48 protein-coding genes, 1 other RNA gene and 3 pseudogenes are annotated in these 55,162 nt (G+C 60.1%); 25 read left to right on the top strand and 27 right to left on the bottom strand.

The annotated features are described in order from the left end of the window. From A5782_RS26525 to A5782_RS16245, 9 genes are all read left to right on the top strand, one after another. The coding region (locus A5782_RS26525; protein WP_197694252.1) for a hypothetical protein at nt 1-233 on the top strand (233 nt) is incomplete at its 5' end. Beyond that, nucleotides 233-922 carry a cell division ATP-binding protein FtsE gene (gene ftsE / locus A5782_RS16280; RefSeq protein ID WP_067102217.1) on the top strand — a complete coding sequence of 230 codons (690 nt, stop codon included), beginning with the start codon at nt 233-235 and terminating at the stop codon, nt 920-922. The genes A5782_RS26525 and ftsE, both read left to right, overlap by 1 nt. Beyond that, entirely contained in the window at nt 923-1,816 is an 894-nt protein-coding gene (ftsX, locus tag A5782_RS16275; RefSeq protein ID WP_067102168.1) for a permease-like cell division protein FtsX, read from the top strand. It abuts the gene before it with no gap. 2 nt (nt 1,817-1,818) lie between these two features. Further along, nucleotides 1,819-2,328: an SsrA-binding protein SmpB gene (gene smpB / locus A5782_RS16270; protein WP_067102165.1), complete on the top strand. Its 510-nt coding sequence runs from the start codon at nt 1,819-1,821 to the stop codon at nt 2,326-2,328. After that, nucleotides 2,325-3,167, top strand: a complete 843-nt coding sequence (locus A5782_RS16265; RefSeq protein ID WP_156623987.1) for an EamA family transporter — start codon at nt 2,325-2,327, stop codon at nt 3,165-3,167. Before smpB ends, A5782_RS16265 begins: the two co-directional genes overlap by 4 nt. Before the next feature lie 56 nt (nt 3,168-3,223). Continuing rightward, nucleotides 3,224-4,069 (top strand): maleylpyruvate isomerase family mycothiol-dependent enzyme, encoded by an 846-nt coding sequence (locus A5782_RS16260; RefSeq protein WP_067102158.1) that lies wholly within the window; start codon nt 3,224-3,226, stop codon nt 4,067-4,069. An 87-nt stretch (nt 4,070-4,156) separates the two neighbouring features. Then, nucleotides 4,157-4,524: a transfer-messenger RNA gene (ssrA, locus tag A5782_RS16255) on the top strand. Between the two features lie 382 nt (nt 4,525-4,906). Then, on the top strand, nt 4,907-5,236 hold the full coding sequence (locus A5782_RS16250; RefSeq protein WP_067102154.1) for a hypothetical protein: 330 nt from the start codon (nt 4,907-4,909) through the stop codon (nt 5,234-5,236). A gap of 223 nt (nt 5,237-5,459) precedes the next feature. Then, nucleotides 5,460-6,095: a TetR/AcrR family transcriptional regulator gene (locus A5782_RS16245; protein ID WP_067102151.1), complete on the top strand. Its 636-nt coding sequence runs from the start codon at nt 5,460-5,462 to the stop codon at nt 6,093-6,095. Between the two features lie 48 nt (nt 6,096-6,143). Here the strand turns inward: A5782_RS16245 and A5782_RS16240 are convergent, their stop codons facing one another. The 4 genes and pseudogenes from A5782_RS16240 to A5782_RS16230 form a co-directional block, all read right to left on the bottom strand. Then, nucleotides 6,144-6,704, bottom strand: a complete 561-nt coding sequence (locus A5782_RS16240) for an ERG2 family protein (RefSeq protein ID WP_067102148.1) — start codon at nt 6,702-6,704, stop codon at nt 6,144-6,146. Nucleotides 6,705-6,886: 182 nt separating this feature from the next. Further along, complete coding sequence (gene murQ, locus A5782_RS27315; RefSeq protein WP_369815640.1) at nt 6,887-7,798, bottom strand: N-acetylmuramic acid 6-phosphate etherase; 912 nt, start codon at nt 7,796-7,798, stop codon at nt 6,887-6,889. Nucleotides 7,799-7,885: 87 nt separating this feature from the next. Beyond that, nucleotides 7,886-8,617, bottom strand: a pseudogene (locus tag A5782_RS27310) (BadF/BadG/BcrA/BcrD ATPase family protein); the annotation flags it as partial. Nucleotides 8,618-8,628: 11 nt separating this feature from the next. Beyond that, nucleotides 8,629-8,997 carry a VOC family protein gene (locus A5782_RS16230; protein WP_067102144.1) on the bottom strand — a complete coding sequence of 123 codons (369 nt, stop codon included), beginning with the start codon at nt 8,995-8,997 and terminating at the stop codon, nt 8,629-8,631. Nucleotides 8,998-9,384: 387 nt separating this feature from the next. Here A5782_RS16230 and A5782_RS26885 point away from each other — a divergent pair, with 387 nt between their 5' ends. Both A5782_RS26885 and A5782_RS16220 read left to right on the top strand, forming a co-directional pair. Next, on the top strand, nt 9,385-9,888 hold the full coding sequence (locus A5782_RS26885; RefSeq protein ID WP_231986703.1) for an N-acetylmuramoyl-L-alanine amidase: 504 nt from the start codon (nt 9,385-9,387) through the stop codon (nt 9,886-9,888). A gap of 253 nt (nt 9,889-10,141) precedes the next feature. Further along, entirely contained in the window at nt 10,142-10,873 is a 732-nt protein-coding gene (locus A5782_RS16220; protein ID WP_067102139.1) for a class I SAM-dependent methyltransferase, read from the top strand. Nucleotides 10,874-10,880: 7 nt separating this feature from the next. Here A5782_RS16220 and A5782_RS16215 read toward each other — a convergent pair whose 3' ends face one another. The 5 genes from A5782_RS16215 to A5782_RS16200 all read right to left on the bottom strand — a co-directional run bounded on the left by A5782_RS16215 (nt 10,881) and on the right by A5782_RS16200 (nt 14,825). Beyond that, entirely contained in the window at nt 10,881-12,050 is a 1,170-nt protein-coding gene (locus tag A5782_RS16215) for a glycosyltransferase (RefSeq protein ID WP_067102136.1), read from the bottom strand. After that, the gene (locus A5782_RS16210) at nt 12,047-13,018 is read right to left on the bottom strand and encodes a UDP-glucuronic acid decarboxylase family protein (protein WP_067102133.1); all 972 of its coding nucleotides are present in this window, start codon (nt 13,016-13,018) and stop codon (nt 12,047-12,049) included. Before A5782_RS16210 ends, A5782_RS16215 begins: the two co-directional genes overlap by 4 nt. A 163-nt stretch (nt 13,019-13,181) precedes the next feature. Continuing rightward, nucleotides 13,182-13,619: a nitroreductase family deazaflavin-dependent oxidoreductase gene (locus A5782_RS16205; protein ID WP_067102129.1), complete on the bottom strand. Its 438-nt coding sequence runs from the start codon at nt 13,617-13,619 to the stop codon at nt 13,182-13,184. Between the two features lie 90 nt (nt 13,620-13,709). Continuing rightward, nucleotides 13,710-13,868, bottom strand: coding sequence for a hypothetical protein (locus A5782_RS26510; RefSeq protein WP_197694251.1), 159 nt, complete (start codon nt 13,866-13,868; stop codon nt 13,710-13,712). Between the two features lie 33 nt (nt 13,869-13,901). Continuing rightward, nucleotides 13,902-14,825: a LysR family transcriptional regulator gene (locus A5782_RS16200; protein ID WP_067102125.1), complete on the bottom strand. Its 924-nt coding sequence runs from the start codon at nt 14,823-14,825 to the stop codon at nt 13,902-13,904. 101 nt (nt 14,826-14,926) lie between these two features. Here A5782_RS16200 and A5782_RS16195 point away from each other — a divergent pair. The 6 genes and pseudogenes from A5782_RS16195 to A5782_RS16175 all read left to right on the top strand — a co-directional run. Beyond that, a pseudogene (locus tag A5782_RS16195) lies at nt 14,927-15,595 on the top strand (aromatic ring-hydroxylating dioxygenase subunit alpha); the annotation flags it as partial. Between the two features lie 146 nt (nt 15,596-15,741). Next, a complete protein-coding gene (locus tag A5782_RS27305; protein WP_082942971.1) occupies nt 15,742-16,569 on the top strand; it encodes a TniQ family protein in 828 nt (275 codons plus the stop codon). After that, the gene (locus tag A5782_RS16190) at nt 16,485-17,858 is read left to right on the top strand and encodes an ATP-binding protein (RefSeq protein ID WP_067102203.1); all 1,374 of its coding nucleotides are present in this window, start codon (nt 16,485-16,487) and stop codon (nt 17,856-17,858) included. Before A5782_RS27305 ends, A5782_RS16190 begins: the two co-directional genes overlap by 85 nt. After that, entirely contained in the window at nt 17,859-18,455 is a 597-nt protein-coding gene (locus A5782_RS25620) for a hypothetical protein (RefSeq protein ID WP_082942970.1), read from the top strand. 135 nt (nt 18,456-18,590) lie between these two features. Next, the gene (locus A5782_RS16180; protein ID WP_082942969.1) at nt 18,591-19,178 is read left to right on the top strand and encodes a helix-turn-helix domain-containing protein; all 588 of its coding nucleotides are present in this window, start codon (nt 18,591-18,593) and stop codon (nt 19,176-19,178) included. Between the two features lie 833 nt (nt 19,179-20,011). Then, entirely contained in the window at nt 20,012-20,452 is a 441-nt protein-coding gene (locus A5782_RS16175; RefSeq protein WP_067102121.1) for an SRPBCC family protein, read from the top strand. 325 nt (nt 20,453-20,777) lie between these two features. Here A5782_RS16175 and A5782_RS26235 read toward each other — a convergent pair whose 3' ends face one another. Both A5782_RS26235 and A5782_RS16170 read right to left on the bottom strand, forming a co-directional pair. Continuing rightward, nucleotides 20,778-21,380 carry a GNAT family N-acetyltransferase gene (locus A5782_RS26235; protein ID WP_156623986.1) on the bottom strand — a complete coding sequence of 201 codons (603 nt, stop codon included), beginning with the start codon at nt 21,378-21,380 and terminating at the stop codon, nt 20,778-20,780. A gap of 1,831 nt (nt 21,381-23,211) precedes the next feature. Beyond that, the gene (locus A5782_RS16170) at nt 23,212-25,464 is read right to left on the bottom strand and encodes an MMPL family transporter (protein ID WP_082942968.1); all 2,253 of its coding nucleotides are present in this window, start codon (nt 25,462-25,464) and stop codon (nt 23,212-23,214) included. 1,136 nt (nt 25,465-26,600) lie between these two features. Here A5782_RS16170 and A5782_RS16165 point away from each other — a divergent pair. The 6 genes from A5782_RS16165 to A5782_RS16145 all read left to right on the top strand — a co-directional run bounded on the left by A5782_RS16165 (nt 26,601) and on the right by A5782_RS16145 (nt 32,060). Beyond that, entirely contained in the window at nt 26,601-26,930 is a 330-nt protein-coding gene (locus A5782_RS16165) for a hypothetical protein (RefSeq protein WP_156623985.1), read from the top strand. Further along, on the top strand, nt 26,930-27,490 hold the full coding sequence (locus tag A5782_RS26230; protein WP_156623984.1) for a hypothetical protein: 561 nt from the start codon (nt 26,930-26,932) through the stop codon (nt 27,488-27,490). Before A5782_RS16165 ends, A5782_RS26230 begins: the two co-directional genes overlap by 1 nt. Then, entirely contained in the window at nt 27,491-27,814 is a 324-nt protein-coding gene (locus tag A5782_RS16160) for a hypothetical protein (RefSeq protein ID WP_067102114.1), read from the top strand. A 167-nt stretch (nt 27,815-27,981) separates the two neighbouring features. Then, nucleotides 27,982-29,475, top strand: a complete 1,494-nt coding sequence (locus A5782_RS16155; RefSeq protein ID WP_067102110.1) for a pyridoxal-dependent decarboxylase — start codon at nt 27,982-27,984, stop codon at nt 29,473-29,475. A 324-nt stretch (nt 29,476-29,799) separates the two neighbouring features. Beyond that, complete coding sequence (locus A5782_RS16150; RefSeq protein WP_231986701.1) at nt 29,800-30,843, top strand: 3-oxoacyl-ACP synthase III family protein; 1,044 nt, start codon at nt 29,800-29,802, stop codon at nt 30,841-30,843. Nucleotides 30,844-31,223: 380 nt separating this feature from the next. Next, nucleotides 31,224-32,060: an SAM-dependent methyltransferase gene (locus A5782_RS16145; RefSeq protein ID WP_067102106.1), complete on the top strand. Its 837-nt coding sequence runs from the start codon at nt 31,224-31,226 to the stop codon at nt 32,058-32,060. 411 nt (nt 32,061-32,471) lie between these two features. Here A5782_RS16145 and A5782_RS16140 read toward each other — a convergent pair whose 3' ends face one another. From A5782_RS16140 to A5782_RS16105, 11 genes are all read right to left on the bottom strand, one after another. Beyond that, a complete protein-coding gene (locus A5782_RS16140; protein ID WP_197694250.1) occupies nt 32,472-33,191 on the bottom strand; it encodes a nitroreductase family protein in 720 nt (239 codons plus the stop codon). A 530-nt stretch (nt 33,192-33,721) separates the two neighbouring features. Continuing rightward, the gene (locus tag A5782_RS16135) at nt 33,722-34,444 is read right to left on the bottom strand and encodes a hemolysin III family protein (protein WP_156623989.1); all 723 of its coding nucleotides are present in this window, start codon (nt 34,442-34,444) and stop codon (nt 33,722-33,724) included. 254 nt (nt 34,445-34,698) lie between these two features. Beyond that, nucleotides 34,699-36,324: a fatty acyl-AMP ligase gene (locus A5782_RS16130; RefSeq protein ID WP_369815638.1), complete on the bottom strand. Its 1,626-nt coding sequence runs from the start codon at nt 36,322-36,324 to the stop codon at nt 34,699-34,701. A gap of 78 nt (nt 36,325-36,402) precedes the next feature. Continuing rightward, nucleotides 36,403-37,392, bottom strand: a complete 990-nt coding sequence (locus A5782_RS25615) for a DUF1702 family protein (protein ID WP_082942966.1) — start codon at nt 37,390-37,392, stop codon at nt 36,403-36,405. Nucleotides 37,393-37,778: 386 nt separating this feature from the next. After that, the gene (locus tag A5782_RS25610) at nt 37,779-38,231 is read right to left on the bottom strand and encodes a DUF3237 domain-containing protein (RefSeq protein WP_082942965.1); all 453 of its coding nucleotides are present in this window, start codon (nt 38,229-38,231) and stop codon (nt 37,779-37,781) included. Nucleotides 38,232-38,373: 142 nt separating this feature from the next. Further along, on the bottom strand, nt 38,374-38,853 hold the full coding sequence (locus A5782_RS16120) for an SCP2 sterol-binding domain-containing protein (RefSeq protein ID WP_197694249.1): 480 nt from the start codon (nt 38,851-38,853) through the stop codon (nt 38,374-38,376). After that, on the bottom strand, nt 38,846-40,573 hold the full coding sequence (locus A5782_RS16115; protein WP_082942963.1) for an FAD-dependent monooxygenase: 1,728 nt from the start codon (nt 40,571-40,573) through the stop codon (nt 38,846-38,848). The genes A5782_RS16120 and A5782_RS16115 overlap by 8 nt, the downstream gene beginning before the upstream one ends. Further along, nucleotides 40,549-41,559 (bottom strand): hypothetical protein, encoded by a 1,011-nt coding sequence (locus A5782_RS26225; protein ID WP_156623983.1) that lies wholly within the window; start codon nt 41,557-41,559, stop codon nt 40,549-40,551. The genes A5782_RS16115 and A5782_RS26225 overlap by 25 nt, the downstream gene beginning before the upstream one ends. Further along, nucleotides 41,552-42,646: a 3-oxoacyl-[acyl-carrier-protein] synthase III C-terminal domain-containing protein gene (locus A5782_RS16110; protein ID WP_231986700.1), complete on the bottom strand. Its 1,095-nt coding sequence runs from the start codon at nt 42,644-42,646 to the stop codon at nt 41,552-41,554. Before A5782_RS16110 ends, A5782_RS26225 begins: the two co-directional genes overlap by 8 nt. A gap of 62 nt (nt 42,647-42,708) precedes the next feature. Further along, a complete protein-coding gene (locus tag A5782_RS25605; RefSeq protein WP_156623982.1) occupies nt 42,709-43,005 on the bottom strand; it encodes an acyl carrier protein in 297 nt (98 codons plus the stop codon). 503 nt (nt 43,006-43,508) lie between these two features. After that, nucleotides 43,509-44,672 (bottom strand): acyl-CoA dehydrogenase family protein, encoded by a 1,164-nt coding sequence (locus A5782_RS16105; RefSeq protein WP_067102090.1) that lies wholly within the window; start codon nt 44,670-44,672, stop codon nt 43,509-43,511. A 307-nt stretch (nt 44,673-44,979) separates the two neighbouring features. Between A5782_RS16105 and A5782_RS16100 the strand changes: the two genes are divergently transcribed. Continuing rightward, on the top strand, nt 44,980-47,271 hold the full coding sequence (locus A5782_RS16100; protein ID WP_082942973.1) for an MMPL family transporter: 2,292 nt from the start codon (nt 44,980-44,982) through the stop codon (nt 47,269-47,271). A gap of 427 nt (nt 47,272-47,698) precedes the next feature. On the opposite strand, the pseudogene A5782_RS16095 reads toward A5782_RS16100, so the two are convergent. After that, a pseudogene (locus tag A5782_RS16095) lies at nt 47,699-48,364 on the bottom strand (TetR/AcrR family transcriptional regulator). A gap of 736 nt (nt 48,365-49,100) precedes the next feature. Here A5782_RS16095 and A5782_RS16090 point away from each other — a divergent pair. Then, complete coding sequence (locus A5782_RS16090; protein ID WP_067102171.1) at nt 49,101-50,405, top strand: cytochrome P450; 1,305 nt, start codon at nt 49,101-49,103, stop codon at nt 50,403-50,405. A gap of 253 nt (nt 50,406-50,658) precedes the next feature. Here A5782_RS16090 and A5782_RS16085 read toward each other — a convergent pair whose 3' ends face one another. From A5782_RS16085 to A5782_RS16070, 4 genes are all read right to left on the bottom strand, one after another. After that, nucleotides 50,659-52,317 (bottom strand): fatty acyl-AMP ligase, encoded by a 1,659-nt coding sequence (locus tag A5782_RS16085; RefSeq protein WP_067102087.1) that lies wholly within the window; start codon nt 52,315-52,317, stop codon nt 50,659-50,661. Between the two features lie 433 nt (nt 52,318-52,750). After that, entirely contained in the window at nt 52,751-53,587 is an 837-nt protein-coding gene (locus tag A5782_RS16080; protein WP_067102081.1) for an alpha/beta fold hydrolase, read from the bottom strand. Then, the gene (locus A5782_RS16075; protein ID WP_067102078.1) at nt 53,587-53,841 is read right to left on the bottom strand and encodes an acyl carrier protein; all 255 of its coding nucleotides are present in this window, start codon (nt 53,839-53,841) and stop codon (nt 53,587-53,589) included. Before A5782_RS16075 ends, A5782_RS16080 begins: the two co-directional genes overlap by 1 nt. 2 nt (nt 53,842-53,843) lie before the next feature. Then, complete coding sequence (locus tag A5782_RS16070) at nt 53,844-55,073, bottom strand: cytochrome P450 (RefSeq protein WP_197694248.1); 1,230 nt, start codon at nt 55,071-55,073, stop codon at nt 53,844-53,846. Between the last annotated feature and the right edge of the window lie 89 nt (nt 55,074-55,162).

The following is a 55,162-nucleotide window of genomic DNA, read 5'->3' as shown; positions in this document are numbered from 1 at the left end:
TATGCGATCGTCGGCAGCGTCAGATGTGTATAAGAGACAGCGACGACACCACCGTTCCAGCTGCCGCAGTTGCCGTGCATCCTGCCGGCGCCGTTCTGCCCGCCCAGCTCAAGCCCGGCCACGCCACCGCCGCAGCAACCGCAGCCGGGGCCCGGCCCGGTGCCGAGTTCGCCGCCACCGGCCAGTTGACTTCGCTTGCCAGCGAAATTCACCGCTACACTGGCGTGCCGTGATGATCACCCTGGACCATGTCAGCAAGAAGTACAAAGCGTCGGCCCGCCCAGCGCTGGAGGACGTCAACGTCAAGATCGACAAGGGTGAATTCGTCTTCCTGATCGGCCCGTCGGGCTCGGGCAAGTCGACGTTCATGCGGTTGCTGCTCGGCGCGGAGAACCCGACCACCGGCGACGTCCGGGTGTCGAAGTTCCACGTCAACAAGCTCCGCGGTCGTCACGTCCCGAAGCTGCGCCAGGTCATCGGCTGCGTTTTCCAGGACTTCCGCCTGTTGCAGCAAAAAACGGTCTACGAGAACGTCGCGTTCGCGCTGGAAGTGATCGGCAAACGAAGTGACGCGATCAACCGGGTGGTGCCCGACGTGCTGGAAACCGTCGGTCTATCCGGCAAAGCCAATCGGTTGCCCCACGAGTTGTCCGGTGGCGAGCAGCAGCGGGTGGCGATCGCCCGCGCGTTCGTCAACCGGCCGCTGGTCCTGCTGGCGGACGAGCCGACGGGCAACCTCGACCCAGATACCAGTAAGGACATCATGGATTTGTTGGAGCGGATCAACCGCACGGGGACGACGGTGCTGATGGCAACGCACGATCACCACATCGTCGACTCGATGCGCCAGCGCGTCGTCGAGTTGTCGCTGGGCAGGCTGGTTCGCGACGAGCAGCGCGGCATCTACGGGATGGACCGCTAAGTGCGCTTCGGTTTCCTACTCAACGAGGTCCTGACCGGGCTTCGCCGCAACGTCACCATGACGGCCGCGATGATCCTGACGACCGCAATCTCCATCGCTCTGTTCGGCGGCGGTCTGCTGGTGGTCCGGCTGGCCGACAACTCGCGCGAGATCTACCTCGACCGCGTCGAGACGCAGGTCTTTCTCACCGACGACATCTCGGCCAATGACACGACGTGTGCGTCCCCGCCGTGTAAGGGGTTGCGCGAGAAGATCGATGCACGACAAGACGTCAAATCGGTGCGCTTCGTCAACCGGCAGGATGCCTACAACGACGCCATCAAGAAGTTCCCGGAGTTCAAGGATGTGGCGGGTAAGGACTCGTTTCCCGCGTCGTTCATCGTCAAGTTGAACAATCCCGAACAGCACGCGGAGTTCGACGCCGCGATGCAGGGTCAGCCCGGGGTGCGCAGCATCCTCAACGAGAAGGACCTCATCGACCGGCTGTTCGCCGTGTTGGACGGCTTGCGCGATGCCGCGTTCGCCGTCGCGCTGGTGCAGGCGGTCGGGGCGATCCTGTTGATTGCCAACATGGTGCAGGTCGCGGCGTACACCCGGCGCACGGAGATCGGGATCATGCGGCTGGTGGGTGCCAGCCGGTGGTACACCCAGCTGCCCTTCCTGGTGGAAGCGATGCTGGCCGCGTCCATCGGTGTGGCCATCGCCGTCCTCGGACTCATGCTGGTTCGAGCGTTGTTCCTGGACAACGCGCTGAGCCAGTTCTACCAAGCTCATCTCATCGCGAAGGTCGACTATGCCGACATCCTCTACATCACGCCGTGGCTGTTCCTGCTCGGCGTGTCGATGGCGGCGGTGACGGGGTACGCGACCTTGCGCCTCTATATACGGCGGTAGCTGTGGCCAAGGATTCCGGCCGAGCCAAGGCGGCGGGCGGCAAAAGTGGCAGCAAACAAGTTATCGCCACCAATCGCAAAGCGCGGCACAACTATTCGATCATCGAGTTGTTCGAGGCCGGAGTGTCTTTGCAGGGCACCGAGGTCAAAAGCCTTCGCCTGGGCCAAGCATCGTTAGCCGATGCGTTCGCAACGATCGACGACGGCGAAGTTTGGTTGCGTAACTTGTACATTCCTGAGTATCAGCACGGTAGCTGGACCAATCATGCGCCGCGTCGCAACCGAAAGTTGTTGTTACATAGGCAACAAATTGACCGGCTGGTCGGCAAGATACGAGATGGTAACCTCGCCTTGATGCCGTTGTCTCTGTATTTCTCCGACGGCAAGGTCAAGGTCGAACTTGCCCTTGCGCGCGGTAAAAGGGCTTACGACAAGCGCCAGGACATGGCGCAGCGCGACGCACAGCGGGAAGTGGTCCGCGAAATGGGACGTCGAGCAAAGGGCATGACCTGATCGGGGCGGCCTACGCCCAGCTGTCTGCCGTTACGTACGGTGTCAGCGATTTCGTGGGCGGCGTCGCAGCGCGGCGAGTGGCCGCGCTGCGCGTGATGCTGGTCGCTTACCCGATCGAGACGGTGTTACTGGGCGTGATGGCCGTCTTCGTCGGTGGCCCCATTCATACCGGTGCCGTTCTGTGGGGTTGCCTGTACGGCATCGGCATGGCGTTCGGCATGTGGGCGTTCTTCGCGGCGCTTGGCTCCGGCCCGATTTCGGTCGTCTCACCATTGGCGGCCGTGCTCAACGCCGCGGTTCCCGTCGCGGTCGGTATGGCGTTGGGGGAGCGGCCGGGCCAAGCGGCCCTGGTGGGCGTCGTCCTGGCGCTGGCCGCCGTGATGCTCGTCAGCCGCGAGGCCCCCGTCGAGGGGACGCCGTATCGGTTCACTCCAAAAGTGGCCTGGCTCACAGTAGTTGCGGGCTCGGCGATGGGGCTGAACCTGGTGTTCCTGCACCAGGCGCCGTCTATATGCAAACTCTGGCCGCTGGTCTTCGCTCGGGTGACGGCCAGCCTGGTGGTGTTCGCCATGGCGAAAACCAGCCAGAACCTCCAGATGCCGCGCGGGCGGCCGCTGCGGTTGGCCGTGGCCGTGGCCGTGCTGGACATCTTCGCCAACATCACCATGCTGGCGGCGCTGCACACCTGGCTGCTTTCGCTGGCCAGCATTCTGATTTCGCTGTATCCGGCCGCGACGGTCGTGCTGGCGATGGTTGTGCTGCGCGAGCGGGTGACCCGCTTGCAGGGGATCGGCATGGTGCTCGCCATGGGTTCCGTGGCGATGATCGCCTCGGCCTGAGCTGTGGCGCGGCCTAATGCGCCTTCTGTTGGACTGATCGGCCTACGATCCTGACCATGGCCGATCGTCCTGTCACCAAACTCGACAAGTCCGCTGTGCTCTCCGGTCTCTTCGCGGTGTGGGACGACATCGACACGCTGCTGGCCGGGTTGTCCGAAGCGCAATGGCGGGCGGCCAGTCCGCTGCCAGGCTGGGACGTCAAAGCCTTGGTGGCGCACATGATCGGCACCGAGTCGTTCCTTGCCGGCATCGCCGCACCCCAGCCCGATGTCGACGTCTCGGCGCTGGAGCACGTGCGCAACGACGTCGGAGTGATGAACGAGTGCTGGGTTCGCCATCTGAGCGCGCATGCCGATGCCGACGTGCTGGAAAGCTTCCGGGCGATCACCACCGATCGGCGCGAAGCGCTGACGAACCTGACCGGCGACGAGTGGGACGCGGTGACCATGACGCCCACCGGCCCGGATTCCTACGGCCGGTTCATGCGGATCCGGGTGTTCGACTGCTGGATGCACGAAGAAGACATTCGCGTGGCGTTGGAACGGCCGCCGTCCGATGACGAACTCGCCTGCCCCGCGGCGTCGCTTGCCGTCGACGAGATCGCCGCCACGATGGGCTACGTCGTCGGCAAGCTGGCCAAGGCGCCCGACGGCTCCCGCATCCAGTTCGACCTCACCGGCCCGCTGGCCCGCACCATCCGGGTCAGCGTCGACGGCCGGGCCGCGGTGGTCGACGACTTCGACGGCCAAGAACCGACGGCGATCATCCGCCTGGACGGCCTGCAGTTCACCAGGCTCGCCGGCGGCCGCCCGATGTGTCCCGCCCGGGCCCGAGAAGTCGAACTCGACGGCGACCAAGGCGTGGCCACCCAGGTCGTCGAGCACCTCAACTTCGTGATCTGATCGCACTCCGACGGGAAGACAATCCCGTTGCCGCTGGTTGATAGCCAGGTATGATTGATATTCCTGCCGAGAGTCGGCGGGGTGCGAGGGGCTGAACGGTTTCGACTTCGCGCATCGAATCAAGGGAAGCGTGCCGGTGCAGGCAACTGACCACCGTAAGCGTCGTTGCAAACAGATAAGCGCCGATTCACATCAGCGCGACTACGCTCTCGCTGCCTAAGCGACAGCTAGTCCGTCAGACCGGGAGTTCCCTCGACCCGGAGCCTGGCGTCAGCTAGAGGGATCCACCGATGAGTCCGGTCGCGGGACTTATCGGGACACCAACAGCGACTGGGATCGTCATCCTGGCTTGTTCGCGTGACCAGGAGATCCGAGTAGAGGCATAGCGAACTGCGCACGGAGAAGCCTTGAGGGAATGCCGTAGGACCCGGGTTCGATTCCCGGCAGCTCCACCGAGAATGTGCTGTTCAAAGCGACAAATTGGGTACGCGCCGCAACCACCTGAATTGACCTACGGTTGGATTATGCCTGGGTGAGCGGCTTTAATCGTCACACTACGGCGCTGTCACGTTGTGCACGCCTGACACCGCATCACGAGAACGTGTGAGGAGCTCTCATGACCTATCGCCGTCTTGCTTGGGCGCTCGGCGCGGTGGTGGTGGCGGCCATCATTCCCGTCAACGCCCACGGCGAGCCGCCGACGAAGTGTCTGACCAACACTCCCAAGGGCAAGCAGGTCTACGTGCCCTGCGATCTGCTCAACGCCGGCGCCAATTTCCCGCCGGGGCAGCGTTGTCCTCCACCGCTCGAGCAGTACCCGAAAGATGTGGCCGACTGGTGTGGCGAAGGCCCAGGCCTCGCGACCCCCACGCCCGCGAGTTCTACGAGCCCGACAGCTCCTACGAGCCCGACAGCTTCTACGAGCCCTGTGCGGCCTACGAGTCCTGCGACCTCACCGAGTCCTACGAGCCCGGCGAGTCCTGCGACACCAACGACTCCCACGAGCCCGACGAGTCCTGCGACCTCAACGAGTTCTACGAGCCCGGCGGCCCCGGGCAATGCAAGCTGACGACGTCCTGCACGAGGTGGTCCACCCGGGCTGCACACTTCGCGCTCGGGATCAAGGCGGTTGTAGCTCCCGCCGAGGAGGACTCTGTGTCGGGGTGACGGAGCCAACTCCCAACGAGGTCTCGACGGCTCTCCATCATCGGACGCTGCCCAGTGCACGCTAGCCCTATTTCTCAACGCCAGCAAACCAATCATCATACATTTGTGGTATCGGATGTATGACTATGGCCATGCCGGCTCTGGTCAACATCGGCTGCGGTTCCGGAGGCGTCTGTACGCGGTCGATATCCTGCGGGAGTGTTGTTGCTTGTGGAGGTCAGCTGTGGCGCGTAGACGGGGCTGGGACGGGCATCCGCCGGCGACCGACGAGGAAGCCTCGCGGCGCATCGTGGCCACTGCGGTCACGCTGATCGCCGAAAGTGGTTCCGATGTCAGCATCGCTGAGGTTGCCGAGTCGCTCGGCGTCATCAGACAGACGGTGTATCGATACTTTCCCAGCGCTGAGGCTTTGATGCAGGCAGCGGCGGTGGCCTCCGTCGACGGCTTCCTCGACCGGCTCACCGAGGCGGTCAGCGGCATCAACGATCCGGCCGAAGCGATGACAGAAGCTGTGTTATATGCGCTCGAACAAGTAAGGCGCACACCCCATCTGGGAATTCTGCTGTCCGAACCGTATCGCAACGCCCACACTCCGAGCCTGGCCTCCGATGAAGCGCAGGCGTTCGGAATGCGGATGATCACCCGCTTCGATGTCGACTGGGAGCACTGCGGCTACGACCAGGCGGCGCTTCGCGAACTGGTGGAATTCACCCTGCGCACGATGTTGTCATTCTTCGTCGCGCCCAATGACCCCGGCCGCAGCCGAAATGACCTGCGGCGCTTTATTAAACGGTGGCTGGGAGGCGCGATCTTGGCCCAGCCGCACGACACCGCCGTTGCTGCCGCCGTCACACAGTAGCTGCTAGCGGCGCCTTGACCTCAATAGTGCATTCGGGTTTCGCGGCGATCAGATTTTGCCCCTGAGGAGCTCGCCGACGACAAGCCGGGTGTAGTACCAGGCCGTCTTGCCGATCGTCGGCGCGTCGAGGGTGCTGAAGACGGCGTCGGCGATGCCAAAGGGCATCATGCCCGGTATCGGCCCGCGCGCGTACTCCAGCATGAACGCCGCGTCGGGCACGGCGTAGCCCTTGGCCCGGCCGCCGGCCAGATAGGTTACGTCGCCGGGTCGGTAGATGCTGCGCTCGAATTCGCCCTCCTCGTAGCACCACACCTCGCCGTCGATGATGAAGTCCCACACCTCACTGGCGTAGCGGCCCGAGTGGCCTTCGGTGCCGATCGGGGTGCCGAAAAAGATGAGGTACTCCGACAGCGAGGCGTGCAGGAGCTTCATCTGCCCCATCGCACCGCCGGCGTTGTTGAACACCCAGGGAATGTCGTCGCGGATGTGGCCCGGATACTCGCGTTTCAGCTCGGCGACGATCTGCGCAAAAGCCGCATCCTTGCTGTCCAGACCGACAGCGTTCTTAGCGATCGAGTGCAAGTGCTCGGAATCGAATATTGCTCCCATGGCAAGCGACGCTACCCTATCATACGCTTACCGTCAAAAGTGTATGATAAGGATTCCCGGCTAATGGCGGTACGACGGCACCATGCCCGCAGACGCGGCGCACGCCAAACTTCCCGGAATCATGCTTTCGCAGGTCACGCGACTTTTTGTATCGGTTTCGATTAGGCAGCTCCACCAAAGATCTACCCGTCACATGCCCCACCTAGCGCGTCCCGCACGCGTCCGCGCGCCCGGTCGAGACGGGCGGCGGCCTCGGCCGCATCGACGCCCGTGCGCAGCGCCACGATCGCGGTCTTGGCGTGCCCGCCCGCGGCGGCGAGCGCGGCGGTCGCGGTTTCCTCGTCGACGCCGGCTGCGTCGCGGACGATCCGCACCGCCCGACGGCGCACCTTCGCGTTGGTCGCGCGCACGTCGACCATCCGCGGTCCATATGCCTTGCCGAGCGCGATCATCACGCTCGTCGACAGGGCGTTGAGCACCACCTTTTGCGCCGTGCCCGCGGTCAGCCGCGTCGAGCCGGCGAGCACCTCGGGTCCGGTCAGCAGCTCGATCATCACGTCGGCTGATGCCTCGCTGCCCGGGTTGTTGACGATTGCGACGGTCAGCGCGCCCGCCCCGCGGGCGTGCTCGAGCGCCCCGAGCACGTATGGCGTGCGGCCCGACGCCGTGATCCCGACGAGCACGTCGGCGCCGGTCAGGTCGGCGAGATCGGCGGGATCGAACGCGTCCTCCGCGCCTTCGACGGCCTCGGTCAACGCCCCCGGTCCGCCGGCGATCACGCCGCGGACCAGGTCGGTGCCGAACGTCGGCGCGCACTCGGCCGCGTCGAGCACCCCGAGCCGACCGGGTGTCCCGGCACCGGCGTAGATCAGGCGGCCGCCGCGGTCGAGCCGGGCAGCGATCGCCTCGGCCGCCGCCGCGATCTGCGGGACCGCCGCCGCCACCGCGCCGTGCGCTTCGGCCTCGGCGGCAACGAGCAGCCCGACGACCTCGGCGATGGGCCGCGCGTCGAGGTCGTAAAGGTCTGGCCGCACGGCCTCGGTGGCGAGCGCGTCGAGCCCGTGCGGGACAAGAGCTTTCGGATCCGCCTGCACGCGAATCACATACGGCTCGTGGATCGCCCGTAGCCGCAGCGCGCCATCGAGCGCGTCGCCGGCAGCCGGGATGAGGTCGAGCTGCGCGCGCAGCGCCTGGACTCCCGCCAGTCCGCCGACCATCGCCACCGGCCCATCAGCGGCAGCGCGGGCGGTCGCGGCGAGCGCCTCGGCGGCGGCGCTGACGATCGCCAGTGCAGCGACGTCGTCCTTCGCAGCAAGGACGTCGGGCGCGAAGGACGCGAGCGCGGCCGCGCCGGTGAGCTGTGCGGGCCAGGTCTCCGGCGCGCCGAAGCGAGCGCGGGCGGCGTCTAGCAGCGTGGTGGACGGCCCGCGACCATCGTGGGCGCGCAGCGCCGCGCGCACCCCGGCGGCGCCGATCCATGCGCCGCCCCCCTCGTCGCCCAGCCACGGGCCCCAGCCGTCGGCGGTGCGCAGCGTTCCGTTCGCGTCGATCCCGAGCGCCGCGACGCCGGTACCCGCGATCAGCACGACGCCCGGCTCCCCGCCCAGAGCGCCCGCGTGCGCGGTCACGGCGTCACTCGTCACCGCGACGCGCTTCGTCCGCAGCGATGCCAGCAGCGCATCGGCCAGCGCGCGTGCCGCGTCTGGCGCCGCCAGCGCCCCGGCGGCGCCCACGATCACCTCGTCGACCGCGCCGAAATTTCGCACTAGGTTGCTGGCCAAGGCCAGGATCGCCGCCTCCGCGGCCCGCGCGCCGCCAGGCGCCGCGAGTCCTGGCGCGCCCGCCCCCTCGGCCCTGCGGCCGCCCGCCGCGGCCCGGCAGGATGTCTTGCCGAGATCGACGGCGAGGATCACCGGGCCGGGAGTCACCGCAGCTTCTCTGCGAATTCGACGATGTTGCCGTCCGGGTCGGCGATGTGCAGCGTCCTTTCACGCCATGGTCGATCCATCGGTCCGCTGAGGATCTCGACACCGAGGCCTCGCAACCGCTGCGCTTCCTTATCTACGTCTTCAATCAGGAAGCCGATCTCACCGCAGGGCGGGTTGCCGCCTTCGCGACCGATGAGCCCCGGTAGCTTCGAACGTTCGAAAAGCGAGAACTTCGTGTTTTCCAGTTCGAACTCGACATAGCCGTCGCCCTCGATTCGCACCTTGAGACCGATCACGTCGCGGTAAAACGCCACCGACCGGCGCAGCGATTCGACGTATTGGATGACGTAGTCCACACGACGCATGCAATGCACCGTATCGGTTTCCGCTCGCCGACTGCGAAAATCCTCGCGAGGGATGACTGCCTCTGTTCCGCAGTCTCGGCCCCCGCGACGACAGCGGTTCGTATGGTGTTCATCATGGACGGAGTCGCGTCCTGCCAGCACGGCGGTGGCCACGAGCCGGTCAGCCGTCGCCAGCTGCTGAAGCTGGTCGGCGGCGCAGGAGCGGTGGCGATTGTGAGCGGGTGCGCACGCTCACCATCCGTGACTGAGCCTGCGACTGGCGGGACTCACACTCCGATGACTGCCTCGGCCATCCCGGTTAGCGCGGCTTCGGCGGTCATGCTGTGTCGCGATGCCTGGGGTGCTCGTCCCGCCCGAGCCGGTGGCAGGCCTCACACGATCACCCGCATGACCCTTCACCACGAGGCCGTCGTCCTCGGCGAGAACCGTAACGCCCCAAACCGTTTACGTCAGGACCAGCGTTACCACCAAGACACCCAGGGGTGGGTCGACATCGCGTATCACGTCGGCATCGACCGCGACGGCAACATCTACGAACTGCGAACGCCCGAGATCGCTGGTGACACCGCGACGGATTACGACACCACAGGACACCTCCTGGTCCTCTGTGAAGGAGACTTCGACAAGGAAGCCGTTTCGGAGGCCCAACTTCACGCGGCCGCTCTTGCCTTCGCCTGGGCCACCCAAACCTTTCACATCGCCACCGACACCTTGGCTGGCCACCGCGATCTGGCCCAGACGTCTTGCCCGGGCACCAATCTCTATGCCCATCTCTCCTCGGGTGACCTGAAGCGCCGCGTCAACGATCTGCTGGCCGGCGGCACGGTAAACCTTCAGCGCGTCTGTGGGCCCGCGGCGGCGGCAACCGTTGCCGCGATCGAGGCTGGCTGATCGGTCTCGCGCAAAGGTAATCGTCGACCGGGTGACCTCTAAGTGTTGTTGTGCCAGTGGGTGTTTGGACGACCCTGGCCGGCGGGAGCGCGTTTATGTTGTGACCGTGCGCCGACCCGTCCAGGATGGATCGTCGTAGTGACTGAGACAATCCCGGCAAGCGCATCGATTGCGTCTGGGCGCAGAATTGATACGGTCAAACCACCGCACGCCCGCCAAATTGCCTGGAGGAGATCATGCGCAGGAGCGCGTCATGACCGATGCCGCCTGGGCCCTCTATACCGAGCAGATGGACAGGGTCGACGGCTGGTTCTTCGAGGCCGATGTCGAACTCTTCAGCAGGCTGCTCGCTTGCCAGACGGCCGAGGGTATCAAGGGCGACATGCTCGAGATCGGCGCGTATCAGGGCAAGTCCGCCATCTTGATGGGTTACGGACTGCGTGACGATGAGGAACTGGTCATCTGCGATCTGTTCGGCGCCGTAATGGACCACGCCGACATCGCGCAGACCCCACGCCAGGAGTATTCGGGCCTGGACCAGCAGAAGTTCCTGGCCAACTGGGATCGATTCCACACCCGCCGGCCAACGCTGGCGGTCTGCGAATCATCCGCGCTCGATCTGGGAGAACGGGCACTGCGCTTCATGCACATCGACGGTTGTCACAGCTACCAGTGCGTCGCCAATGACATCAGGCTCGCGGTGACTCACGCGGCCAAACGGGGCGTGATCGCGATGGACGATTACCGAGGGGTCGAGACCCCCGGTGTGGCAGCAGCCATCTGGCAGGCTGTCGGCAATGGCTACCTGTTCCCCTTCGCGGCGACGTATATGAAGATCTACGCCTGCACGTCGGCCGCCGATCAGAGTTACTGGTTGGAGCGGGTCCGGGATCGCGGTGACATCTGCGCCTTCCCCGACTTCGAGTTGCCGTCGTATCGAAGCGTTTCGGACACGCAAATTCGCCGATCAGCCGATGAGGACTGACAGGCATTCAGCCGAGGCCTTGGCGGGCCGCGTCTTCCAGGAGATCGGCGGCGGCCGCGGCGCTTTCGGCGGGTGTGGCCATCTGGGCGGCGACCTCAAGGGTTCGAGCGATGCAGTTCGGAGTGAGGATCGACCGCAGATCGGTAAGCAGCGAATCCGGGGTGGTTGCGGAGAAGTGCCGTCCGATGCCGACTCCCAGCTGGCCGACCGCGGCGGCCCACATCGGCTGATCGACCGAAACCGCAAGGGCCAACGTAGGTTTGCCGGCCCGGATGCCTGCGAACGTGGTGCCGGGGCCGCCGTGGTGGACGACCGCGCGGCAAGCGGGAAAGACGGCCGAGTGGTTCACCGCGCTGACAACCTTTACGTGGTCGGATTGCGTGATATCGGCCAGATCACTTACGCCGCTGCAGATCAGCGCGCGCTCGCCCAACTGCGCGCAGGCCCCGCTGATCATCTTGAGCAAGCCGGTGGGAGATGCGACTCGCGCGCTGCTGCCAAAGCCGAAGTAAATCGGCGGCGTCCCCGCGGCAATCCAGGACGACACCTCGTCGTCGACATCCGTCGATAACTCCAGCGTCAGCCCGCCAACGAAAGGCCGTCGGACATCCCATTTCGCCCACTCGGCTGCCAGCCCGGGGAAGAAGAGTTCGTCGTAGGCCTGGATTTCCAGCGGTTGTCGCGCCGAGGGCCCCGTTTCTTCTGGCAGGCCTAATGTTTGGCGCAGGGCGTCTTCAGCCGCTTTGGTGATTTGCGAACCCGTATCATGCCCGAGCGGGTAGATGTGCAGCGCGGCCTGTGGAATGTCATGGTATTCCGCAACATTGGCGGCCAGCCCCTGCTGGCTCGCGTCCGTCAATAACAGGTCGGCCCCTTCTGCCAGTGACGTGAGCGCCGTGCCCAGCTGCGGCCAGAGCCGTTTGAGATCCTCTGCAATCACCCACGCCATGAAGACGGGGTTCGGTGTCTCCCCGTATTTGCGGGCGATATCCGCGTTCTGCCGGACCTGGTCGGGGCCGTGGGGGTCCGCGGTAAGCCCCGCCGACTCGACGAAGCCGACATAGTTAGGCGGGACAGCCATGCGTACGTCGTGACCTCGGCGCTGCAGCTCCCGACCGATGGTGGTGCACGGCTCGACATCACCCCGAGTTCCCAAGGTTGCCAGCACGAATTTCACGGCTGGACGCCTCCATGGGAGCTACATCCGACGATGCCTCTGAAATATTTGATCGTCCGGTCGACGCCTTCTTCGAAAGAGACTCGTGGAATCCAGCCGAGGCTGGACTCGGCGAGCCTGATGTCCGGCCTGCGCTGCCTCGGGTCGTCGGGCGGCAGTGGCTCGAAGACCGTCGCCGAGGGGGATGCGGTCATTTTTTTGATAATGCTCGCGGTTTCGAGGACGGTGAGTTCGGCTGGGCTGCCGAGGTTGACGGGTCCAGTGAACGACGCGTCGCTCGCCGCCATTTTCACGAGCCCTTCGACGAGATCGTCGACATAACAAAAGGAACGGGTCTGACTGCCATCCCCGAAGACGGTGATCGGTTCTCCGCGCAGCGCCTGGACGATGAACGATGAGATGATTCGGCCGTCCTCCAGATCCATCCTCGGACCGTAGGTATTGAAGATGCGGGCGACCTTGATCCGGACGCGGTAGCGACGCGCGTACTCGAGCATCAGCGTCTCCGCGACCCGCTTGCCTTCCTCATAGCAAGCCCGCACGCCGAAGCAGTTGGCGTTGCCCCAGTAGGTCTCGACCTGCGGATGGATCGTCGGATCCCCGTAGACCTCGCTGGTGGAGGCCTGGAGGATCGTCGCCCCCTGCTCGCGCGCCAGTTCCAGGAGGTTCCTGGTCCCGACATAGTTGGTATCCAGGGTGAACAGGGGATCGCGCTGGTAGGCGCGCGGCGATGCGGGGCAGGCCGTGTTGAAGATGACGTCCAGCGGACCCGACACGGCCGCGTCCACCGGCCGGGTGATGTCGTGCTCGAAGAAGCTGAAGCCCGGGTCCCCGTCCAGCTGCAAAATGTTTTCGCGCCTGCCGGTGCAGAAGTTGTCGAGTCCGATGACTTCGATGCCGTCGCGGCGAAGACGATCGCAGAGATGGGACCCCAGGAACCCGGCGGCGCCCGCGACGAGGGCTCTCACTGCTTGTTCTCCTTAGTTTCGGCCATCGAACACGACGTAGCTTCGCATGACCGACGTGACGCCCTGCAGGACGGCCGCTGGAACTGTTTCCACTCATACCGGCCGTTATTGGGGTGTTCAGCTGAAGTTCAACGTTGTCGCGGACGTGGGCTTCCGATTTGTTCTAGCCCCTCGGCGCCAGCACGACGACGGGTATCGGTCGCGACGTCCTCTTCTGGTATTCCACATAACGGTTTTGATTGTTCTTGTTGACGATCTGCCATAGCCGCGGGTAGTCGGGATCGTCGGGCAGCACCGGTCGTGCGGTGACAGCGAAACGTCTTGGGCCGACGTTGATCTCGACGTCAGGCTTGGCCTTCAGGTTGTGGTACCAGCCGGGGGCCTCGGGCGCACCGCCCTTGGAGGCGACCACCAGATAGTTGTCACCGTCGCGGGCGTAGGTCAGCGACGTCGTGCGTTGTTTACCGGTCTTCGCGCCGACGCTATGCAGCAGCAGGCTTGGTATCCACAGTGCGCGGTGACCGATCCAGCCGTTCGTCTTCCGATAGACCGTGTCGTGCACCCGCAGCACCTGCGGGAGCACCTTCTCCATGAGACTCATAGCTACCAGTCTCACCCAGTGGCGTCGAGCTTCTCTAGTGCTTTCCGCAATGCGTCCGGTTTCTCACGGTCCGGGTTACAGCTCGGAGGACTAGTGGTGATGCGGCGGTCGCTCGTCGCGGAGCCGGCGCTCGTCGGACGCTTCGCGCACCTGCTCCTCGTCGGCGTAACGCTCCACGTCCTCGGGGGTGACGTGCACCCGCGGCGGTTTCGCCACGGGTGGTGGTGGTTTCGCGGTGTCACTGGGCATGACGCGATTGTCTCTCATTTTCGGACCGACCCTCTAGGTCTGCGCTTTGGCAATGTTCTCGACGATGATCTGACAGGCCGTGTCATAGAAGGCACTGATCAGGGTGGAGAAGGACAGCTCGAAGGGGTAGATCATGTGCACGGCCAGAGGTTCGACCGCCCAGTCGGGCAGGATCGGCACGATGGTGCCCTCGCGCAGTTCGTTGGTGCAGATGATCTGCGTGGGCATGACGCCGATGCCGAGGCCTTGCAGGATGTACTCCTTGCACACCTGAAAGTTGTTGGCCCGCGCGCGTACTCGTGGCGACAACTCGTATCGACGGTCGAGCTTTGTCACCGCAAGTTTCTGGGGTCCGCAGAAGCCGAAGTCGATGAACGGCAGGCTGTTCAACTGCACAGGTTCGGTGACCGGGTCCGGCAGTTGACCCACGAAACCTATTGAGGCGCAGAGGAACAGGTTCAGGTCGAAAACCTTGCGCGCGATCAGCGTCGAATCGTGCAGTGGTCCGGGGCCGAACACGACATCGAAACCGTCTTTGATCGGGTCGACCATGTTGTCGACCAACCGAATGTCCAAGCGCGAGTGGGGGTAACGCTGCAGGAAGGTGGCGCCGACCCTGGAGGCGTAGTCGATGCCAAGACTCACCGGTATCGCGACCCGCAGTTCACCCTGTGGTTCCTGCCTACTGCCCTCCACCAGTGCCCGTACGCCGTTGGCCTCGGCCAAGATCTTCATTGCGTGGTCGTAGATCTGCTCGCCGATGTCGGTGACCGTGAGCTGATGGGTGTTCTTCCGCAGCAGCTTGATGCCCAGCTCGGATTCCAGCCTGGTCAGCTTCCGGCTGACCGTGGACTTGGGCATCCCGAGCGCCGTCGCCGCCTTGGAGATGCTGCGGCAGTCCACCACCTTGCCGAATACCAGCAGGGCGTCGAGGTCAAAGGGCAGATTCTGTTCCATGGCGGTGTTCCAAGTATGCAACAGGGTGTTGCGCCAGCATACCTTATTAGGGATTCGCGCAGCTGCTAGCGTCGGCCGCACCACGTAGGAGGTACGCGGGGATGAACCAGCCTATCGCCGTCGCCAAGCCCCCAAACGGGCACTGGACGGACGCATATCCCGAACTCGGCCGCGGCCCGGTGTCGCTTGAAGATTGTGTCTCCGAAGCGTTCTACGAGAAAGAACGCGAACACGTCTTCAAGAAGACCTGGCTCTACGTCGGCCGAGTCGAACGACTCCCCCGCACGGGCAGCTACTTCACCCGCGAGTTCAGGTTCTTGAACACCTCGATCATCATCGTGCGCGGCAAGGACCAGGTGATCCGGGCCTTCCACAACATCTGTCCGCACCGCGGCAACAAGATGTTGTGGGAAGACGATCCGTTCCAGGAGGTGTCCGGCCGCGCCCCGTTACTGTACTGCCGCTTCCACGGCTGGCGCTACAAGCTGGACGGCACGCTGCACTCGGCCACCCGCAAGGACCTGCTGCTGGACTTCGACGCCGACAGCTGCCGGGTGCCGGCGGTGCAGTGCGAGGTGTGGGAAGGCTTCATCTTCATCAACCTCAACCCGAACAACACCGAGCCACTGCGGTCCTTCCTCGGCGAACTGGCCCACGGCATCGAGGGCTATCCGTTTGACGGCCCGCATCAGGTCTACAAGTTCTCGGCAGAATTACAGTGCAACTGGAAGATCTTCCTCGACAGCTTCGCCGAGAGTTACCACGGGCCGTTGTCGAGATGCAATGAAGATTGACAAGCGTGCACTGATTGTTAAACAACAGCGTCGGTCGATCTGACTGTCTGGCGGGCATAAGTGCAGGTCAAGCCGCTAACTGCCGACTCGGTTTCAAGGTCTTGTCAAAGTAGCTGCTCGAAATGAGAGTTGCCCGCCGCAGGCTGCCGCTTCAGGTGCAACCACTTGAGGGTGAATCGATCGATTCATGGTTGGAGGCTTCTGCGCTGGCCATGGGCATCACCGTCGGAACTCTTGCGGCAGCTGCGGATCTTCCGGCTACTTCAATGCCAACTTGGAAGGTCTGGCTCTCGCCGGCTCAATCGCAGTCGTTAGCGGCGGCAACGGGTGCTCCACCGGAGTCTCTTGAGGCCATGACGCTGAGCAAGTATGAGGGTGTCGCTTTGCGGCTTAATTCGGAATCCCGCCGCCTTGAACCGGATTTCCCCTTCGGACCTTTGTCATGGTCCCGGTTCTGTCCTGCATGCTTACGCGAAACGGGGGGCCGGTGGCAGTTGCGCTGGCGCCTGGGTTGGTCCTTCGCGTGTGTGCAGCACAATTGCCTGCTGGTTGATGTATGCCCAGGGTGCGGAAGCCATCAACGGTCTACTCAGTCCTATCGTCGCAGGCCGTCTCCAGCCGCCTGTGGCTGCGGCGATGCGCTTAACATGGCCCCTACGTTGCGGTTGTTCGGGGACGACCATTCCTTCTTGTGGGCGCAGCGCATCGTCTACGACTTCATCGAAACGGGTGCTGCCGGCTTCGGCGTGTTTCAGGAACATCCTCAACCACAGCCCGAAGTTCTAGCTGCAGTGAGGAGCCTCGCGAATCGAACGTTGAATTTAGCTTCAAAGCGCATCTTTGTTATCACGAAGCTCGTGGACGAATCGACACGGCAGGTGACCCGGCCTACCAAGCGGAGCCTCATCGGCGACCCATTACCGACGTCAACACGTGGCTGGAGAGCTTAGACGGTGGTGTGCGGCCCGCGCTGCGCGCTCTGGGTGAGCTCCTGGTCGGCGTCGCCGAGCACGATGGCGCCGAGAAACCGGAAAACGCCGACCAGTTCACCGCCCGCTGCCTAGGCGTTGCGGGCTGCGGGCAACTGGTCGATGAGGAACGCGGCCTAAACCCGTTGTCGTGGTTCACCGTCGCGCTGGCGCTGGCCGAGTGGATCGAGCAGTATGCGCAGGTTTGTCAGGTCGGTCCCGGTGAGTACGCCGACCCGCCGAAGTGGACGCAAACCCAGATCGGCGGTCAGGACTACCGCCACCCGCTATGTTTGCGGGTGTACTTTCCCGCCGGGACGCTGCTCGACGATGCCGGATGTGTGATCGCCCTGCAAGGGCGGCAGAGCATGCTGCGGTCGGTCGGAGTGAGCGCCTACGTGGCGCCGGGCCACCAGGACCGCGCCCGCGTGCTGTTGGACCGGCTCGCTGAACGCGCCAACGATCTCAACCCCTACCGAGGCCACGCCGTGCGCGCCACCCACACCGCCGGGCTGACCCTGACCGTCATCGACCTGCCCTCGACCGCAACCCGAAAGAACGTCATTGTCGCCGACCAGGTCTGGACTGAAATCGATCTCGGCGTCCGCGCGGTGCGCGACCGCCACGACCTGCTCAACGCCCACAGCCTCGGTGCGCGCCGCGGTGTACTGCTGTGCGGTCCGCCAGGCACCGGGAAATCGGCCGTGAGCGCGGTCGCGGCCCGCGAGGTCGTCGGGGAATTCACCGTCATCTACCTCGAGGCCAAAGCCGGTACCCAGCTGCTCAGCGCCGTCGTGGAGGAAGCCCAGCTTCTCGGCGGTCCGGTGCTGCTCGTGCTCGAAGACATTGACCTGTGGTGTCGAGACCGCAGCACCGGCGGTGCCGGGTTGTCGGAATTGTTGCAGGCCATGGACATCCAACCCGACGCCCGCATCCTGACGCTGGCGTCCACCAACGACGCCGCCCCCCTGGATAAGGCGGCCATCCGCACCGGGCGGTTCGACTCCATCGTCGAAGTCGGCTATCCGAACCCAACTGATGCTGCCCGGATTCTGGCGGCCCTGATCCGTGATCTGCCCGGCGACCGCGCGGTCGACTGTGCGGGTGTGGTGGCGGCGTTTCCCGAGCGCACCAGCGGCAGCGACATCCGTGAAATAGTCCGCCGCGCCGTCCTGACGGGCGCCAACGGACACGTCAGTACCGCAACGCTTCTGGCGGAGGTAGGCAGCGGACGCTACCGCCCCACGATTTCTGAAGGGATGTACCTCTAGATGAGCGAGGAGCACGACATCCCCGAACTCACCGACGCGCAGAAGATGCTTTGGCGGGCCGTGACCTCCGACCTACGCGAAATGGCAGAGCGTGTCTGCGACGGCACCGCGACCACCGAGGACACGCACGCCGCACTCAACCGCGTTATCTCCTGCGACATCGACCCCGAGACGCTGTGCAACACCTTGTGCGTCCCGCCCGATGCCGGCCGGTACGCCGACGCGCTGGAACGCATCCTGCGCAGAATCCCGGACGGCTGGGGCCGCTGGGTCAGCCACGACGCCGGTTGGTATCCGATCGTGGCCAACCTCGACGAGCGGCTCGCTGCGATCGACCCCGATTACGTCGTGCACCAAGTCAAAGAGAAATTCGGTGCCCTGCGCTACTATTGCGCACCCCGCGATGACCCGAGCACCGCACTACGGGAAGCGTTTCGCGACATCATCGATGAAGCCGAACGCATGTCCGCCATCACTTGCGAACGCTGCGGTGAACCCGGAATGCTGCACAGACGCAGCCACTGGCGCAAAACGCTGTGCGCGTCATGCGCTGAAACGCTCCACTACACCCCAATTCCAGTGCGCGACGACCGCTAGTCGTTACCGGTTGGGTTAATGCGTCGAATTATGATGCTCGCCAGCGTGATGCTGAGGCCCAGCGTTGAAGCCCGGACATGCATCGTCCGATCACATCCACGCACATCCCTGCGTCGCCGCGCTACCCTGTGCAGGGTGGATGGGTCGACAGGTCGCGCGCTTGGTGCGCTGTTGGCTAAACATCAGATTGATCTGACCGTCGACGAGGTCCTGGACGAGCTGGGCTCCGCCTTTGCGGCCATCCCCTGGGCAACCACCCTGTCGGCGACAGAAGTGGATTTCCTGCGCATGCGCGTCGAACCCCAGGCAGCATCCGTGATCGACGCCTGGTCGGCCGATGACGAACGTCGGACCCGCGCCCGCATTGCGGTGCGCCAACTCAGCAGCGCGCTCTCAGGATCGGTCAGCATCAAGGAAGCCGCCGCGATGCTCGGCGTCGACCGCTCCCGGGTGGCGCGGCGCATCACTGGAAAAGCGTTATGGGCCTTTGATCTTCAAGGAAGCCGACGCATCCCGCGCTGGCAGTTCCTAGGTGGCGGATTGCTTCCAGGCTTGGACGCGATCGTGCGCGCGATACCACAGGGCATCACCCTCGCGGTTCTGGATATGTTCATGCACACCCCGCAGCCCGACTTCGACGACCGCACCGCGATCGAGCACCTGGCCGCCGGCGGCGACCCGGCGTTAGTTGCCGGATTCATCGCCGACCTCGGGCGCTGGTGAACCGACGGCCCACCGAGGCGCCACGAACGGGCCCCCGAACACCTCAGCAGGGAACCCACCACATTGCCGACAGCGCCGGCGCGCAATGGCGGGTCCACCACACCGAAGGTGAGTGCCTCAGCCGTGGAACAAGCTGCGCACCTAGATAGGGGCCGCGGCCGCCCGCGCGGTGGCACCAACACCCGGGTCCTGCTAGTTGGGAGGTAGCGAATGACGAGGTCCGGTCGGCGACATAGTTGGGCATTATCGGCGCCGTAACGTCAGCGCGTTTGGGAGTGGTTGCCTGCCCGGGTGTCGCTCTTTGATGGATAACGGCAATTATCCATGAACTATCCATGAACGTGTCACAGCGAGTTTCTCGCTTCGGACGCCCGTAGTTTTGTACGAGCTTGGGGCAGCGAATCCTTCGTGCGCCGCTAGGGTCGGACCGCCGCCACCTTCGCGGAGGAATCAAACAGATGGACGATGAGCGCGTTGTCCAACGGGTCGATTCGCGCTGGCGATCAGCGGTGAGCTGGTCGTGCTCCCGCCGCTGACGCAGCGGACTCGTAGTGCGGTAGCCGATACGGATGAGCAGACGCCTGTCGGGCCGCGAACCGCCCGCGGACTAAGGCTGCGGCGGCCGGTTATCGCGCGGCAGGCAGAGTGGCAGGTCCCGGAGATGTTACGCGCCACGCCTCGACAGGGCAGGCCTCGCTGAGCGGTTGAACCACGCTCGCCGTCGCGTCGTGCCCGCGGAATAGCGCAGCGCAGGCGACAAGCGGTGAACTTGGTAGTCTGCGTTTACCCTTCGCAGCTACCGCAGCGACTGATTGGTCACTTATGGTCTGCGCGTGCCAGTTTTAAGTAAGACGCTTGAGGTCGGTGCCAACGCCGCCGCGATAATGGCCATTGTTGCAGATTTCGAGCGGTACCCGGAGTGGAGCGAACAGATCACGGGCTGTTGGGTACTGGCTCGCTACGACGACGGGCGGCCAAGCCAGCTGCGGCTTGATACCCTTGTTAAGGGGGTTGCGGGCACTTACATACAGGCTGTGTACTACCCGGGCACTAACAAGATCCAAACCGTGCTGCAGCAGGGTGATTTGTTTGCAAAGCAAGAGCAGCTCTTTACCGTGGTCGAGGTTGGGTCTTCGAGCATGCTGACGGTAGACGTGGATGTCGAGACTACCACCCCTGTGCCCGCGCCGATGCTGAAGATGCTGGCAGACAACGTCCTAGACCACCTTGCTGAGGACTTGAAGCGACGAGCCGAGCAGCTGACAGCTGGTTAGGTTTAGAAGCGTCCGCCATGTGATCGAGGTACACGAAACTTTGAGGTTCATACGGTTTTTCGTCCTTCGAGCTCTAGCGTTTGGGCTCGACGCCGCATCTGCGCGTTCGTGAACGGTCGCGTGGTTCGGAATTTGATGGTCTTTCAGCGCGCGACCCGCTAAGTGGGCTGTGCGGCGGTAAGAGAGCGCAAAGGCTAACGGACTCGGCGTCAGGTTAACTACGTGTTCTCGATCGCGCGCCACGCATCCTGGATGAGGATTGTGGGGAATTGGATGCACATCGAAATGGGTGAGGCGTCAACGTCCAAGGGGCGTAGCCTGCGCGTCAGATATGTTCTGCGTCGATATAGAGTGGGTATAGTGACGGACCGCCATCTGGTAGCGTGATCTCGTCGCCATATCGCTTGATCCCCAATCGTTCCCATAATCGAAGGCTTCTGGTGCTAGAGGCTTCGGCGTAACAGCCGGCCTCGCACGCTTTGAGCACGTCCCTTAATCCGCGTGCGCTGCTCTCCTGCAATCCTGATCCGCGCGCTTGTGGTCGGATACCCATGTGCACCACGTAGACATGTGGTGGTAAATCCTTCGGATGGCATTGGTCGAGGCGTTTCATTAACGTCCGTAGCCTCAAGCCGCAGCGCCCGGTCGCTTCCTGCAACCGGTCCAAAAATGCACGGTTGGCACAGTCAGGTAATCCTGAGCGTCGCGGTGATAGCCAGGTCACGACTGCGTCATAGCCGGGCGACGATGCGACGAAACCGCCTTGGTCAACAATCATTTGCGTGGTCAGGATGAAGAATGCGTTCAGATATCGAGCGCGATTCGCGGTGTCGGGCGGTATGGCCCATTGCACCACCGGGTCCTCGGCAAATGCGATTGACAATGTCTCGGCGACAGCTTCAAGGTCTGGCTGCCGACTGATCGACATATTAGGCGAGTATGGGACCTGCGATGAGGTCATACGCCCCTCCTAGACAAGCGGAGTCCGGACGACGACGTTGTATCGGCAAGCTCTGCGGCCTTGGGAATCCCCGTTTGCGGCTGCGTATAGTTGTCGCACCGTCACGTTTCGAAAGTGGCCTGAGCATATGGTGTCATACGCATCGCTGTCCATTTGGTTTTGTTGCGGTGCACCCGCTCCGTTCTCCCTTGCGCACTCGGGGAATGTATTGGACCGGGATTAACCAATTCGGGTCGAGGGCGCCCACATTCTGGTGCGCAGGCCGACGGTGTTGTGGGTGGCGTTTTCCTGTGAGCAAGCTGAAGTTTATTGCAGCACAAAGCCGTACCGGTGTCGGAGGGGCTTTGCTACGAGATGGTAGGGTGGCGAACGTCGGACACGGCAGGCGTGTGGACAGCTTGAATGCGGGACACACTCTGAGGCCGATGCGGCCTTGGGGTCTTCACTTGTGTCTGACACGACCTGTGTCGAGGCGTGCGCCCAAATCGGGGATTTTGAACGCGTTTTGGTCCAAAAGAGCTATCGTCCCCACGTCGGGTAAGTTCGCTGCGTGTTCTGGGGAACGTTGTGGCACATCTGGGTGTAGCTGAGCCGTCAAGTAACGGCACCGAATTGGCCCCCCGGTAATGGGATGCGATTGCCTTCCCCTGCGTGCAGGCGCTCGGGTGGTCCATTGGGTGACTTCTTTCACCGCATCCGGATGGGAGATCATCATCCAAGGGCGTGGACCGGCCGCAGCAGCGTAAAGGTGCCACCGTATCGGGCCGCACAATGGTCCATGAACGTCCACGGGTTGGCGGGTCCATGTGGCGCTTTGGATTATGTCGGGTAGTCGGGGGCCAGGCGGCAGGCCGTCGACGGTCACAGATCACCTCCAACCGCCGCGTGTTGGTGCACCTGATCGGATCAGGCTATCGCGGCGCGACTCTACGCCCTGATCGCCAAACACCAACTGCTAGTTGACTTGGCATGTGCATGCGGCAGCCGCGATATCCGAGTGCGACACGAACCTCTGAATGTTTCGGACGAGGCGACGCGGTCTGCTGATCGCCTCGTCGCCTATCGTGCGCCGACTCTAATCGGGTTGTGGCCCGGCTGAAGTGCGACCCACCTGGATTGGTTCGCCGTTGGCTTTAGAAGCGGGGACCGCCAAGGTCTCGATCGTCCGGCGGTTATCCACCGGGCCCCACTGACAGTCGGCTGATTGGGCGCTCGTAGATGCTCACTCGCGTCGGTACGACGGTCGTTTTGAAGCCATCGCGCCAAAGCCAATGACTCCAGTCGCATCCATGGCTCACGGAGGCGCTAGGCCTTAGCTGACATTTCGGGTGTATGGAGCACGCAGGTAAGAGGCTTCGACGTGAGCATGCCGGGGATGGATGGTCCGAGCACACTCGAAGTGGCCGCGCTCATGAGCGGCGGCAACAGACGCGGGGATGATCGGAATGCGCGTGCCTCGCGAACTGATTCCGCCTACCGACGGGCTGCGCGGCCTAGCCGCACCCGTTAGTTTCAACGTGTTTGGCCCGCGATGGCCACTCCTTCGTAGGCAGATGTTGGCGGGCAACGATGCGTGCAACTGCTGTACTTCTGCACTTGCAACGCGGCACACCGTGCGGTGTCCATCGGGAAAGGAGTCGGCCGAGACGACACAAGCCGTCTCTCGAAGGCGCTGTGGTTGGAGAGGCTTGAGGATTTCACAGATGCGGCGTTCGCGTCGTCGACTTGTTTAATCCCCGCATATTCCTGGTGGTGATGACCCCGGTGGCAGCAGCCGCGTTGGGCTGCAATGTGCGAATTAGTGGGATTCAGCCGGTGCGCGATGCTTTCCCATTCGGTCGGACGCGCTGAGAGCAACCTTGTCGTGCAACCAGCTCAAGGGTTTTGGAGCCCACCAGTTGGCTCGACCCAGCAGGTGCATGGACGCTGGTACCAATACCATCCGTACCAGTGTTGCATCGGCTAAGACTGCCAATGTGAGACCAAGGCCCAACATCCGCATGAATGAAACCTGCGATGCCGTCAGCGCGGCAAAGGAGATTGACATCACCAATGCAGCCGCGGTGACGACCCGGCCGGTAAGGGCAATGCCTCGCGCGATACTTTCCTGATTAGCCGAACTCGTGCGTTGCGACGTGAGCCATAGCTCACGGATACGCGAGATCAGGAAAATCTCATAGTCCATCGAAAGACCAAACGCAATGCAGAACAATAACACCGGCGTGTTGGCTATCAGCGTTCCGGTTGGTGTTGTTCCCAAACCGCCAAGATGCCCATCTTGAAAGATCCACACCAGCGCCCCGAACGTCGCCGTCAACGACAGCACATTAAGAATGAGTGCCTTCAACGGAAGCACTGCGCTGCCAGTCAACAGCAACACCAACACCACGGCTATGAGGGCGACCAAACCCAACACCACCGGCAGCTTCGCTGCAATAGCATCGACGCTGTCGCGGTTGGTCTGGGCGAGCCCGCCTAGCAATACCGACCGCCCGGCTGGTCCGCGTACCCCGTGCAACCGGTCTAGTTGAAGGTCGGAGGCGCGCGAGTTCAGTGGTGCGGTGCTGGTGATCGTCAACAGTGCGCTGCCGTCGACCATGCCGGTAGCTGTTGAGGGCGGACCCGCCATATTTCCGCCGACAAAGCTTCCCGCCGGTGCTGTTACTGAGGACACATCCGGCACCCGCGATAGGTCAGCCGCGTAACGCTCCAGATCGGCCGGGCTAAGCCCGCGCGTATCGGGGATGACGACGAATACCACTGTCGCCAAGTCGTCGGTGAAGTCGTGTCGCAACTGATCTCCTACCTGGCGCGCCGAGGCCGAACGCGGCAGCATGCGGTCATCGGAAAAGCCCCACCTCAGGCCCAGGAAAGGCAACCCGATGGACACCAGCAGCGCGGTCACTATCAACGTGAGCGGCACCGCATGTCGCATTACGAACATCGACCACCGATACCAAAAGCGCTTCTGCAACGGCATTTTCAGTGGCGGCGGGCGGCGCAGCACCTGTCGCGCGAGCTGACGTATGTCAAAGCTGTCTAGCTTCGGGCCAATGAGCACAAGTGCTGCAGGAGTGATGGTCACTGCCGCAAAAGCGGCGAACGCGACGGTAGCGACACCTGCGTAAGCGAACGATTTCAAGAAGTACATGGGGAAGAGCACCAGCGCCAGCATCGATGACGCGACCGTGGTGGCTGAGAACAGTACTGCCCGCCCGGCCGTAACCATCGTTTGAATTAGTGCCTCATCAGGCATAGCGCCGTCATTGAGCTCATCGCGATAGCGGCTGACAATCAGCAGCGTGTAGTCGATCGCGAGCGCCAGACCCATCGCAGTACTGAGGTTGAGAGCGTAGATCGACACCTGGGTGCTGAGGTTGATCACACGCAGCACCGCCATCGACTCGACGATCGCCATCAAGCCCACTGCTACCGGAAGGGCCGCCGCCAGCAGTCCGCCAAACGCCCATACCAACGCCAGAAAGCTCAGTGGAACTGCGATCATTTCCATTGCGAATAGGTCGCGTTCGCTTTGCTCATTGACCTGGGCGTAGAGCGCCGCGGTGCCGCCAGTGCGCACGGTGACACTGTCTCGGTCGCGTCCGATCTGGTTTGCGAAACTCTTCGCGTAGGCCTGCAGCTGAGTTTGGTCGCCCGTGAGGTTGGCCACGATCAATCCGGACTTGCCGTTTTTGCTGATAAGTCCCGTGTTAGTCGGCGGGGGTGACGTCCACGCCGACGCTACGTTCAAGACAAACGGCGACCGTTGTAAGTGGCTGATAATTTCGTTCGCGGCGTCGCGAGCGTGAGGACTGCGGGCGCCGTCGGGGGCCGAGACTGAAATGACGATCTGTTGATCGCTTTGGCCAAACTTATCTGTCAACAGGCGGGTGGCCTGGGCCGATTCTGATCCCGGATCGTGAAAGCCGCCGGCTGATAAATGCTGCGCGACTGGGATGCCGAAGGCGGCCGCGGCGATAAATAGCAGTGCGCCGGCAGCGATCACGCGCCGTGGCGCAGCGAGCGCCGTCATAGCGATTCGGTGCAACACGTGAAATCCTTTCCGGCTTGTTACGCCTTCCGATCGCTACATCGCTAGGTGGTGGGAGGGTTGTGACAGCGGAATTCGGTGGTGCGGCGCTGTCGTAGCATCTCACTCGGGGCGTCACTGTCAACGGGTTGCTTAGTCGTTTCTAGGGTCATGTTCAACGGTTGACGCGCCTCGGAGAAATGAGCGATGGTGATAGCGCAGGATGCCGAAGACGCTTTTGCCAGTGCGTTTGTCCATCGCAGTGTGCAAGAAGTTGGATGCTTGGGCGCGCGGATGATCAGCGGCCATCCGACGACTTGCATTAATGAACGATGGACACCATGGCAGTGCACCGCGAGCAGTGATGCTGTGTGCAACGCAATTCAGTTGCTCCTCGATTGATTGCGGTAGCGCAACTGTGCCGAATTCAGTACGGGTAGTTGGCGCTTCTGGGGTCATCAACCTGCCGCCTGCTCGGTGGGGTCGAGTTTCCAGCCAGCAAACCCGGAAGTCGTTTGCCGACAGTACCGAAACTGATATTTGTAGCCGTATTTGCGGGCGAGTCAGGACCGATCGACGTGAATGCCGTTGTCTCGCAACCCATCTGCTGACAGGCGCGATATTATTTCGGTGATCCGAGGGGCCGTGGGCCCGAGCGGGACGCCGCCTATAAATGGTTAATCGCCGGTTGGGTTTGTCGGTGAGGTCGCGCGTTCGCACCGGAAGTAGCCCACTTCATCGCGCACATGCGTCCTGTGCCTTGAGGCGACAACCTACATCCTCCCGAAGGGAGTTCTGCTGAAAGTTGAAGTCGACTTTGACCTGCTGCAGGACCTTCGAAAAGCTCGTCAGGGTGAGCTGGGCTAGAACCAGTTGACGAAGCTCTACACAAAAGGCTAACTGACGGGTGAAGCTGTCTATCGCAGACTAAGTTGGGAGCTTGGGGCGGTGGGCGCTGTTGACGCGAACATGATTGACACGTTGACCACCTCCAAGTCCGGTTGGTAGCCTGCACCTCGTAACTTCAATTGTCGGCAACCAGTGATTATTGACCGGCTGATAAGCGGCATTCGCAAACATACCCGGTACAGTTTGACTGCTACGACTCAATGCGAGTTATCGAGCCAATCCCGTATTTATTGTGGAAAGGGAGAACCGTGGCCGATGACAGTGTGTCCGAACTACTTGACTACGGCTTAGTTGCCCCGATTTCCATCCCAAAAGAGGATGGTGTGCCCGAAGAAGTGGATGGTGTTACGCGGCCGCTAGAGTACGAGGAATATTTCCGGCTCCAACGAGCATCTATCGACCTCGTCGAATGGACCCGTACGTGTATAAAAGTGAATTACGAGCTGATAAAAGACCTCGATGAATCGAGCATAAGCGAAAGCGATAAACGCGATATGCTTGTGGGAATTATCAGAGTACAGAATACTACACTTTTGCGTTGGCTGGCAGTTGCAGTCGGCCAAGAGAAGGGCATTTAATGGAGCAGTCAACCGCGGCTTTACTCTCACCTGAACAGAAGACCGCGATCCGCAGGTGGAAACTCGGACATCACATTTTTCACATTTATCTGTTCGCAATGAATACGAATCTGCACACGGCACGCGAACAGTTACATCGCGAAAGCTGGGACCAACTCGTTGACTCATTGCAGAGTCTTGTTCAGTTATATGATGCTGCTACCGCGAGCATGAAATACGCAGCCGACATGGACCGTGCCGAGTATCAAAGTTTGATTCGGCCGTCGATGGCGCCGCCGTTTCTCAAACCTGGATTTTCTGGCCAACAGAACAAGGACCACACGACAATGGTGCAGTTGATCCGGAAGTTGCGAAGGGAGATAAGAGAACGCGGGCACCGTGACAACGCATATTTACCGCAGGAAGTATATGCCGCAGCAAAGGCGCTCTGGGAAGCGCAGGCTAGAAACCGCCGCCATCATATACTCGTATGCGACCGACTTGTCCCGGGGGAAGGCTCGCTTTTACAGACATACTTTGCATCTATCCGGAGCCGCGGGATTTCGAAAGAAGGTAATTAGATGATTACTGTCATGGAAAAATGGTTTCTACGCCCGAATATGAATCGCTGGGGTTTGGAAATTATGCAGCAGATGGACGAGTTAGTCGGGCCGGCCGCACACGTCAACCCTGGCTGGGCCGGCCACGCTCGGTTCTACCAGAGCCGCTCGGCACCCAGCGAGTTGCTGATGGTTTATCCGTGGCGAACCCTGCCGGAGCATCGTGATCTCGCGACTACCGAAGAACCATTGCTCGCTGACATATACCACCAATACTGCTCGGCTCGGCGGAAAATATTGTATTTCGATGAGCTGCCGGTCGAGGTGGAGCATGGGCAATTATGAGAACCGGATCCCAAAAGATCGGGATCTTCGCGTCACTGGGCCAGAGTAGCTTGTTTGTCCAGAAATGATGATGCGTAGCGGAGATCGCAAATTGCTACGCTCAAATTCCCACAGACACCCCCACAGATACACCCGTTGAAAGTTCCTTCGACGAGAGACCACGATTCGTGTCTGAAACACCTGAACTCGGTGATTGGACGCCGAGCGAGCTCGAGAAGAATGGCGTGCTCGCCCTGGCACGCATACGGGACCTTCTGAACAACATCAGAACCTTTCCAGTAGCGGTAAACGCCACGCCCGAAGAGGTGCAAGGGCTCCTGGAAGCAAGCTTGCCTACTGCTGGCGATTCTTTCGAGACGATCCTCGACGACACATGGGATCGCATCATCCCGTATCTCACACTCTGGCATCATCCATCTTTCCACGGGTATTTCAGCAACTCATCATCGGGGCCGGGAATTGTCGCGGAGATGATAGCTTCTGCGTTGAACGTGAACTCGATGTCGTGGGTCTCGAGTCCGGCAGCATCAGCCCTCGAAGCCTTAGTACTTCGCTGGCTATGTGAAATCATCGACTATGCTCGGGATAGTGACGGGGTTTTGGTAAGCGGCGCCTCACTAGGCACTTTTTATAGTCTCAACGCGGCGCGCGACTACAAGTTAGATATCGACGTGCGGAATCTCGGGTTGTCCGGCCGTGCAGATCTACGTCCGCTGCGCATATACGCGACAGATCAGGCCCATAGTTCAGTTGATAAAGCAGCTATTGCATTAGGAATTGGCCTGGCGAATATCGTACGGATTCGTACTGATTCTGATTACGCTATGGATCCATCGCATTTAGCTGAATGCATTAGGCGGGACCGGCGGGGCGGCTTTACACCACTCGCAGTGGTCGCGACCGATGGGACGACATCTACAGCCGCCCATGACCCGATCAAGGACATATCAGCAGTCTGTCGTGACAATGATGTCTGGCTCCATGTTGACGCGGCTTACGGCGGGTTGTGGAGACTCGCGCCTGATTTTAGAGCGCAGGCGGAGCCGTTAAGTGTTGCGGATTCGGTGGTAGTAAACCCACACAAAACTTTGTTTGTACCGATGGAGTGTAGTGCCTTATTCTGCAAGCACAATGATGCGCTCACCGCGGCATTCCGACTTGTTCCCGAGTACCTGAGCAATCCTGTGGAATTCAAGTCGGTTGACTATATGGATAGGTCTTTGCAGCTCGGAAGATCGTTTCGAGCGTTTAAATTATGGTGGGTGATCCGCTCGTTTGGCATTGAAGGATTATCCGCACGACTAACCAGGCTTATGAGGCTGGGAGACCTGCTCAGAAGCAAGGTTGATTCTAGTCCGGTCTGGGAGCGAATAGGGGGATCTCCGCTGCCGCTGCTGTGCGTCCGCTATATAGGCGACAAGGACGGCAAAGGATCGCAAGGTGGCACAGTCGATCAAGGCTACCTTGACGAACTCAACATACGCATCATGAACCGGGTTAACGCCGCGGGGTCTGCTTTCATCTCGAAAACTAAAGTTTCGTCTGGCGTTGTTCTGCGCATTTCCATTGGAAATATTCAGACTCGGCAGGAGGACATCCTCATGCTGTGGGATCAGCTCGGGCGTGCTGCGTCTTGGGAGGCGGAACATTGCAGTCTTTAAGAGAGTACGTGTCCCGCGGCTGTCGAAGTATGCAGGCGGCACCGGCGGTTGTTGATGATTGGAGCACACTGCCCGCTTCGGACAAGTTAGCCGGGCAAAGAGCACACGCCAAAGATTTCAGGCATTGCCCAAGCGGCGAGTCGTACACCGATGCGGGCGGTATGTGCATCGTGTTAGAGAGCTGTGTAATGACCCGCACTGCTACCTTCGCCGCGAGAGCCGGTTGGCGACATTCAGCGTCGGCGACCCTGTGGACTCAGAACCTCCCGGAGGTTGCACACAGCGCCACTACAATTGTCAGCCGGTGATACCGGACTCAAACGAATGGAAGTTCCCCTCATGCCAACTGCGGCTCAAACAGCACCGGTAGTCAGCCTGGTCGACATTGCCACGTATTTTCCCGAAAAACGTGTTCCCGCCTCACATTATGAAAAGTACGCCGTCTCTGATAAGGCGCAAAGTAACCCAGCGTTGCAGCCTCCGCCATTCCGCCGGCACTCCCCGGTTGATGAATCGAATGTCGATATGATCGAGCGCGCGGCTGAGGTGCTCGCTATGCGCCATGGGGTCAACGTTCTCGCCGACGTCGATGTGTTGCTCACGCACTCGCAGTTGGTCGATCTTCCGTTCGTTGGAGCTGGCGGTGAGGTGGCCCATCGGTTAGGGATGAGTCCTGAGTACATCCTTGATGTGCACACCGGCGGCTGTGCGGCATTCGTCCTACTTATGAAGGTGGCGCGACAATTGTTGGTCTCTGGCGCCGGCCGCACCGCACTAATCGCCACCGCGAATAACAGTGCCGGCAAGCTCTTCGACCAGGATCAAGTCCGCAAGTTCGCGCATGCCGCAGCAGCCGGTGACGCCGCTGCAGTGGGACTGCTCACCCTGTCTGGGGAATCGCCAATCCTCGACATCGAGTGTCGGCACTACGGAGAACACGCTGGCCAGATGAAGGTGGGGTTCGAATCGCCGCGCCTGTGGTGGCAGTCCGGCCCGGGGCAGGGGTACCTCGACTTCAATCCGGCCCAGGTGTTTGCCAATGGTTGCCAAGAGGTGCTCGACGTAATATCTGCAGTCTGCGGCAGGGCTGGAATTGAATCGCAAGATCTTGCTCTGCTGGTCACCAGTCAACCGAACCCGCTATTCTTGCGCAGCTGGGACGACGCGTTGGGCATCCCGCGCCAACGCCATCGCGACACCTTCGACGAGTACGGCAACCTGTTTGCTCCCGCCATTCCGGTGAACTTGGATGCGGCCATCAACGATGGGCAAGTCCAGCCGGGCGACGTTGTGATGATGGCGGGCTTTGGACACGCTGGCGATTTCGCGGCCGCAGCTGCGCTGCGCTGGGGCGGTCGACCGACATGATGCCGTTTGGAGCAGGCGATTCAGCCAAGCAAGAACGATATCGAGGTAGAAGCCTGAACACGGCCAACCGAGTCTTTACGGCCCGACTTAGCAATGGTCAGTATGTCGATGTTCGCCGTCGGGTGGGGCCACCGCAGTGTCCTCGATGTGGCGATGCATCCGGTTCGCCTGCCGTAGCAGCCAGATTTCATGGGTTGCAAGGTCGATCGGATTTAGCTGCGCTGTCGGGCTCTGAACTAATCACTGGCGGGGCGGCCGATTGGTAGCTGCGCTGATGAGGCCTGATATCGGCTTAATGTGCTCTATACCTACGATTTCGGTAGCCCCGACCTCGCAGGGCAGTCACCGCCACCGCGGGGTGTTCAGGAAGGATCCTTTTGATGCCGAAGCCCTTGATCTCGAATGTGTCCGATACGGCACGATGGATGGCGGCATATCGCGCCGCTGAGTCCGCACGCAGTGATGCGTTGTTTAACGATCCTTTCGCTGCACGTCTCGCAGGAGAACGCGGCCGCGCGATCGCTGCGGCGGCGCCGCGAATGACACGGAGCGGTTGGTGGTGTAACACGCGTACCAAATTGATCGACGACCTGATCACCGAATCCGTGTCCCACGGGTGTGAGCGAGTGATCAATCTAGCGACCGGTTTCGACACTCGGCCATATCGCCTCGAATTGCCCGCCAACACTGAATGGATCGAGGCCGATCTACCTGAGATCATCAATGAAAAGCAACGCTTGCTGAGCGCGGAGACACCGCGTTGTGGACTTTCCCGGGTCGCTGTCGACCTTGCCCGCAAGCCCAATCGCGATGGCTTTTTCGCCGATGCGATCTGTGATGCTCGACGGACTCTGGTGATCACCGAAGGACTGCTTGTCTACTTCGATGAGCAACAGGTACGAGATTTTGCAGACGATCTGCGCCGGCCGAAGATCGTCGGGTGGATCACCGACGTGCTTGCCCCGGCAATCGCGCGGCTAATGATGTGGCAGATGCCTAGCCTCGAGAAGGCACCGATGACCTTCCGGCCGGCCGAGGGTGTCGCGTTCTTCGAACAGCAGGGATGGACCGCTGGTGCCATCCATTCGATCTTGAAGTACGCGAGCCAATGGAGGCGGCTGCCAGCGGTATTGCGTCCGACCACTTGCTTGCCTGAACCCAACCCACGCCGGGTTGCCTACGCCCCCTGGTCTGGCGTTGTGCGTTTTGAGCATTGAGCGGCCAGGTCCGCTATTAGCGCGGGCCTACGACTGTTCTGCTCAGCGAGATCGCTTGGGGCGCTTGCCCTTTGCGGGAGTACGGCATCGGATGCCGGGTTGTCAAGCGAGTCCTCGCGCTTGTGTGTCGGTGTGTAGTTCGCTCGTATGCGAATGGCATTCTTGGCAGGCAGGCGAAATCGCGGATTCTGGTCGCGCTGCCGATCTTGAGTGCTTGTGAAAGCTCCGCACGATGATGTCGATGGAAAGCGCCAAAGCGCCATGACCTTCGCATTGGGCGAACTCGGATTGTCATTAGACAGATCCTGGGCATTAATCACGCTTGACGGCGCTCTCGTGCCGCTTAGAGCAGCACGCAATCAGGGTGTCGGTCGTTGGGATGGGGCCATGCGGGTGTGCCGGGACTAGTCCCTACCAGTGATTCCAACGGATGACGTCAGTTGCCGGCTGCCGCGAGACGGGTCCGAATTTTCCAAGTGGCCAACCGATAGGGATGATCGCGTGGGTGTGGATGTGCCTGGGGATGCCGAGAATTGTTTTGAACTCTTGCTCGAACATAGTGTGCCAGGTCGTCAAGGTGGCAGCCAGACCGAGGGCGCGGGCCATGAGTAGTAGGTTCTGCACACTTGGATATATCGACGCGGCTTCCCCGGCCGCCATCATTCGACGGATGTTGCGGGTTGATGAAACAGTGTGCCAAAGACCGAGTCTGGCATACCCAGCACGCTGCCGATCGAGTGTGTTTAGCATCCGCGCGATAACCCCCCGCATTTCGTAACAGGCGATAATCAACAATGGAGTGTCCTCGAAGTGGTCAGCTTGGTAGCGCGAGGCTTTCATCGATTTGGTCCACTCCGCAATGCTCATGTGTGGTGGCGGGGTCTGCGTGGCGATGTACCAGTCGACGATACGCCGCCATAGTGGCGCTATCCGTGCGATCTGGTCGCGATCGGTCACGACGAGGAATGTGAAGCTCTGGTTGTTCCCGCCGCTGGGCGCGTATATGGCTGCTGTTATGAGCTTCTCGATGTCGTGCCGTGGGACCGGGTCGGGTTTGAGTCGGCGCATTGCGCGCATAGTCGTCATGACGTGCGCGAGGGGGGCGTCTTCACCGAATGCAACCTCACTCATGGTTAGTGATGGTAGTGCCCTCTTCTTCTGTTGGTCTTTTGCGTGAGATGTCCACGAGCCACACGGGCCTGAATTCTCCCCAGTTCATTGAGATCCCAAACGGACTCAACAGCAGGAGAAGCGCCTGTCGTGCCGATGGAATTGCACTTGCTGGGCGCAACGAGAACTCGTCGGCATCAAGTATGTGGGAATTGCTCAACGGGTGGCAGAATTGTGGGTTTTCGTGTGGCTGCCGGCGGGTTGGACTCGTGTTCGTGAGAGATGGTGTCTAGCAATGCGAGCACTCGGCCTAGCGAGGAGTCCACTGCCGACCCATCGCCTCCGACCCGGTCCGCGAGGCCTACGACCTACCTAAGCGCCTGGGCAACAGCGCCCGAAATGCCGCGTGATCGGCGAGGCACCAAAACTTGTCGCAGCTATGTTCGCCCAACTCACCAAGCGCATCGCGCCGGCAGGATAGACAACCGCATCTCAGCCACTGGGCTCTGTAGCGTCGGGGCGGCGACCGGTTGGTTACTCAGTGCAGATTGTCAGGCAATGACCAACCAGAGTGCAATGTGGTGGCATATTGCTCCCAGGGCGGTGAAAGCGTGAAAGAATTCATGGTAGCCAAAGGTGGTCGGCCAAGGATCTGGCCGTTTGAGGACATACATCACCGTGCCTATGTTGTAGAGCACTCCACCGATGAGAAGCAACATAGTCGCCGCGAACCCAGCGCCATCGAGCAGTTGCCTGGCAAACACAATCGCGGTCCAGCCAAGTGCGAGGTATAGGGGTATACCGATCCACCGAGGAGAGTTCGGCCACGCCATCTTAAGGGTCACCCCTGCTGTTGCCCCGGTCCAGACAATAGTGAGCGCTAAAATCCGGGTGTTGTGCGGCATTGCCGCAGCTGCGAACGGAGTGAATGTCGCAGCGATGAACACAAATATCATCGAATGATCGGCGCGCATCATCCATTTTTTCGTTCTGCTGGAACGCCACTCTACGCGGTGGTAGACAGCGCTGACACCGAACATGGCGACTAACGCCACCGCGTAGATCGCGGTTGTCAGTCCTGCCGCGGTTGAAGTTGTGAAGGACATCGCTACCAGCAGTACGCTGGCGACGATAGCGACTGCCGCCGAGTAGACATGAATCCATCCGCGTGCGCGCGGCCTGCGCATAATCTGCGTTGCGGACTCAACCATTCGTGTCGGCGACGCGTCGACGGCGGTAGATTTCGATAAAGTCCAATCGCGGCTGCCCAACATCTCGATCTGGCCACTCATTTCGCAATCCAGCGGAGCATATGTATGGCTGCCCTCAAAAGTCGCTGGATATCGACAAGTGTATGCGCCTCGATCGGACGGCCAGGAGGTGTATGCCATGGGGTCGCGACTTTACGACATCACTTTTCACCAGGCGGCCTCCCCTAATGAGGATCCCGTTAACCGAGCGGGATCGGGTTAGCAAGGTTTTAGGCCCGGAACTATACGCGAAGGGGCCGGGGAAGTATTGCACGATGTCATAAATCAACTAATGATGCCGCGTCAGTCCTGCGGAGCTTGCCCGACGGGGTTTTCGGAAGCTTACCAGGTTCAACGACGATTACGCGTTTCGGGTATATTTCGACGGCACTGAAAATCGCCTCTTTGATCTCCTTCCGAATTCGGTCCGTCTCGGCGGTAACTTGGTGCAACTTCGACTCGACTACCACTGCGAACCCTTCCCGTCGGTGTGGGCCATCGACAATGCGAACAGCGACAGCATTGCCCTGGCGCACACCTGACACCTGCCCTGCAGCGCGTTCAATATCGGTCAACAGAATGTTGCGGCCTGCAATAATGGCCGTGTCTTTTCGCCGCCCGCAAATGACGACTTCTCCGGATTCTGTGAAATACCCGACGTCGCCGGTGTTGAGCCAACCATCCGCATCGACTGCACTCATAGGGCCCTCGCTAGTGAAATATGTCGATGTGACTGCATCACCGCGAATTTGGATTTCGCCGATGGTTCGGATGGTCTCCTGCGGGGAGCCGACGTCGTCGACGATGCGGGCCTCGATCCCGGGAAGGCATTGACCGAGGCGGACGAAGGAACGTGCGTCGGCCTTATCGCTTTGTATTGCGAGTCGTCGAGACTCAAGCATTTGACGGTCGATGGTGTCTACACTCATCCCCGTCCCGATCTTTGCGCAAGAGATGCCGAGTGTGGCCTCTGCCATTCCATAGGTCGGGGCTATCGAATTGTTGTTCAGGCCGAATCTTGCGCCGGCGGAATTGAATAGATATACGGTCTCGGGGTCGACTGGCTCCGAGCTAATAAATGCGCATCTTAGGCGAGAAAGGTCGTATGCGCCATCTGGTGCGTCGATCAAGTGCTTAGCAAGTATCGAATAAGCAAAGTTTGGGCCAGCAGTCATTGTTCCACGGTGTTGGGTTATGAGCTCAGGCCAGATCAAAGGTGACTTAATAAAATCCAGCGGGGTGGCACAAATAGCTTCGCTGCCGATTTGCATGGGCGTGATAAGCGAGCCAATCATACCGAGGTCATGGAATAATGGCAGCCAGCTCACCGTAACGTCGCGGGCGGCGTCCATTTTGCAGATCTCTTCAATCGCTTTGGTGCTTTGATAAATGTTTGCGTGAGTGACCGCTACCGCTTTGGGTGTGCCGGTAGATCCAGATGTAAGCTGAAGAAGTGCAATATCTTCCTCATCTGCGGAGAGCGGCGTGAGCTCCCTGCTTGGTCGCAGGTTCACAATCGTCGCTGGCGCAAAACCGCCGAGGCTTTGTTCAGCCGCTTCGAAAGGTGATTCTAAAATTAACAGCTTTGCACCGAGCATCGATCCGACAATTTGAGTATCTTTTGCCCAGACCGCAAGGTCAGCACGTGGTGTCGGCTGATGGAGCATTGCAACTGAAGCGCGTCGCATCCAGACGGCTTGGATCACTGCAGCGACATCGCTTGGGTTAGTGGCGAGGACGGCCACGGTGTCTCCGGGCTCGACGCCCGCATCCGCGAGCGTGCCAGATAAGTGTCGAGCCAGTTCTTGGAGTTCTGCCCAGGTTCGACGCATAAACTTTGAGTCCCCGCAGCTGGCCACAAGGCCACGATTATATTTCGGACCGTTCAAAAAAATGTCGTCCATGAATCTGGACATAAATCTTGTCCTTCCTTGGGTGTACTGGCGCCTTGGCTGCCACTTATCGGAGGCTTTGATGACCACTTACGCGTGTCCGGAGTCGAAATGTCGCCTGATGTATCGCCGCCATCGGACGTACTCGGGATCGTTGCTACCCTGACTTTTGTCCGCTTCTCGGGTAGCAGCGTCCGCAAGACTCGCTGCAGCGTCCACTGACATGTCGCAGTACACATGGGCCGCGGTTTCAGTGCATGCTGGTATGTAGCCGGCGTGGTGGCGAGCCTTAATCGCGAATACAGCCCCCACGGCGAGTTCAGATTTATTGACACCGGCTAATACCCCCAGCGTTTGTAGGTCAGCCGCTGATAGGCCCCCCAGGTATGTCGATGCGCCGCCGATCCCGCTCCACAGATCCGGCTGTCGAAGCGCTGGGAACCTGGAGATAGCCTCGGCGATATCAGGTACTTGGCCGCCATGGATGAAATAGAGCGCTCGCCCAATACCTTGGTCGAAAGCATGTTGAAAATATCCCGGCGACCCCTCCCAGTGATAAGGTTTTGGAACGCGTTGTTTAGTGACCCAACGGTTCGTTTCCATGTAGGCGCAGTCGAATCCATAGGCGTCAATGGCGAGCCAGGAAAACTTTCTGATCGCCAGTTTGCCATCCAAATGTGGCATAGCCGATTGCCATATGGGCCGAGGTAGCCAGCGCAGCAGCTGTCCATATCCAAACCACGCCATCAAAGCGTGCGGGGCGCCCGGCCCTTGGACGAATCTATACGCGCGGCCTCTACGTCCAACGTCAATAATGTCACGCAATATGAGGCCGGTTACTGCGCCTTCGAAAGCTAGGCTCCGATAAAACGGGTCTACTCTTTCCAAAGTTTGTGCGAGAAAATTTGGATTTCCTTGCGCTATGCTCGTTTCAAAGCCCTTGAGTAGCGCTAGACCAGCGCCTTCCAATTGGCCTGCAATCGGCGAAGATGCTCCCGGAAATCCGCGGTTTGCAAATAGGATGTCGTCAGCTGATGGGATTCGCAGCGCGCGGCGAAACGCCCTCACCGGATTGAACACTTTTCTTCAACCTTTCCGCGCGGTCAAACATCAGTTAACTGTTGTGTTTTTACCGACCCGCCCTGTGCGGTACTGTCTAATTTGAAAGTATTCGCCCCTTGAATTGGGCGGATAGTGGTTCACGGCGGAACATGCCGCGGTCACGTCTTGACGATCGACTTGGGCGTTTCACCGACGTGGACAGCTCTATGGGCGTTCGCTTGAGTGACAAGATGGGTTCAGCTCCGCGTAACGGTGTACTATTTGGCTGGGCGGGAACACTCCGAGGGTATAATCGTGGCCCGTCACGTACATTCAAGGTTTTGCGCCGCCGGAACTTTAAATAAACGCTGGAGCTTGCTCCGGAGGAAGACATATGCGTGCGTGTACGGCGCTTGCGGATAATATTAGGCAACGCGAAAGATGTGGTATTGCAGCCCGAATCCATCAACAAACCTGCCTTCACCAATAAATATTGTTTCATTTACCCATTCATAGTTCGGGTCTCCTGACTGTAGTTGTGGGATCACGCGAAAATATTGATCGTCAAAGCCGGTCTCCACACCATCAGCAAAGGCCTTATCGGTCGCATCATTCATCTCGATAAGGCCATGGAGTTGCACATAGATTGCGGCCCCGTCATCCATCTCGAGTTGAGTGCGGACATCGAGGCGGCACCAACCGTCCGGGCCGATGAGTGCCCAGTCACCTCCGACCGGGAGAACCTTCCCGTTGAGCCGCTCACCTTCGACGATTCCTTCGCCTGTCTCGATGAACACACGAACCCCTTGAGGGCCTGGGCCCACCATTACCGGCGGCTGCAGGTTGGCGGTGACAGTAGCTTCGAATAATATCTCCACCCCACTGGCTCCTTACTTCGATTTCCTGCTCTGGTCTTGCTGGTTTGAACTGGTTGTCATTCGTGTGCGGCGTGATTTGGCCGGCGATGCGCACGAGCCGTTTGGCGGCGACGCTGCGATTTGTAACAGAGTCGCTGGCCGGTTAGTCGCCTAGGGCGAAGAGCTTTTCCATTTTCAGTGCGAGTCGGACGCTGCCCTTGAGCCGTAAAACCCCGTGCAGAAGGAGGTCCTTGCCCCGCTTTGCACCGGAGGCAAGCTCGACGAAACTTGTTGCATCCAAAGTGACCGTGACTGTTGGGATTCTCGCATCGCTCACCGGTTGAACTTCGCATCGCTGCGGCGCGACGATCACATCCATCGCTATGACGTCAGCAGGTTTACGCTGGATGCTCCATCGGATGCTCATTTCCGTATCGACCTTGCCAGGGATATAGACGTCGGGCATGCCGATTAGAGCCTGCTCCAGTGCGGACTGGCCTTGATCTGTGCGCAAGAACGCAGCAAGTTGCGGTCGACTCACCTCTGCAATGACCCTCCTTACCTGAGGCGGATCGTTTGACATCATTGCTTCGATTTGGGCTGGGGTAAGTGCGCTTTGGGTATTGGTGGCCGGATCACTCATGCGTTGCATACCTCCGTATCGTGTTTGCGTAGCTCAGGATGTCGTCTAGGGCCTCGGTAAGTTCGCTCTCAGGCGCAATTCCCGGAAGGCGAGCGCTTATGTGCGCGTCAGGCCGTATGAGCACAGCACAGGAGCCGGCTAGCTGATATTGGCGCAACATCGCGCCCTCCGGATCGGTGAGGTGGCCTTGCGTTGTTGGCCCGTCCGGGTCGACCGTCACCGAGAAGCACTCGATCGGTACGGAATTAGCGGCGCGAACCCGGGACACGGTCTCCCGCCATATCGCGCCGTCGTCAGCGGCTGTTAGCAGTGCGAACTGGCAAGTGCAGAGATCCTGGATTGCCAGTGTGCCGTCAGCAGATTCAAGCCAGAAATGTGGAGCCCGGGCGCCGGGCTCGGCTACCGGTACATAGTGGACAATATCTTCCATCACCTCAGAAGGCACTTGAGAGAATGATTGATACCTGAAACCCAGTGCCTGGCCATAGAAGTCGAAGTGGGGCCGCTGTGACTCTATTGCTGGCGCAAGGTGCTCGCGTGCGCGCTCGGCGGCAGGCCCAGGGCTGACCAAATCCTCGATAAACGGCGCTGTTTCGCGCTGGAGAAAGTCGAGCATCCTGCGCGCGTTCACAGTGCTTTGCATGGCGTTGAAATCCGCGACGGGGCGGCGTTCTTGTTCGTAGGAGTCAAGTAGGGCGGGTCTGGCCCATCCGTGGATCACTGCGGCTAACTTCCAGGCGAGATTGTGTGCGTCCTGAATGCCGGTGTTCATGCCGAATCCACCAGTCGGTGGAAAAGTATGGGCGGCATCGCCGACGACAAAGACGCGACCGCCAACATCTCGCCACTGGTTGACGGAAGTGCAACCCATCCGCCAGTTTCGTACCGAGAGTATTTTCGATTCGACAGCTTCACCGACCGCTGCAGTGATTAGGGCGTGGTAGTCGACGGTCTCGTTCGGCGAGTCGTGCAGGAGTCGATTGTCTTGCGTGACAGGAATTTCGAGAAGCCAGTCGTCTTCGTGCGGTGCCACCGTCACAATCGCGCCGCGCAGTTGTTCGTTGATTACCCAGTAAAGAGCGCTTTCCCTGCCGTTGATCAGCGAAGACAGGTCCGCGATGAAGTGGATGTCCAAAAGCCGCCCGAGCGTTTGGCTTTCGGTAGGCTCGATCCCTGCCTGTGCCCGCAGCGCGCCATGAAGCCCCTCGGCGAGGATGACATAGTCCGCGTGAACTTGTGTATGTAATCCGTCGGGATGAAGGACGGAAATCGCTACGCGCTGACCGTCATAAGTGAGGTGGTCGGCCTCGCTGCCTCGCAGCACTGCGACCGGTGTAGCGTACACGGCGGCAAAAAGTACATCTTGCAGTTTGTTTTGCGGGCAGATGGTCGGCAGGGTTGGGCTGAGCGCTGCCAATCGCATGAGTTTCTCGTCTGACTCAACTATTTCCAAGGTACCGATCTCTTGTCCGGCTAGGGACGAGACGAAACTGATACGAGCTGACGTCTCTGCCGGCGTTCCTTCGGCTTCCACGGCTTCTAGGACACCCAGGGTGCGCAGGATCTCGGTAGTTCGGACGTTCACGATGGTGGCCTGTGGGTGCAGCGTGGATCGTGTCCTTTTTTCGATCAGGACCGTCCGTACCCCTAACCGAGCGAGACAGAGGGCGGTTATTAAGCCAGATGGACCTCCACCTACAATGGCAACTTCGGCTTCCACGTTGCTCCTTTCGCGACCGTGTCACCGAATGGATTGTCGATGCGATGCTCAATCCAGTTATTAAAACGGGTCCCACCTATCGCTCTCGCCAACGCTAGCGACGGGATTCCAATACTTATTGTCGCAGCCAGAAATGCGATAAAGCTGATCATTGCTAGACTCCGGGCGGCAACGCCGCGCCGGTCGGAGGAGCGGATTACTCTGCCCCAGAGCTGAAATGCTTGACTGATAAGTAGATCGGCTGCGGCTAAAGATGCATCGAGCGGCGCAGCGGCATGTTGTTCCAGCGTCTCCCGGACGACCCAGTCTAGGGGCGCGGAGTTGTCTACCACGGAGTTAACTAACGCTTGACCAAGCCTGCCTAACCGGGCGTACTCTTCTGGGCCTACGCCGGCGCGGCCAAACCGCCAAAACTTCTCTCGGCTGCCAGTAAACAGCCACTTGAGTGTTGTCACCAGGGAATGAAATGGCGTGGTGGTGTCTGTCACCGCGATGGTGCCGAGATAGCGAGAACCAGCATCTTTGAGAAGGCGGCGAACCTCTATTGCGGCTGACCACCACATGGACCTACAAGCGGTCAGACCGATCACACGTCGGCCACGGAATGCTTCGGGCACTGAAAGCAGGACCGCCCGCATCGGGAGGGACGGGGACAAATACCACACCTGAAATGCGAATAAGATGATTTCATCATGAGCGGGTAGTTGAGATGCAGGTATCGTCTCAATGCCTGTGTTCGTCGCTCGGTCAACGCACTGAGGGAAGATGCTGAAGAAGCGATGTATCGGCCACGGAAAAGGGAACTGGATTGTAGGCTCTATTTTGATCCACCGGATGGACCATCCGGCTTCCTGCAATGGAGCAACGAAGGCGTCCGCTGCCTGTTTGAGCTGACCCGTCTGAGAATACCAAAACACGCATACTCGTTTGGGTTCAGCGCTGTTCGCGCTATTTGCGCGGTTCGAGTACAGCGTCGATTCAGTCATGAGATATCGCTGGCCCTACCGCGGTCAGGTGCATATACGAGACGGCGAATCTCCCGGATTCCGGTACCATGCACAGCAGTGTGTCGCCGGGATGTATTAGCTCTTGGGTCATCATTTCGTCGAGGATGATAAATATACTTGCGCTACCGACGTTTCCGACGCGGGTGAGATTGCTGTACCAGGCTTCTGGCTTTGGGCTCGGGATCTTGCGACGGGAGAATTCGCCCAGCGCGAATGATTTCATTCGTTCGCTCGAGTAATGCGCTGGCATCCAGGTGAGTGTGTGGGGGTCGAACTTTCCGGCGGTAACGAGGCGCTGATATTCGTCGATAACTATACTGATGACCTGCGGTAACAATGCGAGCCGTTGCCGTGCGAATAGTGCGCCGTCCGCTGCAGCGGCACCGGCGGTCGGGTAATCCATCCAGGTTTTTTCGCAGGAGTTGGTGTTGCTGCCGAAGTACATACAGGCGTCACCGGTATTGGCAAAAGATGTTAATGAGACCCAATCTATTCGAAGGCTTACCCCGGACGTTTTCGCGCGGTTTTGAACGAGCACGGCCCCGGCGCCGTCTGACAGCATGTAGCGGAGAAACACCGTCTCGACGGGTAGTGAGCCATGCTCGTCGGTGCTCCGCATTTCCGCGTAACGTGTGTGTTTAAAGCCGCGGGATGAGAATTCGCTTGCGACAGCGATGGCGTTGGATTTTTCGCCGATCTCAACTTGCAGATACGCATTTTTTAATGCCATCATTCCGGAGCTGCATATGCCGTGCGTCGTCACGATCTCGCAGGGCGGATAGTTGAGTTCACCGTGGACCATGCTGGCATGTCCAGGGCCGAGTAGATCTGGCAATGTGGTCGCGCACGCCAGCAGGTCGATGTGGGCTGGTTCGATAGCGGCATTCGCGACTGTATCTCTGACGGCTGCCGCCGCCATGGCTCGATTAGAATAAAGCGTTTCTTGAGATTTGTTCAGGGCGTAGTGCCGAGTTTTGATACCGCAGTTGGCAAGTATGCGTTCTTTTACCTCGGCGGTCGTCCAGGTGCCTGCGCCGATGTATTCGTCGATTTCTTCGTTTGGCACTGGCTCTCCGGGCAGAAAGCTTCCGGTTGCGGTGATATACGCAGGCACTGGTGTCCCTCTCGTTATTCGGTGCTCGTAGATGTATCGGCAGCATCTGCGACTTCGGCGTTGCGTAGTTTGACCAGGTCAACGAATTCACCGACTGTGCGGATCTGAGATATACGGTCATCGTTGAGTGATAAGGAGTATTTCCGTTGCATGATTTGTGCAATACCAAGGAGGTCGAGTGATTCCAATCGCATCTCTTCAAGCCTTGTGTCTCGCGATATTTCTTCACTATTAAATTGGTGGTGATTACGCATGTATTCGGCGATATCGTTGTATATTGCGGTATCAATGGGCGCATTGTGCGATGTCACGAATCCCCCCGAAGTATTTAGGATGCTTCTTGGGCGGCGGGCTCGCCGCTCGGCGTGTTATGGATATGGATCTCATTCGCTTTGGAACTTTTGCCGCCGGTTCCGAAGTCGTTACCATAGCTTCCGTGCAGAATGGGAGGCAAGCGCCGCGCTAAACACGTGCATCAACGCGTCAGTGAACATGGTGCGTCGGCTGTCCGTTGCCTTTTTACCCGTCTGTACCAACGGGGTGGTTCGCCCAAATCCGCTTTGTCAATGTGTGCAATGGTCTTTATGGTGACCTAAGGGGGTGGCTGCCAGTTACATTTGCGAGCACGTGCATGGCTCGCTTCGGCGGTGCGGCGAAGGAGATGATCGCTTGGTGCCGTCGGCGGGTGCTGCGACTACATGCTTATCGTTGATCTGTGCCGCACACCGATGTGCGCTGGGTGGGCATTGCGACGGTGGATACGCGGCGACGCCGGCGTACACCGGCCCCGTAGATCCTCGTTGGAATACTCGGGTCACATCGTATGGCTAATGATGGCTTTCATGATTTCACTGGTACCGCCGTAGATGCGGTTCACGCGAGAGCCGGTATACATCTGGCAGATTGGATATTCGGCCATATATCCATAGCCGCCGAATATCTGAAGGCACTTGTCCACGATTTTGTCGCACGTCTCGGCGGCGAAGAGCTTTGCCATCGAAGCGCTGGCGATGTCATGGCTGCCGTCGATGTATTGCTGGATCGCGTAGTCAACCATCGACTTGATGGCAAACGCCTCTGTTTTGCACTCGGCTAGCACGAACTGGGTGTTCTGGAAATCAAACAGGTTGCGGCCGAACGCCTTCCGCTGCCGTGAGTATCTCAATGCTTCAAGTGTAGCGGCTTCAGCCAAGGCAGAGCATAGTGAGGCGATGATTAAACGTTCGCGGGGGAGCTGCAGTGCTAGCTGGTAGAAGCCTGCGCCCTCTCGATCGCCGAGCAGGTTATCTGCGGGAACCTGCATGCCGGCAAAAAATAATTCTCGAGTGTCTTGGCCGGGTTGCCCCATCTTTTCGAGCAGGCGTCCGCGCCTGAACCCTGGCGTACTGTCGCTCACCTCGGCGACGAGGAGTGAGATCCCCGATTCACTGCCGTTCGAGCCAGTTTTGGCGACGATCAGCAACAGATCGCAGTGCGTACCGTTTGAGATGAAGGTCTTGGAGCCGTCCACGACGTAGTGGTCGCCGTAGCGGATGGCCGTGGTCCGGATTGCCTGAAGGTCAGAGCCAGTCTCGGGCTCTGTCATGGCAATTGCAAGGACCTTCTTTCCGCTGATGATGTCGGGCAGCCATTTCTTCTTGTTTTGTTCGCTGGCGTAGGACGAGATGTAGTGCGCCGCAATGGGGGAATGAACTAGGAAGCCGAATGAACTGTCGTGCGCGTAGATTAACTCTTCCTGTACCACCGCTTGCATGCCGAAATCGCCGCCGACACCGCCGTGTTCCTCGGGTAGTTCAAGGCCAAGCAATCCGGCCTCCCCGACGGTGGTCCAGAATGACCGGTCCACGACCCGTTGGCGCATCCATCGTTCCTGGTGTGGTTTCAGATGCTTATGAAAAAATTCCGTTGCGTACTTGCGCAGCTCGCGATGGGCTGCCGTCTCCCATGGTGGGCAGTATTCGGGTAGCAACTGCGACATGTACTCATTCCGTCTTGTAGGACTTCGGTTGTACCGCAGCGTGATCCCTTCGGCAATCGTCGGGTGGCCGTTTTAGCTGGTTTGTCTGCGCGCGGGCACTGAGCTGAGGTTGGGGTGATCGCGGTAGGTGGTGTTGGCGCGCCTGGGTTGTTCGCTGAAGAGGCGCGTCTAGTCGCTGGTCTTCACGTCTCACGAGGGATCAATTGGCGTAAGCAGCCTATTTGTACGCCGTTAGTATGCAGGCGGCATCGCGACCGATAGCCTCTCCGATCATAGGAAGACGTGCGCCGTGAAAGGGTGTGACGACGTGCTGCATCGAATGACGTTGATGATCCTCGCTGCGCCGCGGCGGGTTATTGCGATTGCCGCGCTGGTTTTCGTTGGGGCAGCGGTCTTTGGGATCCCTGCCGCGAAAAATCTGTCCCCCGGGGGATTCCAAGACCCGACATCTGAATCGAGTCGCGCCGCGCAACTGTTGGCCGACAAATTCGGTCAGAGTGATGAGCAGCTTGTCATCACCGTCTCGGCGCCTGAGGGCGCTGGTAGCGCTAAGGCACGCAGCGTCGGCTCTGACCTCGCCAATCGCCTACGACAGTCCCCGTGGGTCTTCAACGTGTCCTCGGCGTGGACATCACCACCGCAGGTTGCCGCCAAGATGGTGAGCACGGACGGTAAGGCTGGGTTGGTGGTGGCGGACCTTAAGGGCGGCGAGAGCACTGCCCAGCAGTACGCAAAGACCCTTGTGGACCAGCTGGTGCGCGATCGAGACGGCGTGACCGTTCGCGCCGGAGGCATTCCCGTGGTGTACGGCCAAGTTACCGCCCAGAACGAGCGTGATCTTGTGTTGATGGAATCCCTTGCGATTCCGTTGAATTCCGTGGTGTTGGCCTGGGTGTTTGGTGGAGTGATCGCCACCATGTTGCCGATGGCAGTGGGACTGATGGCGATTGTAGGTGCTTTGTCCGTGTTACGGCTGGTGGCGTTAAGCAATGAAGTCTCGGTATTTGGGCTGAATCTCTGCAGCGCTTTGGGTCTGGCCTTGGCCATCGATTACACCCTGTTGATTATTAGCCGCTACCGCGACGAACTGGCCGACGGCGCCGCCCCGGACGAGGCGCTGATCCACACGATGGTCACCGCGGGACGCACGGTGCTGTTTTCTGCAACAACGGTGGCACTGGCGATGGCGGTAATGGTGTTGTTCCCGATGTATTTTTTGAAGTCGTTTGCCTATGCGGGTGTAGCGACTGTGAGTTTTGTTGCGGTCGCAGCGATTGTGGTTACCCCGGCAGCGATCGTCCTCCTTGGGCCGCGGTTGGATGCCCTGGATTTACGACGACTTGGACGTCGGATATTGAGGCGGCCTTTTCCGGTTCCCAAGCAGGTAGAACAACTCTGTTGGTATCGCTGGACAAAGCTGGTTATGCGCCACGCGGTGCCGATCGGTTTGACGGTTGTTAGTTTTTTGGTGCTGCTCGGTGTCCCGTTTCTGGGGGTGAAATGGGGATTTCCTGACGACAGGGTGCTGCCGAACACATCGTCGGCGCGTCAGGTCGGCGATCAGCTTCGCGGCGACTTCGCCTATGACCCTGCCACGGCGCTATCTGTTGTTATCCCGGATGCTAGTGGCCTTAGCCCAGCAGACCTTGAGCGCTATGCCGCCGACCTGTCACGTGTGCCGTCGGTATCTGCGGTGACCGCACCGAGTGGAACTTTTGTCGAGGGAACGCGCGCCGGGCCGCCGGCCGCGCCTTCCGGACTAGCCCAGGGCAGCGCATTCCTGACCGTCGCCAGCACCGCGCCGCTGTTTTCACCCACGTCCGATATCCAACTCGACCGGCTGCACGCTGTGCATCTAGGCACGCCTCCCGACCGGAACGTCGAAATTGGGGGACTGGCACAGATCAACCGCGATAGCGTACATGCCATCACTGCACGGTTGCCGCTGGTTTTGGGCTTGATCGCCACCATCATGTTCGTGTTGTTGTTCTTACTAACCGGCAGCGTGGTATTGCCGGTGAAGGCACTGGTCCTCAACGTATTCTCGCTGACGGCGACGTTCGGGGCCCTAGTGTGGATCTTCCAGGACGGACACCTGGGCGCATTGGGAACTACTCCGACGGGGACGCTGATCGTCAGCGTGCCGGTGTTGTTGTTCTGCATCGCTTTTGGTTTGTCGATGGATTACGAGGTGTTCCTGATGTCGCGGATCCGGGAGTATCGAATCGCAATCCGGGCGTCCCATGAGCGCGAGGACTGCAACGTCAATGACGAAAGTGTGGCACTCGGCTTGGCGCGTACCGGACGAGTAATCACCGCTGCCGCGCTGGTGATGTGCATACCGTTTGCTGCTCTGATCGCTGCACAGGTTTCAGTCATGCGGATGTTCGGGATGGGTCTGACCCTTGCCGTGCTGGTCGACGCGACGCTTGTGCGGATGGTGTTAGTCCCGGCATTTATGCGGATATTGGGGCGGGTCAATTGGTGGGCTCCCAAGTCGCTGATCAGGCTGCACGAGCGTTTCGGAATGACCGAATCGTCGGTGAACTCAATGGATGTGACGGCGACCGCAGCCGAGAGCGGGAGGAGCAGTCGTTGACGCCACTGAGGTCGTCAGCGACGTGGCTGCCCGCGCCGCGCTGGCGAGTGTTGAAGCATGGCAACTGATCGTTTGCGAATTCGTGCCGCCTGGTGTCAGACAGATTGTCGTGCAACTGATGGATGTCGGCACTTGCACGTCAACGTGGTCCCTGCGGTATCGATGACGCGCTGCACGCGGTAGCTGAGTTTTGGAATCCTGGCGGCGCGGCGGTAGTCCGGGATGCTCGTGCATCATCGGCTAGCGGCGGGCCCAATTCCCATACACCGGCCGGTGTAACTAGTACGTGCCGTATCAGGTGCGAAGCTCTCGTACGCAGTATTGACAGTAGATCTGAACATCGGCAGGCCAGGCCAGTTCGTTCGCGGACGCGTTTTGTCCGCGGTCGCAGTTGGCGGTGCATCAAGATGGCTCCTGTGTAAGCACGTTACGGTGCTTGCCCGTAGATGCTGGTGACCCAAATGTGGGTGAGAGTGTCGAGTACCCGCTCGCGGGGCACCGACGGACGCTGGCCGGCGAACGCTGCAAACTAGATTTGCTCGTTCATCAGGTTTATCTTGGTGTCTTGTTCGTGCGTCGGCAGCGTCACCGGCGCGATGCCCCGAGTCCGCTCGGTGTCGATTCTCGATGCGGTGTAAGAGATCCATTTCTCCATGAAGGTTGACCACATTGCCCGTGCCTCGGGATTGCTGGACTTCAGAGTCCAGTCGCCAACCGTTACCCCCAGAGGCGAGCCGAACGTCGCAATAAACACTTCGAGCGAGGTGCGCCAGTCGACGTATCGATCCCCGGTCATGTGGTGTTTTGTTACCCGGTTCAGAGCGCTCTCGACCTCGCCCATCAGCTGGTCCAACAGTGTCAGCAAGACAGCGTCTTTCGATCGGAAGTAGAAGTAAAAAGCGGAGCGCGATATTCCCGCGCCCTTGGCGAGGTCGTCGACTGACACCGCGGTTAAGGATTGTTGCGCGAAGAGCCTTTCAGCTGTGGCTAGGATAGCCCGTTCGCGATCGTCGCCGGTCGGGCGGACGCCGCGGCGGCGCCCTCGCTGGGCTGAGGTGGTCACGCTAGGAGAGCTTAACCTGTCGCCGACGATTTCTTCGTACCTTGTGGACCGGCATTCCTGTATGCGTCTCTTAAAGGGGTATGTGATACACCACATCAATTACGCCCGCCGACCACCGACTCCGGCACTGAGCGGGGAAACACTTGCTGGCAATTGAGTGCGCCACTTCGGCCGTTGTTCGTACGAGAGGATTCGGATCGTTTCATGGATCGACACGACCGGTGGTGCGTCTTATCTCAGAAGCGTCGCGTCTCGCGCTACCCTCTGCGCCCAATATTGTTGAGCCTACGAACTCTGTTGCGCGGGTGCGTGGTTCGTCCTCAAATGAACTCATAATTTCGATGTACTGCTGCTGTGCTCAAGCGACGGATAGTTGGAGATATCGATTCCATGGTGTACCACAAGCCATTAGGCAGCGAGAGTGCCATCGCGACCCGTGGATGGCAACACTCGGAGACGTTTGCAGATCGGTGGTGACGGGTGGGCCCTCGTTTCTCTCAAACTTGCAGCAGCCCCCCGGGGAACCGGTTGCGCTTGAGGATTCACCTAGCACCGACTGGTTTTGGCGCCGCCGGCTATCCGTGGTCTGCCCGAGGACGCGGAGGTTGCAGATGCCGATGCGACCTGTAGCGATCATTTTGCTGGCTGGTCTGCAGGTCGTTACCGCATCCACGCCTTCCCGTCCCCGTCTCAATGCGTGTCTACCTCAGATCACATCGCAGCTGTCCATACCCCTTGGCGTTTCCTTCGATTGGTGGAGACCGTCGTGAAGCAGAATCTGCACTGGCTCGCATTGCATGGGTTATACCGCTGGGGCGCATGGTTCGGTGTGCGACGAGGCGATCCTCAGGCTCGGCTTATTGCCGATCCCGCCATTAAGGCCGACCCCGTCCCGTTTTTCGATGAGCTACGCGCGAGCGGTCCAGTGGTGCGCTGTCCGATGAGCTACATCGTTGTGGATCATGCGGTTGCTCAGAACTTGTTGCGCTCGGAGGATTTTCGGGTGCTGCCGGTGGGATCCAATTTACCGACACCAATACGTTGGCTTGAGCGTATTACCCGTGACGAGATGCTACATCCAGTGCGGCCGCCATCGCTGTTGGCTGTTGAACCGCCGGAACATACGCGCTACCGCAAGAGAGTGTCATCGGTATTCACTCCGACGGCAGTTGCTGCGCTTCGGGATAGGGTCCAGCGAACGGCATTGGTACTCCTCGACCAATTGGCCGGACGATTAGGGGCCGTGGATTTGATCGAGGAGTATTGCTCGCAACTTCCGGTGACGGTCATCAGTGACATCTTGGGAGTACCCGAGTGTGAGCAGGGGTTCATACTGAAGTTCGGGGAGTTGGCTGCACCGAGTTTGGACATCGGGTTGTCATGGCGGCAGTATCGACGCGCCCAAAGTGGACTTGCGGGTTTGAATGCCTGGCTGATCAGTCACATTCGGCAGTTACGGCGCACACCCGGCGATGATCTGATGAGTCAGTTGGTGAGATCTTCCGATACTGGTTCTGCGGCGACATATTTGAGTGACACCGAGCTCGTTTCGATCGCGGGTTTGGTCCTAACTGCTGGTTTCGAGACGACGATGAATCTGCTCGGCAACGGGATCCACTTGCTCTTGGACAGGCCCGAGCATCTTCGTACGCTGCGGCAACGACCGGAGCTGTGGGCCAACGCTGTGGAGGAGATCATGCGCCTGGAGTCCCCAGTTCAGTTGACCGGCAGGGTTGCAAGCAAAGATACCGAGGTGGCAAACGTTTCCATCAAGCGTGGCGAGGTGGTGGTCATCTATCTAGCTGCGGCTAACCGCGATCCGGCGGTATTTGCCGATCCACACCGTTTTGACATCGAACGCTCGAACGCCAATCGGCATCTCGCGCTGTCGGGTGGTCGTCACTTTTGCCTGGGAGCAGCGTTGGGCCGCGCCGAAAGCCAGGTGGGATTGAAGACGTTTTTCGATCGCTTCCCCGATGCGCAGCCCGCGGGCGCGGGCACCAGACGAGATACCCTGATTTTGCGCGGCTGGTCGACACTGCCGGTAGCCCTTGGCCGGCCGTGCCGATAGCGCGCTGGATAGTTCGCGACGCCCAGACTGCATCAGCCGCCCTTCAGTGCACGACTAGGAGCGGCCGCTTGTCGGAGCGGTGTGGTAGTGGTCCTGTACATCTTTAATGGCATTCGCGTCTAGGGGGCCGTGGCACCAGACGAGGTGGCTACATAATGTTGTTATCCAATTGCGCCGAGTTGCAAGGTCGATCGCCTGGACGCGATCACGGGGCGAAGAGCATCAGGCCCGCCAGCCCCTCGGGCCGTTCTTGTTATGCGTTAGTTGCTTTCGTTTTGAGTAACGTGATGGCACTGCTGCGGCAAAGCTTTCCCGACGCGGTTTTTGGGACTGCATTGGCCGGCAATATCAAGACGTCGCGCGGCGCATATCCGACGTGACGGTTGACTTGAGTGGTGATCTGTTGCACGAGGCGCGACCGCACGTCAGGATCATCTACTCCGTGGGCTTCGGCAAGCACGGCGAAACCCTCTCGCTCGTCGCCACCACCGACCCGTACAGCGATGACACACCCTTTTCGGACGCCGTTAACCGTCGCCGCCGCGCGCTCGATGTCATCGGGATACACATTCTTCCCCGCGAGCACGATGAGGTCCTTGGCGCGTCCGCAAATGAACATGCGCCCTGCCTCATCCAGATAACCCAAGTCGCCTGTATCAAACCAACCCGCTGCGTTGGCGAGCGAGACGAAGCCTTCGTCGGTGAGGTAGCGACTTGCGACAGCCGGGCCGCGTACTTCAATGGATCCGATTTCCCTCGACAGTTGAGGGATTCCATTCCGTGTGATGCGTACATCCATTCCCTTGAGGGGAAGGCCGACGCAGACGATGTGTTGCGTTGCGGCGCTTTGCGATTCCTCATCATTGGCCGCTGATGCGCGGTTTCTGCAGGTGATCGCTTCCCTGGATACGATGTCGACGATCGGAGCGTGCGTGCCTCCGAATGTTGCACCCATCACGACCTCGGCCAGTCCGTAGCACGGTGTTTGGGCGCTTTCCTGAAGACCATGGCGGGCACCGGCGGCCGCGAAGCGGTCTAGGTCGCGGGGGTCAATAGGTTCACCGCCATTGATGGCCAGCCGTAGTGACGATAAATCAAGAATGTCCGGTTCAGTGCGTTCGAGTACTCGGGCCAGGATCATGTACGCGAAATTTGGGCCGTAGGTGAGGGTGACATCGTGTCGGGAGATGAGTTCGGCCCACATGAGTGGTCGACGTAGGAATTGGTCAGGCGTGGCTGCGACGGCTTCGCAACCGACTTGCATTGGAAGACAGAGACCTCCGACCATACCCATGTCGTGAGATAGCGGCAGCCAGCTCAAAGTCACGTCGCGTTCCACATCAAAAGCAACGGCGTCCCGCATCGCCGCGCCGCCAGCGGCGAAATTTGCGTGGGTAATCTCGACAGCCTTAGGTGTGCCGGTCGATCCAGAGGTCAGCTGCCGCAGCGCGACATCGTCTTCGGCCGCTTCTAGTGGTTCGATCGGCTTGTTCATCCGAGTCGACGCCATGGTGCAACTGGTAATCCCTTGCTGTTCAAGGTGCTTGCGGACGGTCAAGAAGGGCTCGTCGACGACGACCAGATCAGCTTTGAGCATGCGGATCGCGCGAATGGTGTCGTGTAGCCAGACTTCCAAATCCATGCGCGGTGTCGGCTGTTGAAGCATCGTTAGTGCCGCTCGGCGCATCCAGAGCGCTTGGGTCATCGGCGCCACGTTCGCCGGATCGGCGGCCAGGACCGCGACGGACGTTCCGGGCCCGATTCCGTGCGCCGCCAACGCGCCAGCCATTTGCCGCGCGCCTTCGTGTACCGCATGCCAAGATAGCCGAACCGGTGACGCGACCGTTCCCACGTTGAGACCTTTGGGGGAGCTGGCAGCGTTCTCGAATATCTCTGTAGTCAATGCGCTCATGAGCAACCTTCGATTCGTCGTGTTTCGTGCACGTCTGCGTGGGCCGACTTGGGTTCGCGTCAGTTTGAAGCGATTCGTAACCTTCGCCAGTGCGGCGAATGGTAGCTGCGCAGACGATGTAGTGCCGCGTCCCGAGATGTGCACGCCTTCGTGACAGGAAGGGGCTTTGCATTTGGCACGAGCGGGCGCTTGCCGCCCACCGTATCCGTTGCTCCGGCAGTGATCTCGCGCGAAGGCTGCGCGCGATAACTAGCGGTGGGGTGGACCGCCGCTGCCGCTGCGTGCACAACGGCAGATGCAGTTTGTAGGAGGCTACACTCTTTGAGCAGTTGTCGTAGGAGGTAGCAGCCTTTGTCCGCCCATGCCAGGGCGCACTGAGCCCCTCGAAGCAAACTTGTTGCGGGGATGCGAGCCTGAACTCTAACGGCACTCACTAGTTCACCTCTGCGGAGATGTGCTTGGGAGTACCAAGATTCGAACTGTGACCGCTAGGTGTCTGACGAGCGAGCCATTCCAGGAGTATGCCCGTAAAGAGGGCTGGCTCTTCACATTGGGGCGCATGCCCGCATTCAGGTATCCCAACAAACTCGCCATCGACTAGGTTTTCGCAGGCATCGCGCCACGCGACGGCTGGGCTGATTTCGTCGTCTTCACCACATAGAACAAGTGTCGGCTGCTGGATTTGAGGTAGCAGTGATCGGACGTCGTAATCGCGCGTAGCTCGCAGCGAGCGCAGGGCGCGAATCAACACGCTGGTGGTCAAGTTTTCGTTGAACCGAGTGAGTTTGTCGGGGGTGAGCAGTTCTTTGCGATAAAAGATGCGATCAAGGAAGAACGTCGCGAGGCCGACGCTGGGTGTACGCATGTGGGTCCCCAGATCGATTGAGCGCAGGGATCCGGCTATGCCGCTAGGACCCGCTAGGACCAGACCGGGCCAGCGCTTTGGGCAACTGACTGCTAGATGCAACGCTGTTAGCGCTCCTAGGGAGCTGCCACACAACACGGGAGCCGAGTCGGGTAGCTTGTCGCACAGCGATATTAGGCTTTGGCTGAGCGCATTGAGGTTGTCGGCATGGGTGTGGGCGGCCAGCGGCTTGTCGAAGCTAATTGTGCCGTATCCGTGCTGGGCTAATGCATCAAGGACTGCCTCCCACATCCAGCCCGCGTCGAGGAGCCCATGAATCAGCAGCACTGACAGCCTGCCTGGTGCTGGCGGCGTGATCTGGATAGTCAGCCCTTCATGCTCGAGCCTGTGGGTGCTGGTGCCCATTACGCCGTGTCGGTTGCAGCCATGACACGTTTGGACACATATCCGATTGCGTCTGCGACCGTGATGATCTCGACCTCTTCGGAATCTAAGTTCAACGAGAAGCCATACTTCTCTTCGCAGGTCAATATCATCTCAAGTGCACCCAACGAATCCATACCGAGTTCGTCGAGATTTTTCTCCGGCGTGACATGTGTGACGGGAATTTTCAGGTAGCTCGCGATCGTGTCGCGGACGAAAGCTGACGTGTCATCCATCTCTATCCGGGTTTCCCTTCATTGTCGTTGATGGGTGCCGGCCGACGTAGCACGGTGACTGGAAAGGGATCGGGCGCGCGTAGAACAAATTTCAGTTCAGGCTCGATGTCATCCGGGCTTCGAATCGGCCAGAACGTGAAACGTTGGGCCAGGGTAGCGATGATGATGACAGCTTCTTGGAGGGCATAGGCAGCACCCAAGCAGTATCGGGGGCCTGCCCCAAAGGGGATGTGGGCGTAGTGATTCGTCGGTCGCTGCCCGCCTGGCAGGAATCGCTCAGGCCGGAATTCGTCTGGGTTGGGCCACCAGCGGGGATGTCGCTGGATCAAAAACGGGCTGATAAGTACGGCAGAGCCAGCAGTGATGTCCACTCCGTCCACGTGGTCATCATTGACCGCCCGACGACCAATCACCCAGGCAGACGGATACAGACGGAAGGACTCCTCGAGGACGGCACGCAACAACGCAGACTGTTCGCCCTGAAGATCGAGGGACTGCTGCAACTTTGCGTAAAGCATGCGATGTTGGGAGAGCAGAATCCACGTCCAGCTTAATGAGTTTGCAGTCGTCTCGAATCCGGCTAACAGCAAGGTAAGTAATTGGTTGTTAAGCACGTCGGCATGCTGGTGGCGAATGTCGTCACGCAACACCTGTAGTACTGGGCCTAGAGGGTCGCATGACTCTCCGATAGCACTTTGGACTGTGTCGAGCATTGAGCGACGCGCGCTTTTGACCCGGTCGCGGTTCTGCGGCAACACGGACGTCGTCTCATCCAGCAGCTGGCCTATCTCACGACACAAGTCGACGAAGGGTTCGTGCCGGGCGCGAAACATGATCTGGGTGGCGATCGCGAGCGTTAGCTCACTCATTGCGGCAGTTAAGTTGACGGGAGCGCCCGAGGTCGCGCACGACGCGAGCCTCGCCGAGGTCGCCTCGACACAAGCCCGGATTTGTCCGTCAAGGGGCGCGGTGTTCCGAAAAATCGGCGACAATAATGCCCGATCTTCTGCCCACCGCGCGCCCTCAGCGGTAAGGATGCCATCAGCAATATTCTGTCGAAAGTATTCGTTGGCAACGGTGTTCTTAGTGTAGTTTTTCGCATTCGATGTCAGGACATGACGCACAAGGCGCGGCGAGTTTAGCAGAACGGTTTTCTCACCGCCCAGTTTGATTGTGAGCGAATCGATATCGCGGTTCGCCAACCGAAGCAGCAACGATGCGCGACCCGACACAGGTGGCATCGTGACTGAAAGGATGCCTCGACCGCAAGCAGGTTCGTTGATAAGTCTCGGGTGTGGGGAGCATAGTCCATCATTCCAGA

It is taken from the genome of Mycobacterium sp. 852002-40037_SCH5390672, assembly GCF_001665875.1.
In the GTDB taxonomy this organism is placed as follows: domain Bacteria; phylum Actinomycetota; class Actinomycetes; order Mycobacteriales; family Mycobacteriaceae; genus Mycobacterium.
This window is presented reverse-complemented; position numbering and strand designations above follow the sequence as displayed.

Bases quoted from the DNA above. Each gene is read 5' to 3' on its own strand.
- A5782_RS16075 (WP_067102078.1), bottom strand. From the start codon at position 53,841: ATGGATGACACGTCAGCTTTCGTCCGCGACACGATCGCGAGCTACCTG.
- A5782_RS16145 (WP_067102106.1), top strand. From the start codon at position 31,224: ATGCCGAAGCCCTTGATCTCGAATGTGTCCGATACGGCACGATGGATG.
- A5782_RS25620 (WP_082942970.1), top strand. From the start codon at position 17,859: ATGAGCGAGGAGCACGACATCCCCGAACTCACCGACGCGCAGAAGATG.
- ftsE (WP_067102217.1), top strand. From the start codon at position 233: ATGATCACCCTGGACCATGTCAGCAAGAAGTACAAAGCGTCGGCCCGC.
- A5782_RS16220 (WP_067102139.1), top strand. From the start codon at position 10,142: ATGACCGATGCCGCCTGGGCCCTCTATACCGAGCAGATGGACAGGGTC.
- A5782_RS26225 (WP_156623983.1), bottom strand. From the start codon at position 41,559: ATGACTGAATCGACGCTGTACTCGAACCGCGCAAATAGCGCGAACAGC.
- A5782_RS16260 (WP_067102158.1), top strand. From the start codon at position 3,224: ATGGCCGATCGTCCTGTCACCAAACTCGACAAGTCCGCTGTGCTCTCC.
- A5782_RS26510 (WP_197694251.1), bottom strand. From the start codon at position 13,868: ATGCCCAGTGACACCGCGAAACCACCACCACCCGTGGCGAAACCGCCG.
- A5782_RS26235 (WP_156623986.1), bottom strand. From the start codon at position 21,380: ATGTCGATCAGTCGGCAGCCAGACCTTGAAGCTGTCGCCGAGACATTG.
- A5782_RS26885 (WP_231986703.1), top strand. From the start codon at position 9,385: ATGACCCTTCACCACGAGGCCGTCGTCCTCGGCGAGAACCGTAACGCC.
- A5782_RS16205 (WP_067102129.1), bottom strand. From the start codon at position 13,619: ATGAGTCTCATGGAGAAGGTGCTCCCGCAGGTGCTGCGGGTGCACGAC.
- A5782_RS16160 (WP_067102114.1), top strand. From the start codon at position 27,491: ATGATTACTGTCATGGAAAAATGGTTTCTACGCCCGAATATGAATCGC.
- A5782_RS16120 (WP_197694249.1), bottom strand. From the start codon at position 38,853: ATGAGTGATCCGGCCACCAATACCCAAAGCGCACTTACCCCAGCCCAA.
- A5782_RS16080 (WP_067102081.1), bottom strand. From the start codon at position 53,587: ATGGGCACCAGCACCCACAGGCTCGAGCATGAAGGGCTGACTATCCAG.
- A5782_RS16200 (WP_067102125.1), bottom strand. From the start codon at position 14,825: ATGGAACAGAATCTGCCCTTTGACCTCGACGCCCTGCTGGTATTCGGC.
- A5782_RS16130 (WP_369815638.1), bottom strand. From the start codon at position 36,324: ATGGACGACATTTTTTTGAACGGTCCGAAATATAATCGTGGCCTTGTG.
- A5782_RS16140 (WP_197694250.1), bottom strand. From the start codon at position 33,191: ATGAGTGAGGTTGCATTCGGTGAAGACGCCCCCCTCGCGCACGTCATG.
- A5782_RS16105 (WP_067102090.1), bottom strand. From the start codon at position 44,672: ATGTCGCAGTTGCTACCCGAATACTGCCCACCATGGGAGACGGCAGCC.
- A5782_RS27305 (WP_082942971.1), top strand. From the start codon at position 15,742: ATGAGAGTTGCCCGCCGCAGGCTGCCGCTTCAGGTGCAACCACTTGAG.
- A5782_RS16230 (WP_067102144.1), bottom strand. From the start codon at position 8,997: ATGCGTCGTGTGGACTACGTCATCCAATACGTCGAATCGCTGCGCCGG.
- A5782_RS16240 (WP_067102148.1), bottom strand. From the start codon at position 6,704: ATGGGAGCAATATTCGATTCCGAGCACTTGCACTCGATCGCTAAGAAC.
- A5782_RS26230 (WP_156623984.1), top strand. From the start codon at position 26,930: ATGGAGCAGTCAACCGCGGCTTTACTCTCACCTGAACAGAAGACCGCG.
- A5782_RS16135 (WP_156623989.1), bottom strand. From the start codon at position 34,444: ATGTTGGGCAGCCGCGATTGGACTTTATCGAAATCTACCGCCGTCGAC.
- A5782_RS16150 (WP_231986701.1), top strand. From the start codon at position 29,800: ATGGAAGTTCCCCTCATGCCAACTGCGGCTCAAACAGCACCGGTAGTC.
- A5782_RS16085 (WP_067102087.1), bottom strand. From the start codon at position 52,317: ATGAGCGCATTGACTACAGAGATATTCGAGAACGCTGCCAGCTCCCCC.